The following is a 57,671-nucleotide window of genomic DNA, read 5'->3' as shown; positions in this document are numbered from 1 at the left end:
GCGCCGGGTTTATGTGGTCGAACGCGACCAACAGCGGCTTGATCAGGCGGCACAACGACTGGCTGCTGATGGCCAGGAAAATATTGAACTGATCCATGCCGATGCCAATAGTGCTTTTAGTGTGCGTGAACCCTGCCATCTGATACTCTGTACCTGCCAGCTAACGGAACTGCAGTATCTGGAACCCTGGTTAACAGAACACGGTTATTTGGTGCTGCTGGAGCAAGAACAGGCCGCATTTTCCAATCTGGTACTGTATCAAAAGGTCGCCGGCAAACTGGAACGACGGCAAAATCTGGGCTGGATTGATTTTAGCCGCCGTTTGCAGCAGAGCATTATCGATTTAGGACTGGCCGACGAGCAATTACTGCGTGAAGCCAGCCTGGAAGCCAAAAAACAGCATAAACCGCTGCTGCAGGTGCTAACCAAGAAACTTAATTTGGATGAACGCAAACTCTATGCGTCGCTGGCGGCAGAGCGTCAGTTGGCGTTGCAGGATTTTGACGAGCTGGTAAAGCGGCTCGACTGCCAGTTGTTCAACCAGTTCTCCCATACATACCTCGACAGTCAGCATGTGTTACCTGTTGCCTATCAACAGCAGCAGCTGTTACTGGCCACTGATAATCCTGATATTCAACTGGACGAGCTGTCGGGAATGAATGGCAGCGGTGGCATCCGCTGTGTATTGGTCACGCCAACCGACTTCAAACGTCTTTGGTCACATCTGGATGTCGCTCAGCGCAGCAATTTTGCCCGACCGGCCACTAACCCTGAACCGGCCGAGAACCGTGAAGCCAATGCCGATACGGTAAATCCTTATCTGGTTGCCTTGTATGAAGCCATTCTGCTGGAGGCAGTTAGCGAAAATGCCAGCGATATCCATCTGGAGTTTTATAATAATGCCGCCAGAGTCCGGCTCAGGGTAGACGGCGATTTACATAACGTACCACATTTTCAGTTTAGCCTGGCGGAGATGGCGGGCCTGGTCAACATCATCAAAATCCGGGCAGAACTCAATATTGCCGAGCGCCGCTTACCCCAGGGCGGACGCTCACAGTTAAAACATGGCAATAACACCTACGACCTGAGGATCCAGACTCAGCCAGCATTACATGCCGAACATGTGGTGATCCGGCTGCTAAAACACACCGGCCGCGCTCTGACTATGCAGGAGCTGGGCATGTCGCCCAAGGTCGCCAGCTATTATCATCGCCTACTGAACAACCCGGCCGGTTTAGTGCTGGTCGTAGGGCCAACCGGTTCAGGTAAGTCAACCACACTCTATGCCGGTCTACAGGAGCTGGCTGATGACGGCACCCGTAAAGTGATCACGGTGGAAGACCCTATCGAATATTCAATTGATAATATTCAACAAACCCGTATCCGCAGCGATATTGGCTTTGATTTTCCGGAGGCATTACGGGCCTTTGTGCGGGAAGATCCCGATGTGATTCTGGTTGGCGAAATTCGCGACCACCCAACCGCCTTAGAAGCGATCCGCGCTTCGCAAACCGGCCATTTGGTGCTATCTACACTGCACTGTAATGATGCGGTGGACGCGCTGCAACGGCTGTATGATTTGAATATTCATCCCAATTCGCTGGCCAGCGAATTACTGGCGGTGATTGCCCAGCGTCTGGCCAAATGCATCTGCCCGCACTGTAAAACAGAAGCCAGCCCGGACCCGGCCATTTTACGTGAAGTCTTTCCGCAAGGTGTACCAGCCAGTTTCCGCTGCTACGAGGGTAAAGGCTGCAGCCATTGTCATGACCGCGGGACCAAAGGGCGTACCGCTGTGGTGGAGTTTATGCAGGTTAATACCGATATTCGCAGCGCCATTTCGCGCCAACCCCCGATCACCGAAATTCGCTGGCAAGCCCTCGATGCCGGCTTGATCACCATGCGGGATAGTGCACTGGATCTGGTAATTAACGGCATTATTCCGCTATCTGAACTACCCAAAATTCTGCCGCAAGATCGGATGGCACCTGAAGCCCGCGGCGGCACCCGGAGAAGCTGATGCATACTACTGCCGATAAACAACGTCTGCCGGCTGAGCAGAGCTTTGCCGAAGAATTACAGCGTTTACAGCACTGGGATCCGGCACCCGTGCCGCCGGGTTGGCAGCTATCGCCGATCGCCGCTGAAAAATTTATCCTCGGCGATCCGGCTCTCGGGATCCATAAAAAATTTATTGCCGCCCCCAATGTCGTGACCCGGGTCATAATCTCGCTATGTACCCAACGCGGCTGCTTGTTAATTGGTGAACCCGGTACTGCCAAATCCTGGTTATCAGAATTACTGTGTGCCGCTATATCCGGCGACTCTTCACTGATCGTGCAGGGCGGGGCGGTAAATAGCGTCGATCAGTTGCTCTACAGCTGGAACCAGGCCATTTTGCAGCGTGAAGGACCCAGTCTGGCCGCTTTAGTCCCAAGCCCGCTGTACCGGGCGATGCGTGACGGCAAATTTGTGCGCTTTGAGGAGATGTCGCGTTGCCCACAACCACTGCAAGATGCCGTATTGTCGCTGCTATCCGACCGGGTAATTACCATTCCTGAACTCAGCGGCGAGCAGGGCGTGCTGTATGCCAAAAAAGGCTTCAATATTATCGCCACCGCCAACAGTGTCGATGAAGGCTTACATAAAATGAGCGCCGCCCTGAAACGCCGGATGAACTTTGAACATATTAAACCGATCAGCCATATTGACGATGAAATCAGTGTCGTGATGTGGGAAACCGCCAAGCTGAATGCTGCAGCCGGTATCGACATCACGCTCGACCCATTGTTGTTCGAAATGCTGGCGACCATTTTCCATGAACTGCGCAATGGCCAAACACTGGACGGACGTAGCACCGACCGGCTGGCTGCGGCGGCAATGTCGACCGCCGAAGCCGTGGTGGTAGGTCATACGCTTTGCGTACATAGTTACTATTATCAGCAAGGCCAGCTGGAATATGGCCAGTTGCTGCATTTCTTACTGGGTTCGGCCTTAAAAGATAACCCCGAAGATCGACGCCGTTTACTGCACTATTTTGATAGCGAAATCAGTAACAAAGCCGGTAGCCATTGGCAGCAATTGTATCGGCACCGCGAATTAATTTTATAGAAATGTAAATTTTTCTCGTTAACCGCTTGCAGAGCCGCCACTACTGTATTAGTGTATTAATACAGTTATGATGGAGACAAGGATATGCCAGCAGTGATCGAAATTAACGCCTTAAGCCGCAACTTTAGCGGCCGTACCGTACTGCACCAGCTGCAGGCTAATGCTAATGAAGGCGACGTGGTTGCGCTATTAGGCAAAAACGGGGCCGGTAAAACGACCTTACTGGAAACGGTTCTCGGTTTTGCAGTGCCGCAACAGGGTGAGGTGAGATTATTTGGCACGCCAAGCACCGAAATCGGTGCCAGAGAAAAGCAACTGATTGGCTTTGTACCCCAGCAAGACGAACTGCTGGAGCAACTGACCCCGTACGAGCAACTTGAGTTATTCGCCCGCTTTCAACCGAACTGGGACCCACGGCTGGCAGATCGCCTGAGTAGCAGCTGGGAAATCCCCCTGACAACCCGTATTAGCAAGCTGTCACTCGGGCAGCGACAAAAACTGTCTATCATGCTGGCGCTGTGCCACAAACCCCGGTTACTGATTCTGGATGAACCCGTTGCCAGTCTGGATCCGCTGGCACGGCGGCAGTTCCTGACCGAGCTGGTAAATATTGCCGCCGATCAGCAAACAACGATTATTTTTTCCTCCCATATCGTTACCGATATGGAGCGGGTGGCGAATAAAGTGTGGCTGTTAAAAGATCAGCAGTTTTTTTGGCAGGGCGAACTGGATGAACTAAAAGAGTCCGTGGTACGGTTGCATCTGAGCACCGAACAAAGCTTGCCGGCAGCGCTGCCACCACTGCAGATATTACATCAGCAACAACAGGCATCCCAATACACTATTACCGTAACCAACTGGCAACCAGAATGGCAGGCCGGCTTAGAGCAGCAGCTGGCCGCCAGTATCCGGGTTGAACACCTGAATCTGGAAGAAATTTTTCTGGAGCTGCACCGATGAGCGCCTGGTTCGCCCTGCTTGGCCGCCTGTTATGGCCAAGTATCGTGATCAAAGTTGTTTGGGGCCTGCTAGTACTGCTGCTAATTGCTACTTTGCTCAGCCCTTACCCTAAAGCCATGGTAGTACCTCTGGCTTGCCTGATGTTATTGCTGTTTTGTATTCCGTTGCAGTTTATGACGCTCTGCCGACGTGGCAGCTGGCGCTTACTGCCCAATTTCCGCCGCCATAGCCGGCAGCAGTTGTTACTGAGCGCGGTACTATTCGGTTGTTTAGCCGGCACCCTGCTGGGGTTGGCAGAGCAAAGCTTTATGCTGGGGTTGCAATTAGGCGTACTGGCCTTTGCCAGCTTGATCCTGCCATGTCTGGTGCTGGGCCATTTGCGGCCACTTTGGTTTGGCAGCAGCTTACTGATCCTGATATTGGCCGCTGAGCTACCGCAACAATTGCCCCTGTTTAGCCTGCCATTGCTATTAACGCTGCTTGGCCTGCTTAATATGTTGCTACTCGCCTGGTTTGCCCTGAATTGGTTAACCCCGGACAAGCGCTATCAGAGCAGCACTGGTGCCCGTACTCCCTGGCTTGCAATGCAGCGCCTGACCCGCCGCGCAGGTTCACTTTCCGGTACCTTATTACTGGGACAGGGCGATAGCTGGCTTTCGCGCAGCTTACGCTATCTGGCTTATTGCTGGTATCTGCCGGCGGCAATGTGGCTTTGGGGTGCCTTATTTGGCAATAACGGCTTGCCCGAAGATCTGCTGCTTCGAGCCTTATATATTTTCTTACCCGCAGTGTTGCTGCTGGAGCAACTGACCCTGATGCTAAAACGCGTCAGACGTGCCTGGTTACAACTGCCGGTCAGCCGGGAGCAACTTTATCCACTGCTGGAACAACAGGCAGCGCACCCTATCCTGCTTTGTACCCTGATTTTAGCGCCGCTGGTGCTGCTGTTGGCACCGGATTTGGTCGCTGCCGCCTGCACTTTGCTGCTATGGCCAAGCCTGCTGGCGTGTTCGGTATTACTAAACTGGCGTTTGATCAATCAGCCATTGTGGCAAAGTGGCCTGGTGTTGGTAAGCTTGCAATTTGCCGGTGTCATACTATTGCTGACGCACTGGTCCAGTTCCTGGCTGTTACTGTTGAGCACCGCAGGGCTATGGTTGCTGGCAGCTGCATTGCGCCGCCATGTTAAAGCTCAGCTGCAGCAATTGGACTGGGGACAACTTAAGTTAATCAACCCACATGCTATCAGGAGTGGGTTATGAGTAATAAAGCTGCGCTACCTGTCGCTGTGAGTAATTGTGGCCGGCTACTCACCCTTACCCCCCTGGGAAGCTTCGTCTGGGGGGTGATCGGTTTTTTTTGGTTACTGGGCTTTGCCGCTCCCTTTAGTTTTGTGCTGGCAAACTTACTGTTGCTGCCCTATTACTACGGCAGCCTGTTACCAAAAGCCTTATATTTTATGCGCAGTAGTTATGGCCGGTTATTGCTAAGTCAGACTGAACGTCTGGTAGGTCTGACACTGCTGGCGTCAGTGGTTGTTCTGTTACCTATTCCGGGTCTACTTCACGTCACTGGCGAGCAGTTAAACGCAGTTCCGCTATGGCAACTGATACTGATATTGGCCGGCATCCATGCACTAATGCATATTCTGGCGTTATGGTTAACCAAGCAAAAAGTCGAAGCAGGTATGGTGATGCTGGTTGTAACCCTATACATACTGCCGAACGGATTTTTTCTGCTTTTTTTTGACCATCAACAATGGTTTGGTTTCACTTTGGCGATTGCGAGTCTGAGTGTCGTCGCCGTTGTTAGCAAAACCTTATTGGCATCAGGTAAGCTATCAAAGCCTAACTTTAGATTTTGCTGGCCGCAAAGGATAATTCAGCCATCCTTAGCGCTGAGTCTGCACCTGCAACAAAACGGGCACTGGTTCTACCGGTTCTGTATCTATTGTTGTTATTGTTTTGCATTACCTGTGATCGAAAGCACTGTTTACCTGCTTACTGCTGGTCAGTGGCAATGGCAGCCGGCTGACAGCTGGACGCTCTTTAAGAATATGCTACTAGTTATCCCATTACTGTGTTGGTTACTTCAAATTCGGCACCAATTAACGAACTTAGGTAAAGCCTGGTTATTTTATCCTTTTAGCCGCCAGCAACTGTTTTACTTTCTGGAACGCTACTATCTGCAGCAGCTGCTGTTACTGTTGCTACCGCTATGCCTCTTGCTGCTAAGCTGCGGCCTGAATCAGGCGGAGCTGCTGGTTGCCTTATTACTTAGTTTGGCTTTATTACTCAGTTGTACTTACCTGTTATTAGGTGCCCAAACCAAATCAGGCTTTTATTGGGGTTATGGACTTATCTTTGCTTTCTGCATCGAGATCTGGCCTGTATCTACTAAAGCCAGCACCCAAAGCTGGCTGTTAGCCGGCTTATTGCTAACGGCACTGTTATTACGCGGCTGGGCAATTAAAAACTGGCAACAATTGGATTTTACCCAAGCCGCCAAAGCAGTGAGGCAGCAGGATGTTTAGTATCAACCCCAATAGTGGCGAACCCATATACCGACAGCTCACCGAGCAGGTCAAACGTATGGTGGCAGGAGGTCAGTTGCAGCCGGGCGCTGAGCTGCCCTCAGTGCGGGAATTAGCCGCGCAATATGCGATTAACCCGATGACCATTTCCAAAGCCTATAGCCTACTGGAAGCCGAAGGCCTGTTAGAGCGCCAGCGCGGCAAGCCGATGACGATAGCTGCAGCCAGCGCGCCGAGCCAAACCGAAGCCAGCCGCCTTCAGCAACTGTTGCCACAATTGCAACAACTGGCGCTGGCCGCAGATCAGTTGCAACTTTCCAAAGAAATTGTAATATCCACGTTATCAAACCTACTCGACAGGATGTCAGATGATGCTTAAACACCTCTCACCACTGCTGAAAATCCGTAAATTTTGCCAACGCCACCCATTACGTGTGTTGCTTGCGACCATTTTTTCGATTGCAACAGTACATTATGCCCTGCAGCAAGAGGTTGTCTTAACACTGGCAGCATTTAATGGCGTGATCCAAAGCCTGATATTAGGCTTGCAGCCCAAGCCATCAAGCGAGCCCGAATGGGTGGCGGATGTGTTTACCCAGCTAAAGCGTGAGCAAGATGTGCTTCACGTGAAACAACGTCAACTTCAGGTGCAGCAGATTAAAAAGGTGGCGCTGAGCAAGCTGGACGAGCAACAGGCACTACTGGATTTTCCGTTTAATCTTTATCGCGCTGCCGCAATGCGCTTTCCAGCCAAGCAACTTCCTGCGCTAAAAACCTGGTTAGCGGCAGAATTACCGCAGGCAGAGATAATCGACTAACTGGCTAAACCAGCCAGAGCAGCTAACGCTGACCGGAGTGTGATATGCTCTGCGGTGGGGAACAACCAGGCAGAGCGACTATCGCTCTGGTAAACCATAATAACGAGAACCATCTATGTTACTGATCCTAAAATTAGTCGCCGGCATCGTGCTGGGGATGTTACTGGGGCTGTATGCACCACATTGGCTAACACAAATTCTGATCACCTTTAAAGCGCTATTTGGTCAGTTGTTATTTTTCACCATTCCATTACTGATCTTATTCTTTATTACCAGTGGTATCGCCGCCCTGCCGCGCAATTCGGGAAAACTATTGGGCCGCACTCTTGGTCTGGCCTATGTTTCGACTATTGCTGCCGGTGTACTGGCATTTTTGATTGCCGCCCTGGTCATTCCGATGTTGGCACCCGCAGCGGCCGATCTGGCGGGTACCGAAGGCGTCAATCTGGTGCCTTACATCGAAATGAATATCCCGCCGGTGTTTAGTGTGATGACCGCGCTGGCGCTGGCTTTTGTATTTGGTCTTGGCATTGCCAGTACCCGGGCCGTCGCTTTGCAACAATTATCGGATCAGGGTCGCGATATCATTCAGCTATTACTGAGCAAAGTGATTATCCCACTGCTACCGCTGTATATTGCCGGTGTATTCGCACAGATGGCCGCAGCCGGTACGGTTTTCGTCACCCTGAAAACTTTCGGCATAGTGCTGATTCTGGCTATATTATTGCACTGGGCCTGGATTATTACTTTGTTTGTTATTGCCGGTATCAAAGCAGGCAAGTCGCCTTTTACGTTAATTCGCAATATGCTGCCGGCCTACTTTACGGCGCTCGGAACCATGTCCAGTGCGGCAACCATCCCGGTTTCGCTGCAAGCCACCAAAAATAATGGTGTTAAGGACGAAGTAGCAAACTTCTCAGTGCCCTTGTGCGCCACTATTCATCTGTCGGGCTCCACCATTACTATCGTCAGCTGTGCTGTTGCCGTCATTATGATGAAGAGCAATCTGGAAATTCCCTCTTTGCTGACGATGATTCCGTTTATCCTGACTTTGGGCGTGGTGATGTTAGCAGCGCCCGGCGTGCCTGGCGGCGCGGTCATGTCGGCAGTCGGGTTACTCGGCTCTATGCTGGGCTTTGGCGAAGGCGCTATCGCGCTGATGATAGCGCTTTATATGGCGCAGGATAGCTTCGGTACGGCCTGTAATGTCACCGGTGATGGTGCCATCGCAGTGCTGGTAGATAAGAGTTAAAGTCGCTGCTGGCCGGGGCTCACCCGGTCAGCTTATTTGGCTAAAGAAAAGCTTAAGATGATCGAATCGCCCTGCGTCGCCTGCTGTAAGTTAGATAGTGCCAAAATCTGCATTGGCTGCTATCGGCATATCAGTGAAATTGTCGACTGGAACCGTCGTTCAGAGGCTGAGCTGGCGGCTATTATGCAGCAGGTGGCGGCCCGTAAAGCGCAGTATCAGCAGCACGATTTATCACAACTTACCACCAGCCCAATCACCCAAGCTGAATGGCAGGCGGCCAAGCAAGCTCGGCGCCAGTGAGTAAAAACGGCGAATACAGCGGTTTTAGATACAAACCATTGTCTCCGCTTATTACTCAGTGTTGTCCAATTACCAATTGATATGTCTCGCCGTATAAAGATTGATAATCGAGGATCATTTGCATCCGGCTTAGCAATGCCATCAACTCAGCTTCAGTTTTGCGACAAGTGTTATTCAAAGTACTAAAAACTATCTGCCTATCTGACACTTTATAAAAGCGACCTACATTTCCCATAACATAACAATCTGGATCCTCACCCAGTGCAATTAGAAACGCATCCCTATCCCGATATATAGTGCCATCAACTATGTATTTTACATCCGTCACCTGAGCCGGCCCCAACCCCTGATTATTAATATAGAGTTCCCAGCCGTCCTCTAAAGTAGTGTTAAATTCTGCTTCCAAATAAGGTCTAAGCGACAATTTATTATGCTGCTGTATGTTATAACTTTGCCAGATGGAAATGGCCAAGGCTAATACTGCCACCAGCATCGAGCTTAGTGCGGTATATTTTTCCCAATTGACGGTTCTTTTTATAGGTTCACTCATCTTTAAATCACTCATTGCGCAGCGCCTTCACCGGATCAGTCAGCAACACCCGGCGCAGCGGCACCAAGCTGCAGAGCAGGGCGGCTAATGCCAATAGCGCCAGCAAGGCCGCTACCAGCGTCCAGTTGGCTTGAAACATCAGCTCGGGTTGGGTGCGGCTGATACCGGCTAAGAAAAAGAAGCAGGAAAAGCCCAGCAGCAGCGCCGCCGCTATTGGCTGCGCCAGCTTAACCAGGTTGTCTTTTAGCAATTGCTTTAAGCTGGCTCCCATCGCCATTTCTACTCCCAGCTGATACCGCCGCGCCTGCACCAGATAGCTGACAATACCGGCAATACCGGCCAGCACCGTCAGTAAACTCATCAGTGCCAGGGTGGCCGCCAAGGCCGCCGCCAGCCGGTGCGATAGCGAAAAGCGATCAAAAGCGGCTGCTACCGTTGTGAGTTCAATTAAATCAAGCCGTGGATCCTGCTGGCGTAGCAGCTCAAGCAAAGCAGTATCGGTAAGGGTTGCACCAGGCATTAGCTTTAGCAGATAGCTGTAATCACGCCAGCCGGAGTTTTCTGCCGGGTAATAGACTTCATCCACCTCATAACCCTGATCGCCGGGAAAGTTGGTATTGGCCACCACGCCAATAATCGACCGTTGGATGCCGTCATCATTATGCGTCAGGGTTTGGCCCACAGCAGTTTTACCCGATAAACGGGCAATACGATCAGCCAGCCGTTGATTGATCATCAGTGGGTAGTGCTCCAGCCCAACATGCTCAGCAGTAAAATCCTGACCACTAAGCTCAAGACCGTAAAATTGGAAGTAACCTGGCAGTACGGCAATTTGCCGGGCCGAGGTGATGACTTCCCCTTGCGAATTGCTTACCGCATCCTGATTACGCACCCGGGGTGCGCGTGGCTCAGATACCGCAGTAACTTGCTGCACCTGAGGCAAAGCAGTCAGACTTTGCAGCACAGCCCGATGTTGGTTTTGCCGTTGCTCGCGGTTGTCCAAGTCGCTGTAGTTGACTGTCAGAGCCCAAAGATCGGTGCTGTCGATACCGGTAGGTCGGTTGGCTTCCGTCCAGGCGGCAACAAAAACATGGGCAGTCGCCAGCAACACCAGTAAGGACAACATTAGCTGCACCCCGATTAAAGTATGCGCCACCCCTTGTTTAAGCTGCTTACCAGCTCCTTTGCCACTGCTTTGCAAACTGGCCATTAATTGCTGTTCACGGACGCCGCTAAGCTCAATCCAGCTAAAGAGCAAGGCTATGACCAACAGCACCAGAGTAGTGAGCAGCAGCATCAGGCCGTCGATGCGCAGTACGCTGATCCTTGGCAGCTGGTCGGCAGCAACTTGTGCTATCACGCCAAAACCCAGCCAGGTTAACAATAGTGCCAGCAACCCCGAGCCAGCCAACAAAGCGGCATTGTGGCGAAATACCTGCAGAAACATTTGTTTTTTGCTGGCACCGAAGGCGTAACAGACCGCCAGCGGCTGCAAGCGTTTAACCGCCCGTGCCAGCTGCATGCTGGATAAATTGACCAGGGCAATTAACGTCAGCAGTGAGACACCGGCCAACAGCATCAGTACCAAACGGCCTGAGTCACCCTGAATTTGCTGTCGCAGTGGCACCACTTTGCCGTAGTAATCGAACATATGCTGAAAATCCGGATCGCGCTCGATTGACGCTTGCTTTAACAGCTGATATGCCTCGGCATTAGCCTGCTGCTGGCTTACCCCCGGCTTTAACCGGCCCAGCGCCGCAAAACCACTAGAGTAACCCCCAAAGCCGCGTATATCGATTCGCTCATCCATATCCAGCGGTAGCCAAATGGCCTCATGCGCATCGGTAAAGCCCGGCAACTCCAGCGCCTGCTTCACCACCCCTATCACAGTAAACTGGCGCTGATTCAGCTGAATGCTTTGGCCGACAATATCCGGCCGAGCGCCATAATGCTGTTGCCAGACGGCCTGACTGAGCACCACCGAGGGCTGCTTATTGCCCATTTGTTCTTGCTCGTTAAAAAGCCGGCCTAATAAAGGCTCTACCCCCATCACCTCGAAAATATCGTGCGCGCCAAACAGTACCGGAACTCTTGGCCGTGTTGGCTGATCCAGCAGCTTGTACTCAGTTTGAAAGCTAAAATACACCGCCATCTGCTGCAGCAACTGACTTTTTTCTTTCAAGTCAAACAAGGTCTGTACATTGCTGGAATGCTCCAACGCCCCCTGGTAATTTAGCTCACCGCCAACATAGTAAAGCTCGCGGTCATTCTGATAAGGCAGGGGCGCGAAGTAGGTAATATTGACCAAACTCAGCACACTAAACAGCAAGGTCAGGGTAAACACCAGGCTGACCACGACAGTCAGGTAGTATTGCCTGGCTTGCAGAAAGTTGCGCCACAGCATCGACCAGATTAGGCGCCCATTCATGCCACTTGCTCCTCTGCATCAGTCTGCAGCGCCTCGTCGGCGACCACCTGACCATCCAGCAAATGGATCTGCCGGTGCGCCATAGTGGCGTAGCGCGGGTCGTGGGTGACCAGTACGATGGTAGTACCCTGCTGGTGTAAATCGGCCAGTAAGGCCATCACCGCATCGCCATTTTTGGAGTCTAGGTTACCGGTAGGCTCATCCACCAGCATAATGCCGGAGTCGGCCGCCAATGCCCGGGCAATCGACACCCGCTGCTGCTGACCACCGGATAACTGGTTGGGGAAAAGCGCGGCTTTATCGGCCAAGCCAACTTTTTCCAGACACTGCAGTGCCCGTGCCTGGCGCTGTTTAACACTATCGCCGCGGTATTTTAGTGGCAAAGCAACATTATCCAGTACGGTGTATTCATCAATCAGGTTAAACGCCTGAAACACAAAGCCAATACGGCGGCTGCGCATTTGCGCGCGCTGCTCGGCGTTCATATCCGATACCAAGAGTCCATCGATGCAGTATTCACCGCCATCGGCGGTATCGAGCAGGCCCAGAATATTAAGTAAGGTAGATTTACCGCAGCCAGAGGGGCCGCAAATGGCCACATAGTCACCTTCCTGCACGCTAAAACTGACGCCATTTAACACCGCTTGCTGTTGCTGGCCGGATTGAAAGATTTTTTTAAGTTGTTTTACATTAAGTACGTCGGTTTTCATTGTTCAATCCTTACTGAGTCAGTTTCAGTTGCCGCACACTGCTATCAAGCTGCAGATCGCTGATAATAATACGGTCGCCCGGGTTTAAGCCCGACACCACTTCTATTTGCTGGCCAGAAGCCTTACCAAATTGCACCGGCACCCTGCTGGCCACTTGTTTAGCATCCAGCTTAAACAGCTCGACCTGCGCATCTTCCGCCACCCCAACCGGACGATCGACAAAGCTGACCTGACCACGGCTTTGGCCATGAATGCGCGCATCCACCATCTGCATCGGCCGGATATCAGCGGATAATTGCTCGGGCAATAAAATATCCACCTGCACAGCGCCATCGGCTACTACAGGATCTATCCGCACCACCTGGCCGGTAATAATGCCATGGCGGGTATCGACTTCAGCGCTGGCACCTGCCTGCAACAACCTTACCTGCATTTGCGGCACTTTCACCTCCGCCACCAAAGGCGACAAGCTGCCGACCAGCGCCAGTTGGTCGCCAACATTGACGCTCTGGCCCAAACTGACCGGCAAGCGCTGCAGCACACCGGCCAAACCAGCCCGCACCACCAGTTGCTGTAGCTGATAGGTCGCATTGGCCAGCTCGGCCTCTGCCTGCTGAATATCTTCCTGCTGGATCAATAAATACTGCTGATGCACTTCCTGCAGGGTGGTGAGCTTTTGCTGCTCCAACTGATAACGCTCGGCCAATTGCTCGGCCCGGGCCCGGCTACGTCTGGCATCCATGCCAGAGATAATGCCAGCTGCGGCCAGCGGCGCTTCGGCTTCAACTTGCAAAGCGGCCAGCTCCGCGTCGGATTTCAGCTCAGCCAGACGCGAGCTTTGCTCCAGAATTTCGCGCTGCTGCTCCAGCGCCAGCCGTCGGCTGTTGCTGCGCTTGTTGTGCAAATTTGCCAGCGCCTGTTGGGCGGCAATTTCCAGGGCAGGGTTTTTTAACGTCAGGATCACCGTATCCGGCTCGACCACGGCACCCGGGCGCAGCTTGATTTCATCCACCGTCGCCATGCTGCTGGCAGTCAACAAACGCTGATTTTGCGATTGCAAGCTACCATAGCCGGTCACCCGCTGGGTAAAGTCGCCACTTTGCACCGTCGCCACGCTGACACTGGATGCACTGAGATAGTGCAGCCCACCGGCAAAACCGATGCTCCAGCCGCTAATTAGCAGCAAAACCGATAGCAGGCCAATCCCACAGTAGACCAGTTTACTTATGTTTTTCTTCATTCTTTATCCTGCCTTTATGCGCTTTGTGCATTAGGGGTATTGCTGATTAACTCAGTCAGGTCAATCACTCTATCTGCCGCCTCTATAGTTTCCTTGCGATGGGCGACGCTGATCCGAGTCATCTTCTTTTGTTTCAGATACTCATTAACGCGTTGTTCGCTTAAGCTATCCAGGTGACTGGTTGCTTCGTCCAGAAACAGAATCTTAGGTTGAGCGTAAAATGCTCTTGCCAACAAAATACGTTGTTTTTGCCCACCGGATAAAGCACTGCCAAGATCGCCAACCTGAGTGTGTAATCCCATCGGCATTGCCTGGACTTCGTCCCAAATGGCAGCCCCTTGTAGGGCCTCTTTGACCAATTCAAGAATTGGCGATGGCTCAAAAAAGGTAATATTTTCCAGCAAAGAACCATTTAATAATTGATCATTTTGCATCACTGTAGCGCTGTAACTGCGAAATTGCCTGAAGCCCAAAGACTTTAATGGCATGCCATCCAGCAACAAGTCCCCTTGCTGCGGCTGTATTAAACCCGTCATAATTTTTAGTAGCGTCGATTTTCCGAGCCCGGAGCGGCCAACAATAGCGACCGACTCTCCCGCATCAACTTTAAAGCTCAGCCCCTGATACAACCAGGGCGTACTGTCACTGTAACGAAAGTGCAAATTTTTGACTTCCAAAGCGCCTGCGACTTGAGAGGGTTGCAACGCAATGTTGGCTTGATCCTGCTCCGGTTGCTGCAATACGATATCTGACATCCGGCGCAAATAAGTGCCTGCAATCCGAAAGCGGAAAATATTATCTACCAGAGACTGTGCGCTGTCGGCAAACTGCTGGCGATAAGCCAGGTAAGCCAGAAACATGCCAAGGCTAAGAGCCCCATCAATGATAAAGTGCGCACCAATTAACACGATAACCAGATACTCAACCCGTCCAAGCGCATTTTGTGTTATATCGCTGGCTATGGTGATCTTTTCACGTTGAATGCTGGCATTTAGCGTATCGGCATAAAAGTTCATCCAACTGGATAACCGGCTATTTTCCTTAGCAAAGCTTTTGATCGGCATAATGGCCCGAATGGTTTCAATAAAATGGCTGTTTTCCCGGGCATGCTTACTAAGTTGCTGCTCCAGATGTTCGTTTTCCTTACTGGTCAGGAAAAAACGTATCAAATATAGGGCCACTAAAAAGCCAACAGAGACCAGTGCCAGAGCCTTGTTGTAGTGGAACATTATCAGTAGGGTGGTGATACTGAGCAAACCATCCACCACAGCCGTAATAAAGCCACGACTAATCAGACGTTGCACTTCATTAAAGGCTTCAAACCGTGACTTAATATCCCCAACATGGCGGCTTTCAAAAAAGCTAAGCGGTAAGTGCAACAAATGGCGCTGAATGTTGGCTTTGATTTGAAAACTCAGGTTTTTATCCAGGTACATAATGGCGGCAGAGCGAATAATTTGCGCTAAAACCGACAATACCAGTACCAAAGAAAAGCCAATAAAAACAGACCACAGCAAGCTGGCCTGGCCGGAGTTTATGCCCTGGTCAATCACCACCCGTATGTAATAGGGCGACACCAGAAATAGCCCCTGCAACAGCAAGGCAATGACAAAAATTTTCCCTAGTGAAGACCAGAGCCCATCCACTTTGCCGATAAAGTGACGCAACGGTACCCGAACTCGTTCATCTTTACGCTCAAAGCCGGCGGAAGGAACCAGCTCAATAACAATGCCGGTAAAGCTTTCGGATACCTGATTCCAGTCCAGTGTCAGCCGTCCTTTCGCCGGATCATGAATGGTGATGCCCTTACCACTAACCTTGGCCAAAGTCACAAAGTGGTTGAAGTTCCAGTGTAAAATGGCCGGTTTTTTTACTTTCGCCAGTTGGCCTAAATCCAGCTTCAGTACCCGAGCAGATAAACCTAGCTCATCGGCAATTTGCACGATTTGCTTTACGGTCACACCATGCAAACCAGCCGGGTACTTCTGCCGCATTGCCAGCATATTGGTTTTAAAACCATGATAATAAGCGACCATCGCAATACATGTGATACCGCATTCGGCAACCTCACTTTGCAAATAAACCGGTAGCTGCTGGTTTCTAAACTGTATATAGTCGGAGAGGTTCATGCTCCTTCCTTACGCAGCAAAGCAAAAAAATTGTTCCGTTTCACACTAAGCTCCAACCGAACGGCCGCTGACGGATGCAAAACCCCTACATCGTAGGCAGACTGCAACTGAATGCCGATATTGATTCTGCCTTGCTGAAAAGGTCCAATGACTGAGTGGACCTTGCCACTGGCCTGGTGATGCCCAGATGTTAATTTCACCCATTGCCCCGGCTTCAATTGTTTGGCTTTTGCGCCAGTTAATGTAAAGAAAAAAAGATGATCTTCATTCGTGCGCAAAATTTTGGCAATGGGCTGAAATGGCTGCGCGGACGTTCCAGCATTGATTACCGAAAAGTAAACCCCGGTTTCACTGGCACTCATCAGATCCACTTGCTCACGGCGGCTAACACCATCAAAGGTCCGGACCTGAGTAATGACCTGCTCACGGTTAACACGGCTTCCATCCGGATGCAAATGCCGCTCAACCACAACTGGGGTTGGCGACACAACAGGAAAGTAGTTGGATTCATGCGCTTCAAGGCTTAGACGCTCAGTGCTTACAAAGGGGTAAACAACCGCCAAACTCATCAACAGACACACGGCAATCACCATAATCAGCAAGGCTTTATCAAGTAGCAATGGCTGCTGGATAACAGACTCACCAAATTCCTGTGATTTATACTGGTGCCGAAGCGCCTCTTTGCGAAAGAGTTTCTGATAAGACATCAAGCTTATCCTCTATATAAACTAGTACTTTCAATCATCAGTCATGCTTCTCTGGTTGTCACCTGTCAAATGTTTCAGCACCTAGTTGTTAATACATTGAGCTACTTACAGGACTCTCTTCCAACTCAATGTAAATCTCGTCCGGGTTAAGAAAGCCGCCAACAATTTTGTCCAGTTCATCTAAGGCAGTAACTTCAATAAAGCCTTCCAGGGTTGTAGTGGCCATTACTGGCTGTGCCGGTGTTACCGGTTTTAATAAATCGTTCATTGTGTACCTCTATATAACCTTGTTAGTTGCAATAAACTCTGCCCACAAGCATCCGTTATCGCCAGCAGCAGGCCATGTTTTTTTTGTTGCTAAAAAATAACTTTGGATAAATCACAATATATTCATGCAATTACGAACAAGCTGTTGTCGGTTGCAGCTACCCGTTTTTTGCATGCTATTGCTTAGATGGAAGTTGACTGTCCGTTCGGTAATACCAAGGATCTTGCTGATTTCCCACGAGGTTTTGCCTTGGGCTGCCCAGTGGACACATTCAACTTCACGCGGGGTTAATTGAAAATCAACTACAACGCCATCGTCCGTAATACGGCGATAAGTGTTGTAGATATAAGAGGCAATGACCTGCCAGAACCAAGCTAGCTTTTGTGCAAGCTTGGGCTCGATGCTTTGCTTGGCAAAGCCAAGCATTAAGCAGGCATGATCGGGGCGCGTTGCCATAATAGGAACCAGCAGGCTGGTCTGCGGAAAAATCGCTTTACTGAATTCATCTGCGCCAGACCAGGAAGGTTTACAACACTGATTTACCTGCTTTAATACCGCCAGGGTAAGTTGTTGTTTTACCTCTTCAGGCGCATCCCCCATATAGACAGTGTTGCAACTATGAACCATTAAACAGCACCAGTCGATATGGGATAATTCACTAAACTGAATTAAATAGCGCTCCAACTGCCGCAGAGTTTTAATCTGCTCCAATTCAACCAGAATTTTCTCTAAGAAGCTCATATGCCCCCCGATGTATTATTCGTTTTTGCAAGTATTATTGATCCAACACCAAGATAGAGGCGAAACGGCTTTATCATCATCGTTTGGAGTATTTTCAACCAACAATACTGAAGGCAATATCAATAAAAATGCGAATATCATTTCTTTCATAGCGAGGCTCCTTTTTGTAATGAGCACACGATAAATAAGAAAAGGAACCGAGGGGATAACGAAAAACCAGCTTTACTGTGGTGAAATTATTACTTTTTAGAAAGGCTTGGAAAATCAACGTGATAGAGATTAGAATTACGAGATCTTAAACTATAACCCAGCACATGACTACCATTTTGGTTGATGGCAAAACGAGGCCGCATTTTTTCATAAGTAAAACGGCGTTGCTGAAACTCTCCATTGTCCAAATCCAGTTGATTTAACCATGTGGAGACTAAATCGAAATCACTCCAAATCAGTTTTTGCTGCTTAACATACCAGCGGCTGATAAATTCGGTGTTAATACTGTGACCAAGGGATTTTAGCTGACGCAACTCCTGATCCAGCAGATACAAGTCTCCCTTGCCGGTCGCAGCAATAAATCCCTTTGGCGTTTCACGTATTGAGCGATACCCTTTAACAAGCAGGTGACTGCGCTGACTAGCGCGATCAAACTGGTACAGCTCCCATTCCCCGGCAATTAACTGGCCGTAATAGACATGAGAGCCATCCAGCGAAAAAGCGGCATGGCTATCAAGAAAGCTTTGTGAAGTCGATACTAGATCAACCCCGCTCATATTCAGATCCAGCACTATGAGTTGCTGCCCTGCTTGCAACAGCAATGCATTCTGTGCGGGATGATGCTCTAAAATCTCTATATGTTTATCTGTTACAAAAAGAACTTCTTTATTGCTGTTTAATGGAGCATAGTTAACCAACATCCGCTGGTCTTGCTGTCGTATAACACCAAAATAGCCCTGATTGATACCGGCATAATGGAGCATCCGCAAAGCATGGGGCACGTTGACAATCCTCTCCGTAGAAAACTCAGACTCAAGCGCTAACTCGTAAAACACGGGCTCTGACAAGGATTGGTTTCGTAGTATGAGTAACTTTTGCCCTGATCCAGCAAGTGTAAAATCTTCGATTTTTTCCTCAGCATGTTCCATGATAACCCGCTGCCTATTCGATGTCAGTTCAACTAAAACTAACCCCTGCGTATCATCAAGAAAAATAAGCGACTCATCATCCTGCCATTCCAAGCGGTTAATAGAGTTAGTGGTTTGTTCTGAGTACAAAATCTGTTTTGATTGAAGATCCTGCACCTCCAGCCGAAATTCCACACCATTGATAAGTACAGCGCTAGCCAACCTGCGACCTGAGGGTGAATAAGTTGACCGATAAATATGCTCGGTAACACTACTTCGAGCCCGCAACAGCTGTAGCTGTTCAGCGCCAGCATCCCAACGATATAGCTTCAGAGTGCTGTATATATCATCAGTGGCATTAATTAACCAGTCGCCTTTCTCCCTCCCTAAACCCAAGTGGGATATAAGGGGAAAATCTATCACCATGTCTTCACCCACAAGCTGCATATTATTATCCAACTGCAAACGGTAGATAGAGGAGTTTCCTACTACCAGATCAACAAGCAGCAGTGAATGGTTATCCTCAAATACTAGGAAGCTAGGCTGTTGGGTAGTTATTGATAAAAGGCGAATATCGCGGTTTTGGCGATCCATCAGGTAAACTTGCCACGGCTCACTCTGATTTGGCCGACCAATAAATGCCAAGTAGGCGCCATCTGGGGACACTGCCAAACCACGTTTTTCTCCAGCGATGGTTGGGATAAGCTGACTTGATAACGGCGGCTCGTCAAATAATGGGGTATCTTGCTGCCCCTGCAATATAAACCACAGGAGAGCCGCACCAACCAAAAGCAGAAATGCCAGAGAGGGCACTCTACCTGAGCGGATAGGGATACTAGCTGACTGTTGAAGTACGTCAGCATAACCACCTGACGCTTGTAACAGATCAAGCTCGACTTCAACTCCTGTAGGTGTGGCAGATTCCGTCGGTGCCGTACTGACAACATCAGCAATATAACAAACCAGTTTGTAACCGCGCTTTGATAGTGATTTGATGTATTTAGGTTCATCAATACTGCTATCGCCAAGCAGGTTTCGCAGCTTTTTAATGGTACCCCGGACTGCCGTATCGCTTACCACACGCCCAGCCCAAACATGCTCGTGTAATTCTTGTAGGCTGACATAACGGTCCTGGTGAATCAGCAGGAACGCTAAGAGCTCCAGAACCTTAGGCTCAGCTTCCAACTCTGTTTCGCCCCAATACAGCAAATTACTGCTGCTATCGAAAATAAACTCACCAAGGATAACCTTAGACATAAAATCCAAATAAACACATACATTTAACAGCATTATTACCTGCTAAAACTTACAGGGCAAGTGAATTATCTGGATTTGATATTAGTGCCTGCTTTTCAATCAAGCTGGGCGCATTGTCTTAACCAAGCCGATTGAGCAATAAGCATCTGTTCAATGGTTTCACGATAGCGGTAAGCGTGCCGCTCTTTATTAAGCAATAATAGCTTCGCTTGCACTTGCTGTGCTTGCAGGGCTTGAAACATCATCTCAGATTGCAATGCCGCAGTACCTGGGTTTTCGTCGGCCGAACCGTGGATCAGCAATACAGGGGTTGTTACTTTATCTGCATGGAAAAAGGGTGACAGCTGCTGGTACAAATCGGGAGCCTGCCACAAGGTTCTTTTTTCACCCTGAAATCCTAGGGGAGTTAATGAGCGATTATAAGCACCACTGCGGGCTATGGCGCAACGAAAATCGCTACGCTCAGTTAGCAGACTGACTGCGCTGAAGGCACCATAGGAGTGCCCCATCAACACCAAACGGTTCCTATCAATACGGCCCGTACTCTCTAAAGCTGCTATCAAGGCATCTATATTTAGTTGCTGTTGCTGCCTAAAGGTATCATTCGGCTCTTGCCCATCTTGCCGAATGATCGGAGCCTGACTGGCATCAACAACAGCATAACCATCCAACAGTGCAACTAAGGGCCCCATGGGATCTACAGGCTGAAAAAGTGATTGCCGGGATGGTTTTGGCTGTTGCTGATGGGTGTGGTATTCACGGGGGTAGAGCCAAATTACCGCGGGTAATAATTGATCGACCGCCTTTTCTGGCAAAAATAGCTGGCTGTATAACTGCACACCGTCAGCACGCTGAAACTCCAATAACAGAGGTTCAGGCGTTGCTATAAGCGCATCAGAGTGCCAGTCATAAATCAGTTGCTCTGCTGCACTGCCATGGCTTAACCAGAGTGAAGGTGCCCGCTGTGCAGACTCCTTAGTTAGTAGAAGCCATTCTTTATCATCTTGCATTCTAAGGTAAAGCGGTGCTCTGCGTTGCTGTTGGTCACTGCTTGCAAAAACAATCTGCTGCTCCATTGACTCAGCATCCAGCCTCACCAGATAAGCTCCATCTCCCCAACGGTTTTGGCCATCGGCCTGAAAATAAATTGCTTGCGCCTTATTAGTTACCAACTGCGTTCTTCCATCTGGTAACAACTGGCTGACAAGTTCACCGGGAAATTCAGCACTATTGGTATAATCATAGTGCAGCAATAAGCGTTGAGGTTTGTCTGCGGCACCTAATAGCAGATCCCAATATCTAAGCTGCTTGAGGCCAGAATGAAAATCACTGTAAAGTAGGCGTCCACCCTCTGTAAGATGCAATTGATGCAAGCGCCAGCTGGTTTTAAACAACTCTTCTGGCGATGCAGTAAAGGGTGCCGCTAAGGTAAACACAGCGTCTCGATAGCTTGCATCAACAGCATGCCCGCGCAGCTCTATGCCTTCGGCCCAAATTAAAGTAGCTGGTTGATCAGGCCGCCACTGCACTAGGCGCGCCCCCTCGGCGGCGGCATCCGGCTCCCTGGCGCGCACCAGATCTGTCTGCAGCTTGGGTAACACTGCACTAATGTTTCCCGTTGCGATGTCAACAACTTGATACTCCCGCGCCAGACGATTAAAACGGATCCCTGGTTGCACTTCATCGGAAATATGTTGCACCAGTAAATAGCGACCGTCCGGTGAAATACTGATCGACTCAAGCAACAGCTCTGCTGTCAAGGATCGTACTTCGCCGTTTTTGCTAAGCAAAACAGCTTGCTGTCGCAGTAAAGCAGAAAACTTTTGCCGGTTAAAATCGGTATCAAGGGTATTACGATACACTCGCGTCTGAACCGACTGAGTATCCGCAATTTGCAGGGTAGCTGCTGGCGTTAAGGTATCAACAGGTTGCATTCTGCTGTGCCGCAGAATGACGTTTTGACTATCAGGCAACCAAACAATTGATGGTGCCTCTAATTGACCGGATACGGCTATATCCGACCAGAGCTCAGGCTGTTGTTGAGACAGTTGAAAGTGCCAGATATCCAAAGCATTCGCAGCAACGCCAACAAAAGCAACATTTTTGGAGTCTGGCGACCAACGCGCATCGCGGATATTCCGCTCAGGTATCCTCAGCTCTTTGCTTTGCCCGGTGCTGATATGGATCAGTTTTACCTTGTCTGTTACAAAACTGCCGGACTCTAAGGGGCGATCAACGTAAAACTCACGACCCAGCAGCTCGATCCGCCCTTCGTTGCTTTCGCTGTAAATGGATGGGTATGCAGCACCCGATGCCATCATTACCCATTGCTGATCCGGCGATAACCGCATCCAGCTTGGGCCAACATCCGTCATCAATCGGTGATAATCAAACTGAGCCAAGCTATCAGTTTGATAGGATGCTACCTCTGCTCTAGCCAGGCTAAAAGCAAAAAAAGTTTGCAGGCAGGCAAAGCACAACCAGCTACGCCACCTGAATGACATTGATATCCCCGACTGTCACGTTCTTTTTTTCAGGATGCGCATTGAAATAACTTAATGGGCAACCTAAGCGCCATTTATCCAGTGTGTCAAAGCCACTTATCCAGCTACCTATTTTTTGATGTTGAATCGTTAAAGTACCATCTTCATTGATACGTCCTATCTGATTGATGTCATCTTTCAATGCAACAGTGCATTTATTAAGATTCCCATCAGCTCGTATCGCAAGGGAGTTAGGCTTGGATGCGTAGCAAATATAGTTTGACTGCTCACTATCACTACCATAATAACGAGCATTTAATTCGGCAACAAAATTTTTCGAGCTTTTTTTAGCAATAAGTTTTTGAACCCTATCCTGATTTCCGCCAAGGTTCTCGATCGCTTTAAAAAACAATGAAAACCTTGTATCTGCGGCAAGATGTTTATCATACAACTTAAGAAAACGTTCAACTCCATCTTGATTCAGATCTGTTACATGAACTCGCAGCGTAATAATAAAATCGAGTTCAGTTTTTGATGCGTCAATTAATCGCTGCCATATTTTTTCAAAGCTTCCTCGCTGGTTCTTTGTAATGCGTGTCTTATTATGCGCTTCTTCATCACCATCAATAGAAATTTGGAATTTATTTTGTCGAAGTGCCACTAACCTTGTTAAGGTTTTTATATCCAACAAAGAGCCGTTAGTAGTCAAATCTCCCTGCAATTTACAACTATACTTCTCACATAAATCATAAGCATATTCTGCTATATCAAATAATATTTTCTTAGCAACCAGAGGCTCACCACCAAACCAAGACAAGTTTAGACTTTTGAGATTTTTAACCTTACTGGACAATAAAATTTTAACAGCATCAACTAACCACTGAGGCATGTTACCAATTTCAAAGTCTTCATAACAATACACACATCGGAAATTACACTCTTCTGTTGGAAACAATATCAAATGAAATCTATCATTTCTTAATGAAGAAGCTAGTTTTTTCCTATCAAAGCCACTGATCAATTCCACACAAAACCTCCGCAACAACAAAAGTTATCAGGCCAAACAAAAATATAGGCCTGATAAAATTCAGTCCACAATATACAAAGTGAGCTATTGAACTTCTGAAGCTTCTTTTTTTATAATGACACACCCTTTATTTACTTCGACACATCCCCTATTGCTAGCCTCATCATCATCTAAATCTTCAGGGTTGACACCGCCAGCAATCTCATTCAGAACTTCGTCATTAATTTTAATGTCACCATATTCATCTAAAGATATTTTTTTATCTTCTCTCATATATCACCTCAAATGTAAGTTAATTTAGAATTGCAGCCATAAGATGCAATTAAAGATTAACCGAAGAGATAGAAATTAAAACCTGTCAGATAATACAGGGAGCTATAACTTTAAAGGAAAGAAGGTAAAAGAGATGATCGTTTTATGAAACATTTCATTTTGAAACGGTGAATGCCAAGTGCGATGCACCTGACATTCGATGTTGAAAGGACTATTTCGTTAACTTCACCGGCCGTTGCCAGTCTGCAATATGCCGCTGCTTAGCACGAGCAACCACAAGCTCGCCGTCTGCGGCATCGCGGGTAAGTACTGAGCCGGCACCGACAGTGGCATTCACACCAACTGTCACGGGTGCTACTAACGAACTGTTCGAACCAATAAAGGCACCGTCTTTAATGGTGGTAACAAATTTATTCGCGCCATCATAGTTACAGGTAATGGTACCGGCACCAACATTAACCTTGCTACCAATTACCGCATCACCCAAGTAAGTTAAGTGGTTAGCTTTAGAGCCTTTACCCAGGGTGGTTTTCTTCATCTCGACAAAATTACCGACATGGCTGTCATCCTGCATTACTGAATCAGGCCGCAGCCGGGCATAAGGGCCAACCGAGCAATCGCTGCCGACAGTGGCTTGTTCAATCATCGAGTTGGGTTTAACTTCGGTGTTATCGCCAATAGTGCAGTCTTTCAGAATACAGTTGGCACCAATGGTCACGCCTTTACCCAGCACGACTTTACCTTCGAAAATTACGTTAATATCGATCATTACATCGTTACCCACCTCAACCGTACCACGCACATCAATGCGCGCCGGATCGCGCAGGTTAGCGCCAGCCAGCATTAATTCCTCGGCTTGGCGTTGCTGATAGGCGCGCTCTAAGGCGGCTAACTGCACGCGGTTATTGGCACCCTCGACTTCCATCGGGTTTTGCGGCTGAGCAGTGGCTATTTCAACACCTTCACTATGCGCCATGGCAATCACGTCAGTTAAGTAATACTCGCCCTGGGCATTACTATTCGATAACCGGCTCAGCCAGCCTTTTAGCTGTTTACCCGGCAGCGCCATAATGCCGCTGTTAACTTCTTGAATTTTCAGTCGTTCTGGCGAAGCATCTTTTTGCTCGACAATACCGACGACCTTGCCGTTTTCGCGCACAATACGGCCATAGCCGGTTGGGTTCGGCAGATTAACGGTAAGAATGGCTAAACCGTTAGCCGGTTTTGCTGCCAGCAGTTGCTGCAGGGTTTCCAGCCGGGTTAACGGCACATCACCATACAGTACTAATACGGTATCTTCGTCAGCGATATTCGGGATGGCTTGCGCCACTGCATGGCCGGTACCCAGCTGTTCGGCCTGTAATACCCAATGCAGTGGTTGCCCGCCCATGGCCGCTTTTAACGCCTCGGCGCCATAACCATACACCAGCTGCGGTTTAGCGGCGCCCAGCGCGCGGGCAGTATCAATCACATGCTGCACCATTGGCCGCTCGGCCACCTTGTGCAATACCTTAGGTAAATCCGATTTCATCCGTGTGCCTTTACCGGCGGCTAAAATGACGACATTTAAACCCATAATAACGATCCTGTTGTGTAAGATGCCGGTATTTTAACAAGGATAGGCTGCGATGTAAGCCAACCCTCAGAAAAAAGGGAGCCTGCCGGCTCCCTCTTTATAGCAGCTATCGCTGGTTAATTGGCGGCACGGCCGTCACCAATATACTTATCGAAAAAGGCTAACATCTTTTGCCAGCGCTCGACGTTATTTTCCGGCTTGTAAAAGCCATGGCCTTCTTTTTCTTTAACCAACCACTCAAACGGGTGATTGCGCTTTTCCAGCTCGGCCCGTAAACGCTCGGCATGAATAATAGGCACCCGCTGATCTTCCTTACCGTGGATAATAAATACCGGTGCTTTAAGCTTGTCTAAGTGCTTGATCGGTGACTGGGCATCAAGCCGCTCTTTATCATGGCCAATCGCCATTTCCAGATAGTTAATCCCGCTTTTGCGTTGTGGAATATCACCATCGGTGTACATCAGATTCAAATCAAAGACCCCAACAAAACCGACAGTACATTTATATAAGTCCGGCTCCCGCACCGCACTCATTAAAGCAGCATACCCACCGTAAGAGCCACCATAGGCACATACCCGGCTTTGGTCGACGATACCCTGTTTGACCAGATGTAACACGCCATCGGTCATATCATCAATCATTGTCGTGCCCCAATTCAGATAGCCGGCCTGTAAAAAGCTGCGGCCAAAACCACCCGAACCACGGAAGTTAGGCTGTAAAACAGCATAACCGTGTTGCGCTAAAACCTTAGCATCACTGTCGTAATCCAGGTAGTCGCGAGGACCATGCGGGCCACCATGCGGTAACATAATCAGCGGTAGATTTTTGGCTTCTTTGTTGTTGGGTAAGGTTAGGATGGCGTGAATATCCAGGCCGTCACGACTCTTATAAAAAATCGCCTGGGTTTGCGCCAACTGCTCAGCTTTAAGCCAGGGACTGGCATTAAGCAAATAACTTAATTGCTTATTTTTTAGATCATAGATATAAAATTCCACTGGGTGGTTGGCAGAGCGCACCGAAAGTATTGCCAGACTATTGTCACGGGTGCCTGACGTAATGCCTATCCGACGGCCGGGAAAGACTGCACGCAATCCTTGCAAATGCGTACTGAACTCCTGACTTTGTACATCGGCAAAAAACACTTCATCATAAATATCATAATCATAGGCAGCACCTATGACTTCATTAACCAGGCCATTTCGGACACTATAAATTGGCGCAACATCGACTTTAGGATGGTGAGCAATGATTTCTTCCTGACCCGTTTCAGGATTAAAAATGCTGATTGCCTGAGTATCAGTCTGAGTGTCACTTAAACCCAGGATGCGGACATTATCAGCCATAAAACGTAGCGGAATAAAACTGCCATCACGTTGACCATAGCGACGTAAGGTTTGCCACTCGCTACGCTCGTCTTTGCGATACATCATCACCATTTCATTATCGTTATTCTGATCAACACCAACCGCAATACGTGCTACACCATTGCCATCTGTGATCATATCCGACGAGCGCATCGGCGCCCGCGCAATCTGCCGGGTACGTCCGTTATCGATATTTAGCCGCTTAATTAAGCTAAAAGAGCCCACCCTATTTGGCGTAGCGCTGACGATCAGCACAAAGTTATCTTCCGCCGGCAGATAGTTAATAACGACCGCCGGATCTTTATCGTTATCCGCCCGATAACCGGTTAACATCCGCGGATTAGAGCCATCAGCATTAACCGCAAAAATTTCACCGGTTGGCACAGGGGTTTCCAGCGAGCCGATGTCCCGTACCAGATTAATCAAAATCCGTTCAGCATTAGCCCAGTTAATGGCGCCAATCGAATCCTTTCCGGTAAAGTGACGAACACTAAGGATTTTATTAGTTTTAATATCAATAACCTGCAGGTAAATATTACCTTCATCGCTGCGCGTGGTTGCAGCCAGATATTTACCGGTTGGCGAGATCTTTATCTCCAGAAACTGAGCCTGTCTGGCGTAATCTTCCAGGGTCAGGGTTTGAGCCGCTACACCAAACTGGCATAGCATAAACAGTGCGGCTATTAGCAGGCGCATGGTGAGTTTTCCTGTTTTGTTATTATCGAATGCGTAGCCGTTTTACTATAAGGAGGTTTACTGCTTGGTACAAGTTGTAACAGGGCCGTTACAAAGAATTTTTTGATATAAAAAAACCACCCGCAGGTGGTTTTTTAAACTCGCAAGACTTATTTCTTCCGCATTTTCTGAATAACGCGCAGCTGGGCAATGGCTTCCGCCAGTTGTGCCGCAGCCTCAGCGTAATTAAAGTCAGCGCTGGCATGCTGCATGGCTTCTTCAGCACGTTTTTGTGCGTCTAAAGCAGCCTGCTCATCTAAGTCTTCGCCACGTACCGCTACATCGGCCAGCACTGTAATGTTGTCGGGTTGTACTTCTAATACACCACCAGCAACATAAATCAGATGCTCTTCGCCAAACTGCTTCACGATACGGACCATGCCAGGTTTCAGGGTGGTCAGTAAAGGGGCGTGAAAGGGTAACACACCCAACTCGCCCTCACTGCCTGTGACCTGCACGGATTCGACAAGGCCGGAGAAGATTTTTTCTTCGGCACTTACTACATCCAGTTGCACTGTCATCGCCATCTCGCTCTCCTAAAGCCTGAACTTACAGTTTCTTCGCTTTTTCGATCGCTTCGTCGATTGAACCAACCATGTAGAAAGCCTGCTCTGGCATATGGTCATATTCACCGGCCAGGATGCCTTTAAAGCCACGGATAGTTTCTTTCAGCGGCACGTACTTACCTGGTGAGCCAGTGAATACTTCAGCAACGAAGAATGGCTGTGACAGGAAGCGCTGAATTTTACGCGCCCGGTATACAGTAGTACGGTCTTCATCAGACAGTTCATCCATACCCAGAATGGCGATAATATCTTTCAGCTCTTTGTAACGCTGCAGTACTGTTTGTACGCCACGCGCCACTTCATAGTGCTCTTTACCGATAACCAGTGGGTCTAACTGACGAGAGGTAGAGTCCAGTGGGTCGATCGCCGGGTAAATACCCAGTGACGCAATGTTACGGCTTAATACAACGGTCGCATCTAAGTGCGAGAACGTCGTTGCCGGTGACGGGTCAGTTAAGTCATCCGCAGGTACGTAAACGGCCTGGATTGACGTGATAGAACCGGTCTTAGTTGAGGTGATACGCTCTTGCAGTACACCCATCTCTTCCGCCAGCGTTGGCTGATAACCTACTGCTGAAGGCATACGGCCTAACAGTGCAGATACTTCAGTACCGGCCAGAGTATAACGGTAGATGTTGTCAACGAAGAACAGAACATCACGGCCTTCATCCCGGAACTTTTCTGCCATGGTTAAGCCGGTTAAGGCTACGCGCAGACGGTTTCCTGGTGGCTCGTTCATCTGACCATACACTAACGATACTTTATCCAGTACGTTAGAGTCTTTCATCTCGTGATAGAAGTCGTTACCTTCACGGGTACGCTCACCTACACCGGCGAATACTGAATAGCCGCTATGCTCGATCGCGATGTTCCGGATCAGCTCCATCATGTTTACAGTTTTACCTACACCGGCACCACCGAACAGACCAACTTTACCACCCTTGGCGAACGGACATACCAAGTCGATAACCTTGATACCCGTTTCCAGCAGGGCGTTTGAAGCTGCCTGATCTTCGTAGCTTGGTGCAGCGCGGTGGATTGACCAACGCTCTTCTTCACCGATTGGGCCAGCTTCGTCGATTGGCTCACCCAGAACGTTCATAATACGGCCCAGCGTGGCTTTACCCACCGGAACCTGAATTGCTTTACCAGTATTGGTAACTGAAGTGCCACGACGTAAACCGTCAGTAGAACCCAGCGCGATTGCACGCACCGTACCGCCACCCAGCTGCTGCTGAACTTCCAGCACCAGACCTTGCAGGTCACCGTCGGTAACGTTTAACGCGTCATAGATACCAGGTACCGCGTCTTGTGGAAAATCGATATCCACAACGGCGCCAATGATTTGGACGACCTTACCTTGACTCATGATGTTTCCTCAATTTTGCAAAACTCTTTACCTTAGCCTACAGCAGCCGCGCCCGCGACGATTTCACTGAGCTCTTGGGTAATCGCAGCCTGACGTGCCTTGTTGTAAACCAACTTCAGGTCATCCATCAGGTTTCCGGCGTTATCGGTTGCGGCCTTCATCGCCACCATCCGTGCTGCCTGTTCACTGGCAGAATTTTCTACAACGCCTTGGTACACTTGCGATTCAATATAACGAGACAGCAACATATCCAGGATAGGTTTTGGATCCGGCTCGTAAATATAATCCCAGCTGTGCTCACGCTTCGCGAGGTCTGTTTTTGGCAGAGGTAACAGTTGATCGATCACTGGCTCTTGCTTCATGGTGTTAACAAACTTGTTGTACACCAGGAATAAGCGGTCAATCCGGCCTTCGTCAAATGCTTTCAGCATGACCTGTACCGAACCAATCACGTCCGCCAGCCGTGGTACATCACCTGAACCGGCCTGGGCAGCTACTACCTTACCACCAAACCGCTTAAAGAACGCCGCAGCCTTGTTACCAATGATGGCAAATTCGGTATCCACGCCTTTTTCTTTCCAGCTTTTCAGCTCAATAGCAACTTTCTTAAACTCGTTGGTGTTCAGGCCACCGCAAAGACCACGGTCGGTTGAAATAACGATGTAACCAACCCGCTTAACTTCGCGCTCCGCTAAATACGGATGGCGATATTCCAGCGAGCCTTGTGCCACGTTACCGATCACTTTGCGCATACCTTCAGCGTATGGGCGAGTTGCAGCCACGCGGTCCTGCGCTTTGCGCATTTTACTGACCGCAACTTTTTCCATAGCACTGGTGATCTTGCGAGTATTGTTAATACTCCCGATCTTACTTTTTATCTCTTTACCACCGGCCATGACTGTATCTCCGATTTATTCAACGAATGGGGTGGCACAGGCCACCCACATTGCTTACCAGGTCTGCGTTGCCTTGAATTTCTCAATAGCGGCTTTAAACGTAGACTCGATTTGGTCGTTGTAGTTACCGGTTTTGTCGATCTCAGCCATCAGCTCAGCGTGTTCGGCTTTCATAAAGGCAATCAAACCGGCTTCAAAGTCCAGGACTTTAGCCACGTCGACGTCTTTCATAAAACCTTTTTCGATAGCGAAAATAGACACGCCCATCTCAGCAACTGACATCGGGCTGTACTGCAGCTGTTTCATCAGCTCAGTAACCTTCTGACCGTGCTCTAACTGGGCACGGGTTGCATCATCCAGGTCAGAGGCGAACTGCGCGAACGCAGCCAGTTCTGAGTACTGGGCCAGGGCCAGACGGATACCGCCACCCAGCTTTTTGATGATCTTAGTTTGGGCTGCACCACCTACCCGTGATACCGAAATACCGGCGTTAACCGCTGGACGGATACCGGCGTTGAACAAGTCAGTTTCTAAGAAGATCTGACCGTCAGTAATCGAAATTACGTTAGTAGGTACGAACGCAGAAACGTCACCGGCTTGGGTTTCGATAATTGGCAGCGCGGTTAATGAACCGGTTTTACCTGTTACCGCACCTTTGGTGTAGCGCTCTACGTAGTCAGCATTAACGCGTGATGCGCGCTCCAGCAGACGAGAGTGAAGATAGAATACGTCACCTGGGTAAGCTTCACGGCCTGGTGGACGACGTAACAGTAACGAGATCTGACGGTAAGCTACAGCTTGCTTCGACAGGTCATCGTATACGATCAGAGCGTCTTGACCGTTGTCACGGAAGTATTCACCCATGGTACAGCCAGAGTAGGGTGCCAGGAACTGCAGGGCAGCAGCTTCAGACGCTGACGCAACCACAACGATAGTGTGGGCCAGGGCGCCGTGCTCTTCCAGCTTACGTACTACGTTAGCGATGGTAGAAGCCTTTTGACCTACAGCGACATAAACACACTTAACGCCTGTACCTTTCTGGTTGATGATGGCATCGATCGCCAGTGCCGTTTTACCGGTCTGACGGTCACCGATCAACAATTCACGTTGACCACGGCCGATTGGAATCATCGCATCAACCGATTTGTAACCGGTTTGCATTGGCTGGTCTACCGATTGACGGTCGATTACGCCCGGTGCAATCTTTTCTACCGGCTCATAGCCAGCAGCATCGATTGGGCCTTTACCATCAATAGGGGCACCCAGCGTATTTACTACGCGGCCTAACAGACCAGGACCTACTGGAACTTCCAGGATCCGGCCAGTGCTTTTAACTTTAGTGCCTTCCGTCAGATCCGCATACGGACCCATTACTACCGCGCCCACTGAGTTACGTTCTAAGTTCAGTGCGATAGCATAACGGCTGCCAGGAAGCTCAATCATCTCGCCTTGCATACAGTCTGCCAGGCCATTGATGCGAATGATACCGTCAGTTACCTGAACGATAGTACCTTCATTACGAGCTTCGCTGACCACATCAAACTGAGCAATACGTTGTTTGATCAGTTCGGATATTTCAGTGGAATTCAGTTGCATACTCTATTCCCCAATTAGGACTGTAGCGCGGTAACAAGACGATCCAATTTACCTCGGACCGTACCATCAATAACCATGTCACCCGCTTTAATTATCATACCGCTCACGACTGAAGCATCTACACTGCAAAGTAATTTAACTTTACGATCAAGACGTTTAGACAACGCCGCAACAAGTTTTTCTTGTTGCGCTGCATTCAATTCAGTGCCAGACGTGACTTCTACAACTGCTTCACGCTCATATTCACTTTTCAGTTCAGTGAATCTAGCAAACACTGCTGGTAAAGCGAGCAATCTCTGATTTTCAGCCATTACATGAATTAGATTATGGGCAGCACTGTCTAAGTACTCACCACAAATTTCCTTCATAAGCTCAGCTTGAGCAGTTGCGGTAGTGTTGCTACGCAAGAAGGCAACCATATTAGCGTCGCTTGCAACTTCTGCTGCAAAGGCTAACATCTGTTGCCAAGCGGCTAGAGTATTCTGTTCAACAGCATACTCAAAAGCCGCCTTTGCATAAGGACGAGCAATATTCGTCATATCAGACATAGCCCGCTCCTATTACAATTCCTGAACCAATTTTTCCAAAATGTCGCTGTGAGCAGCGTCATCAATTTCGCGTTGCAGAATGCGTTCAGCACCTGCTACCGCCAGAGAGGCAACTTGTTTACGCAATTCTTCGCGTAAACGGCTACGGTCCGCTTCAACTTCAGCACGAGCTTGTTCAAGAATTTGCTCACGCTCAGCATTGGCTTTGGCAACCGCTTCATCAATCATCTTGCTTTCACGCTTACGCGCTTGTTCGATAATGGCTGAAGCCTGTTCTTTTGCCTCACGCAGATATTCTTTAGCTTTATCTTGCGCTAAGTGCAGATCTTTTTCTGCACGATCAGTCGCGGCTAAACCATCTGCTATTTTTTTCTGGCGCTCTTCAATCGCTGCATTGATTGGTGGCCACACAAATTTCAGTGTAAACCACACAAATACGGCCATTGCAATCGACTGACCTAATAGGGTTGCGTTAATATCCACAACGAGCCTCCTTAAAAATTACGTTATTGGGGACTCAAATTAACCTACGAACGGGTTTGCGAATAACAGTAATAAGGCAACACCAACGCCGATCATAGAGATCGCATCGATCAGACCTGCAAGGATGAACATTTTAGTTTGTAACTGTGGAGCCATTTCTGGTTGACGAGCAGAAGCTTCCAGAAAACGGCCACCCATTAAGGCGAAACCAATTGCAGTACCGATGGCAGCAGTAGACAGGATAATGGCTACAGCGAACAAGGTTGCGATTTCAATTGTCATGTTGTATCTCCAAGTTTAATGTTAAAGGTTAAAACAAAAATTATTAATGCTTTTCTGCTGCCATGCTCAAGTAAACTATCGTGAGCATCATAAAGATAAAGGCTTGTAAAACAATTACTAAGATATGGAACACAGCCCATACAAAGTGTAACGGTAATTGTGCTAAGCCTACTAAAGCGATAAGTAAGAAAATAACTTCGCCAGCATATAGGTTTCCGAATAAACGTAAACCTAAGGAAATGGGCTTAGCCAATAAGGTTACTAACTCTAATACTAGGTTAAAAGGAATTAACGACCAGTGATTAAATGGTGTAAAAGATAATTCTTTGGCAAAACCACCTAAACCTTTGTAATAGATTGAGTAACCAAGAATTAGAATAAATACGCCTAGAGCTAAACCTAAGGTGATATTCACGTCTGTCGTAGGAGCAATTTTCATGTAGCTCCACTTATGTGCCATAATTTGCTCTAAAAAGCTGTAATCAGCAGCATATTCAGGTAAACCCGGAGTGTAAAACATCACACCGAAGAAACCCGCGACAACTGGAAACCAATCCACTGGTACTAGTTTCATCAGGTTCATTAAGAATATCCACATGAAGATAGTTAATGCGATAGGTGCTATTAACTTGTCTTTTACATGAAAGGTTTCCTTAACGTTTTTGCCGACGAACTCAACGATCATCTCTACAAAACATTGGAATTTACCAGGTACACCTGCAGTAGCCCGACGGCCCACCCAAGCGAATGAAATAATAAATATCGTACCTAGGATAATTGACCATCCAAGTGAACCAACGTTGACGGCCCAAAAGCCTTCACCGATAGTTAAATCACTAAGGTGGTGATTAATATACCCTTGGACGGAAATGTTGCTATCAGCCATTTTTCATCCTAACTTTAATGTTTAAAAAAAACTGCTGCGGACCATTGCGCCACGGTTGCTAAGCTAAAGCCAATGATAAAAGCACTGGCTGCAACCTCTTGTTTTAATACAATGACAAACAAGACAATGGTTAAAATAAGTTTAAACGAATGCCCTTTTACCAGAGCCATTTTCGCTTGTTGTGCGTTGCTCAGTGCAAATTTGCTAAAGGCAATCAACGCAAAAACTAAATTTGTTACTGCTGCAATAATACCACCTTTCAAGGCAGATAAAGCAGCGAGAGCATCACTGTATAACGCAAAAAGCAGAGCCGCAAAAGCCGCTACAACAAATTGAAAAAGGACTAGCTTGTAAGCAGCAAGTCTAACTTGTTGCGGTTCTGGTTGCATTACAACTCCAGTTTCACAATTTGCCATTTAATCAGGGCAAAAAAACTGCGGCAAGTATACTGAACTGGCCTTGTTTTGCAACAAAAAGCGGCTACAACTATAGTCCTGTCGCTGATTTGTAAACAGAACGCCACTAGTCGTTTTGCTGGGCTTTCAGTTTCTGCAAAATGCCGTCCAGTTCATCCAGACTGTTATAGCTGATCAGTAAACTGCCTTTACCTTTCTTGTTGTAATCAATTTGTACCGGTGCCGCAAAATGTTCACTCAGTTTCAGCTCCAGCGCGGCAACATCCGGATCCTTTTCACGCGGCGTTTTCGCCGGTGCCGGCTCCAGAATGCGGCGCACCAGATTTTCGGTATCGCGCACTGTCAGCTGCTTTGCTGCCACCAATCTGGCAGCGTCAGACTGGGCATCACCGTCCAGTGCTAACAGCGCACGGGCATGCCCCATCTCGATATCGCCATGCTCCAGCAGTAGTTTCACATCGTCGTTTAACTGATTTAGCCGTAACAGATTACTCACTGCGGCGCGGGATTTACCGACCGCATCAGCGACTTGTTGGTGGGTTAATTCAAATTCGGTCAGTAAGCGCTGCAGCGCCACGGCTTCTTCCATGGCGTTCAGATCTTCACGCTGGATATTTTCAATCAGCGCTATGGCGACTGCGGCTTCATCCGGCACATCCTTGATCAAACAAGGCACCTCGGCCAGTTGCGCCAGCTGCGATGCCCGCCAGCGCCGTTCACCGGCAATAATTTCATAGCGGTTTTCAGCCAAGGGCCGCACCACTATCGGTTGGATAACACCCTGGGCTTTAATTGAATTGGCCAGATCTTCCAGCGCATCCTGCGACATATCTTTGCGAGGCTGATATTTACCGGGCTGTAAAAACTCAACCGGGATCTTTTGAAGCTCCGAATGTTCGCGGGCAGGGGCGGCAGCGGCAGGTTTACTGGCAGTCAGCAGCGCATCAAGTCCACGACCTAAACCACGTTTTTTCAAAGACATGCGATTAAATAATCCTTATATGCTGTTACTGAGCGACCGCACCGGCAACAGGCTTTTTCTTTTCGGAACGACGCAGAATTTCACCGGCCAGCGCCAGATATGCTTTGGCACCGGTAGAGCTTTTATCGTAATACATCACCGGCGCGCCAAAACTGGGCGCCTCGGCCAGCCGCACATTACGCGGGATCACCGCGCGGTAGACTTTGTCACCAAAATGCTGCTTTAACTGCTCGGAAACATCGTTGGCGAGCCGGTTGCGCGGATCGTACATGGTGCGCAGTATGCCTTCGATTTTCAGTTCCGGATTAACCACTGAGGCCAGTTTGTTGATGGTATCGACCAGCGCCGTTAAGCCTTCCAGTGCAAAGTATTCGCATTGCATCGGTACTAACACACTGTCAGCGGCTGACATTGCATTCACGGTTAACATATTCAGCGAGGGCGGACAGTCGATAAAAATATAGTCGTAACTGTTTTTGTAAGCTTTCAGGGCGTTACGCAAACGTAATTCGCGGGCAAACACATCCATTAGCCGGACTTCAGCCGCAGTGACATCGGAGTTAGCGCCAACCAGGTGATAGCCGCCGCTGGTGTCTTTTACCACGACTTCCGCCAGCGGTTTTTCATCAATCAGTAATTCATAGGCGGTGGCAGCCAGTTCGTATTTATCAACACCACTGCCCATGGTGGCGTTACCCTGCGGATCCAGATCGATCAACAACACCCGGCGCTTGGTGGCCGCCATTGAGGCAGCCAGATTCACCGCAGTGGTTGTTTTACCCACTCCACCTTTTTGGTTTGCGATTGCGATGACTTTGCCCACGGCTTCCCTCTTGCTGTTCAGACTTTGCTTGCTAGGCTTTGCTCAGCACCACAAGATGCCGCTGCGCATCCAGTTGCGGTACCTGCAACGGATGGATGGCGTCTACTTTAACAAAATCCGGCAAAGCTGCAATTTCTTCTTGCACCGCTGCCCCTTTCATGGCGAAAAAGCGGCCGTCTGGTGTCGGTAAATGCCGGCACCAATTCAGCATATCATTCAAAGAGGCAAATGCCCGGCTGATCACACCGTCATAACCCTGCAGCGGTTGATGATCTTCAACCCGGCTTTGCAGCGGGTGGATATTCTGCAGCTGCAACTGCATTTTCACCTGATTTAAAAATCGGATCCGCTTACCCAGACTATCCAGCAAGGTAAATTGCTTTTCCGGGTAATAGATTGCCAACAACACCCCGGGTAACCCCGGTCCGGTACCGACATCGATAAAATGCTGGCCAATCAGAAAAGGGGCTACTACCAGACTATCCAACACATGTTTGATCAGCATCTCTTCCGGATCCCGGACTGATGTCAGGTTATAGGCGCTATTCCACTTATCTAATAGCGTAACATACTGAATACATTGCGCTAACTGTGTCTCTGATAAGGTTAAATCACTTTGCGCGACCAGAGTGCGCAACCTAGATAACAACTCAGCCATAGATCCTTAATTCCGCTTAAGCGGTTTTACGCAGTAAACCCTGCTTTTTCAGATAAACTAGTAATAACGAAATCGCCGCCGGGGTAATACCGGAGATCCGTGATGCTTGCCCTACCGTCTCCGGCTGGGTTTGATTTAATTTGGTGACCACTTCGTTTGATAACCCTTTTACCTGGCTGTAATCAAACTTAGCCGGTAGCCGCGTTTCTTCATTACGCTGTTGTTTGGCGATCTCATCCTGTTGCCGGTTGATATAGCCTTCGTACTTGATCTGGATCTCAACCTGCTCTGCCGCTACCGGATCCGCCAGTACCGGGCCTAAGCTATCAATGGCCAGTAGCTGCTGATAGGTGACTTCCGGGCGACGGATCAATTCTTCCAGGCTGGCTTCTCGGGTCAGAGGTGTTTTCAGTAACGTATTAACCTCTGCTAAGGCTGGATGTTGCGGATGGATCCAACTTTGCCGTAAGCGCTGCCGCTCCAGTTCGATCTGTTCCATTTTCTGGTTAAAGGCTGTCCAGCGGATATCATCAACCAAGCCCAGTTCGCGGCCCTTGGCAGTTAAGCGGGCATCGGCATTATCTTCACGTAACATCAGCCGGTACTCAGCACGGCTGGTAAACATCCGGTACGGTTCTTTGGTACCCAAGGTGGTCAGATCGTCAACTAGTACGCCGAGATACGCCTGATCGCGGCTGGGTGACCAACCCTCCTGTTCTTTGGCATAGAGGGCGGCATTAACACCAGCCAGCAGACCCTGCGCGCCAGCTTCTTCATAGCCGGTTGTGCCATTGATCTGGCCGGCAAAGAATAATCCTTTAATAAATTTGGTTTCCAGCGTCGCTTTCAGATCGCGTGGATCAAAGAAGTCATACTCAATGGCATAGCCTGGCCGGGTAATGTAGGCATTTTCCATACCCTTGATTGAACGCACGATCGACAGCTGTACATCAAAAGGCAAACTGGTGGAGATACCGTTTGGATACAATTCGTGGGTCGTCAGGCCCTCTGGCTCGATAAAGATCTGATGTTTATCTTTATCAGCAAAACGCATGACCTTATCTTCAATCGATGGGCAATAACGTGGCCCTATGCCTTCAATAACACCGGTATACATAGGTGAGCGATCCAGATTATCGCGGATCACCTGATGCGTCTGTTCGTTGGTGTAGGTAATAAAACAAGGGATTTGTATCGGATGATCGCTTTGCTTGCCTAAAAATGAGAATACCGGAGTAGGGGTATCACCAGGTTGTGCCTGCATCACAGAAAAATCCACGGAACGGGCATCGATTCTGGGTGGGGTACCGGTTTTTAAGCGATCTACCCGAAATGGCAGCTCACGTAAACGTCTGGCCAGGGCGATCGACGGCGGATCACCGGCTCGGCCACCGGCAAACTGCTCTAAACCAATATGGATCTGACCACCTAAAAAGGTGCCGACTGTCAGTACTACTGACTTGGCTTCAAAGCGTAAACCCATTTGGGTAACCACGCCTTTGACCTGATCCTGCTCTACGATCAGATCATCACAGGCTTGCTGGAAGATTTTCAGATTGGGCTGGTTTTCCAGCATTTGGCGAATTGCAGCACGGTATAACTGGCGATCAGCTTGGGCACGGGTGGCTCTGACTGCCGGGCCTTTTGAGCTGTTCAGGGTACGAAACTGGATCCCGCCTTTATCTGCTGCAATGGCCATAGCGCCACCTAAGGCATCAATCTCTTTTACCAGATGGCCTTTACCAATACCGCCAATGGCCGGATTACAGGACATTTGACCCAGGGTTTCAATATTGTGTGTCAGCAATAAGGTAGACAAACCGGTGCGAGCTGCAGCCAGCGCGGCTTCAGTACCTGCATGGCCACCGCCAACGACGATCACATCGAAAGATTCCTGATAGAGCATGCTTGCCTCGATCTGTTACCAATAAAAAATAGGGCACATATTGTAGCCTGATCCGCATCGGAGTGAAATGGCTAAAACCGGATCGGGATCCCGATTAATATATATAGGATCTTTTTAGATCTTTTCTGTTATTACTCTTATTAGCTAAGGGCTTTGCGGTGGATAAGGCATTTTTTATAAAAAGGATCAGTAGCTTATTAAGGATCAGATCCTGTGATCAAGCTTGGATCTGAGCGGGTCTAACCCTTGGATAAGATCCTTACTTATCCACATAGTCGCTTTTAAATAAAGTTATATTTTGGATAAATACAGCTTGTTAGGCAGTAAACAGCACGGTTATCAACAGGTGGCTAGCGAATTGGTATTCTTTGTGGGTAATTTGAGGATAACAGGATCATAAGATCGGCAAAGCCAGGGCTGATAGGGTTTTGCCGGATCCTAAGTTGGGATCGTCAGGCGTTTTCTGCGCCTGTGGATCCGGATAAGCTGTTGATAAATTGTGGAAGCCAGACCAAGGCTTGATCTTCTGGTAGCTCTGGATCCTGAGCATCAATATCCAGCCCAGGTAACAGACAACGTGCGCCCTTTAGTTGCAGTAGCGCGGCGATTTTCGCCCCTGCCAGACAAAAAGTATCGTAACTGGAATCACCTAAAGTGATCACAGCATAAGAAAGTGTGGTAAGATCGCCCTGATCTTGTGCTAATTGATCCGCAAAGGGTTGAATATTATCAGGCAGATCTCCTGCGCCATAGGTGGATGTAATCACTAACCAGATAGCATGCTGGTTTAGCTGATTGAGTTCGGGTTTCAGATGCGTTGTAACGTCATAGCCCGCTTGTACCAGTGTTTCAGCAACTTGTTCTGCCACATATTCCGCTGCGCCCATTTGGCTGCCGACGAGGATTTCGATCATTTGTGCCTCTTGCCAGTGAAATGATTGGCTATACTACTGGAATAAAATTGAATAACGCTAGCGCTGTTTATTCGATTTCGCGTTTTTACTGCATTGCAGGCATAGTAGAAACGACAATTGCACGACCACTGAGCCTGCGTGTTATTGAGGTTAAAACAAAGTATGTCTGACTCTATGTCATTTTCCCAGCTAATGCTGCCGGAGCCCCTGGTACGTGCTGTCACCGAACTTGGATATGAAACCGCATCGCCAATTCAGGCGGCTGCCATCCCCAAATTATTAGCTGGCGAGGATGTCCTTGGCCAGGCGCAAACCGGTACCGGTAAAACCGCCGCCTTTGCCCTGCCATTATTAGCCCGGTTAGATCCGGCGCAGAATGATCCACAAATTCTGGTACTGGCGCCAACCCGCGAGCTGGCGATCCAGGTCGCCGAAGCCTTTCAGGCTTATGCCCGCTATATGCCAGCCTTTCATGTGTTGCCGTTATACGGTGGCCAGAGCTATACCAATCAGTTGAAATCGCTGAAACGCGGTTCACAAGTTATTGTCGGTACACCGGGCCGGATCCTGGATCACCTGGATCGTGGCACCCTGAAACTGGATAAGCTACGTGCTATCGTGCTGGATGAAGCCGATGAGATGTTGCGGATGGGCTTTATCGATGATGTGCAAACCATTATGGATGCGACGCCTGCCGGTCGTCAGGTGGCGATGTTCTCTGCGACAATGCCAGCCCCGATCCGCGCTATTGCCCAGAAGCATCTAACCAATGCCGAAGAAATTAAGATCGCCTCGAAAACCAGCACAGTGGAGCGGATTGAACAACGCTTTGTGATGCTGGATGCCAACCAGAAGCTGGATGCGTTAACCCGGCTGCTGGAAGGTGAAGAGTATGATGCCAGTATTGTCTTTGTGCGTACCAAAAGTGCTACCGAAGAAATTGCTGAAAAACTGGGTGCCCGCGGTTATGCGGTAGCCTGTTTAAATGGTGATATGAATCAGGCACACCGTGAGCAAACCATCCGCCGCATGAAAGCCGGTCAGCTGGATATTATCGTCGCCACTGACGTTGCCGCCCGTGGTTTAGATGTAGAGCGTATCAGCCTGGTAGTGAACTACGATATTCCTTATGACAGCGAAGCCTATGTACACCGTATCGGCCGTACCGGTCGTGCCGGCCGTGAAGGTAAGGCGATTTTGTTTGTGTCGCCACGCGAGCGTCGTTTACTGCGCACTATTGAATATGCGACCAAGCAGCCGATCGAGCAAATGAACCTGCCAACTGGTCAGGTGATTGAGCAAAAACGGATTGAAAGCTTCCGTGCCCAACTGGCGCAAACCATTGAAACCCAGAATCTGAGTTTCTTTGTTGATTTAATTAACGACTGGCGTGACAAGCTGGAAACCACTGATGCTGATATGGCGGCCGCACTGTTATATCTGGCACAGAAAGATCAGCCGTTAAATGTGGCTAAACAGTTCCCGGAATTACGTCAGCCGCATGCCCGCGCTGAACGCAATGATCGTGGTGGTGAGCGCCGTGATCGTCCGGAGCGTAGCTTTGGCGACCGTCCGGCCGGTGATCGGCCAGAGCGCGGTCCGCGTCAGCGTCGAGAGCTGCAGGGTGATTACAACACTTACCGCATTGAAGTAGGTAAAGAGCACGGTGTGCGCGCCGGTGATATCGTGGGTGCTATCGCCAACGAAGCCAATATTGATAGCCAGTTTATCGGTAATATCAAATTGTTTGACCATTTCAGTACTGTTGAGCTGCCGGCGAATATTCCGAATGAGATTTTCCAGCATCTGAAAAAGGTGTATGTGCGTAAGCAAAAACTGAATATTACCGTCGATACCGGTGCTGCACCGGCTGGTGAACGCCGTTCCGGCCCTGGCCCGCGTCCGGGTGCCGCGCCACGGGCTCCACGCAAACCGCGTGAATAATCCCTTTGCGATAACTTAACTGTTCAAGCCCCGCCTGCCGGGGCTTTTTTCTGCCTGTTGTAGGTTATCGCGTCTTTAAATTTGTGTCCGATCACCTTATATCTGCACTATCACCTGTTGCGGAGACTGCCGATGATTATTGCCTGCCCCCATTGCCATGCGCTCAACCGCTTACCTGCCGATCGCCCGCTGCAGGACGGCCGTTGTGGTAAATGTAAACATGCCTTGTTCAGCGGCCAGCCGCTGGAACTGACGGCAGCGAATTTTGCCGCCCATGCTGAAAAGTCTGAGCTGCCGTTGGTGCTGGATTTCTGGGCCAGCTGGTGTGGTCCGTGCCGCAGTTTTGCACCGGTATTTGCTTCTGCCGCTGCAGAGTTGGAGCCGCGCTTTCGTTTCGGCAAGGTCGATACCGAACAACAGCAAAGTCTGGCAGCGCGCTTTGCCATTCGTTCGATCCCGACCATTATGCTGATCCACCAGGGGAAGGTGCTGGCACAGCAAGCTGGTGCTTTACCTAAGGCGCAATTCTATCAATGGCTACAGCGTTACAGTTGAAAGTAAGTGGCCACTTACTACCGGCGTTGGCCGGATCTCTTGATCTGCGTCTTGTCGCGGCGTAAGGTAAGGCCAGCCTCTAAACCTGGGAGAGAATGATGAGTAACATCCGTTTTAGTCTGAGTAGTCCGGATCTGCAAGAAGGCCATTTTATGGCAAAAGATCAGGAATTTGATGGTTTTGGTTGTAGCGGCGCCAATATTTCGCCGGCATTGAACTGGCAGAATGCACCTGAAGGTACCAAGAGTTTTGCGGTAACGGTGTTTGATCCGGATGCGCCGACCTGTTCGGGTTTTTGGCATTGGCTGGTTAGCGATATTCCGGCGGCCGCTACCGGTTTGCCGCGTGGTGCCGGTAAAGGCAGCTTACCGCCGGGTAGCCGCAGTTTTACCAACGATTATGGTAGTAAAGACTTTGGTGGCGCCTGCCCACCGGAAGGTCATGGTATGCACCGCTATCAGTTTACGGTCTGGGCCTTACCGGAAGAAACCTTACCCGCCCCGGATGGCGCCAGTGCGGCGGTTGTCGGCTTTATGCTAAATGCGATGGCATTGGCTAAAGCGACCCTTACCGCGACCTATGCGCGTTAATTCGATACCGCACTAAGACTATCGGCGCATAGCCAGCGGATCTTGGATCGCCTAAGCTAAGATCCTGTTTACCAGGATCTTAGCGACTTCCTTTTGCTGCCATTACGCCTGAAAGTTCTGCTGGCCGGCTTTTTCAGTCAGTTACTCTGTCTCGGAGTGGCACGTTTCGCCTATACCCCCTTACTGCCACTGATGCAGCAACAAAGTATGCTGGATGACGCCAGTGGCGGTTATCTGGCCGCGGTAAATTACCTTGGTTATATGAGCGGTGCCTTATTGGCGGCCAGCCTGAACTCACTGGCACTAAAAGACCGCCTGTATCGCTTTGGTTTGCTGTTAGCGATTATCAGCACCTTGGGTATGGCACTAACGGAAAATATCTGGCTCTGGGCATTCTGGCGCTATCTGGCCGGGCTTAGCAGTGCCGGTTCGATGCTGATTGCCTCCGGCTTGATCCTGCACTGGTTATTGCAGCATAAGCTAAGAGCCGAGCTTGGGGTTCATTTTGCCGGGTTGGGGCTGGGGATTGCTCTTGCTGCACTGGCGGTTGAGCTGATGCTCTGGCTGGATTTTGACTGGCGGCAGCAGTGGTATTTATTAGCCTTACTCGGCGTAGCGCTGGCGGTACCGGCCTGGCGCTGGTTACCGCCGCCGGTTTTGACCGATACCAGTCAGCAACAGACTGCTATGCAGCCTGAGCCGGGCAGTCGTTTTATCCGTCTGATGTTATTCAGTTATTTTGGTGCCGGCTATGGCTATGTTGTCACTGCAACCTTTATTGTTACTATCGTTGAACGACTGCCGGGACTCACAGGCAGCGGCAATCTGGCTTTTGTGCTGTTGGGCTTGGCGGCGGCGCCAGCGGTATTAGTGTGGGATTTACTGGCCAGAGGTCTCGGTTTTCTGAATGCAATTATTCTGGCGCTGCTATTACAAACCCTTGCTATCGTTTTGCCGCTGACTGTGCCCGGACTTTGGCCCGTACTATTTAGTGCTGCGCTGTTTGGCGCGACCTTTATCGGGGTCGTCAGCTTAGTACTGACCATGGCCGGGCGTTTATACCCGACCAAGCCAGCGCGGTTAATGGGAAAATTAACGCTGGCCTATGGCTTAGCCCAGGTTATTGCACCGGCCATTACCGGCGTTCTGGCCAAAGCCACTGGTTCCTATCAACCCGGTTTGCTGCTGGCGGCTGGTTTTGTTGCGCTGTCTGCACTCTTGCTGTATTGGTTAAAACGCACTGACCAGACCTTAGCGCAGCTGCAGTAGTGGCTTAATGCTATTTACCGTACTATTTTCCGATACAAAAACTGGAAAATATCCGCCCCAGTAAATCATCCGAGCTAAATTCGCCGGTAATTTCATTCAGGTGCTGTTGGCTTAGCCGCAGCTCTTCGGCCAGAATTTCGCCGGCGATAAAGCTATGCAGTTGCTCCTGGCCTATTGCCAGATGCTCAGCGGCGCGGTTCAGCGCATCTAAATGGCGACGGCGGGCCAGAAAGCTGCCTTCGGTACTGGCATCAAAGCCAATACAACGTTTCAGATGTTCACGCAGCGCATCGATACCGGCACCGGTTTTCGCGGATAGCGGATAGACAGGCACGGCGGCCTGTTCGTCCGGTTGCAGACTTTCGCCGGTCAGATCGGCCTTGTTGCGGATCACGGTAATGCCTAAACCTGGCGGCAGGCGATCGATAAACTCCGGCCAGATAACATGAGGATCGGTATCAGCAGTGGTGGTGCTGTCGACCATAAACAGCACCCGATCCGCCTTGGCAATTTCCTGCCAGGCACGGGCAATGCCGATTTGCTCTACCTGATCCTCGGTATCACGTAAGCCGGCGGTATCGATAATATGCAGCGGCATACCGTCGATATGAATATGTTCGCGCAGTACATCGCGGGTGGTGCCGGCAATCTCGGTCACTATAGCCGCTTCGCGGCCGGCGAGGGCATTCAGTAAGCTGGACTTACCGGCATTGGGTCGCCCGGCGATGACCACTTTCATGCCTTCGCGCAGAATACTGCCCTGGGTGGCTTGTTTTCTGACCTGTGCCAAATCGTCGATAATCTCGGCCAGATCGGCGGCAACCTTGCCGTCAGACAAGAAATCGATTTCTTCATCCGGGAAGTCAATGGCGGCTTCGACATACATCCGCAGGTGAATCACTTTCTCGACCAGCTGATGAATGCGCTTGGAAAACTCACCCTGTAACGATTGCATGGCGCTGCGTGCGGCTTGCTCGCTGCTGGCGTCAATCAGATCGGCGATGGCTTCGGCTTGTGCCAAATCCAGCTTGTCATTTAAAAAGGCGCGCTCAGAAAATTCACCGGGGCGGGCGATCCGCACATTTGGCGTCTGCAAGACCTGGCGCAGTAACATATCCAGCAGTACCGGACCACCATGGCCCTGCAGCTCCAGCACATCTTCACCGGTAAAGGAATTTGGGCCGGGGAAGTACAGGGCGATGCCCTGGTCCAGTACCTGGTCTGTTGCGAAAAACGGCAAGTATTCCGCATAGCGTGGTTTAGGCAGGCGTTTTAGGATAGCAGCGGCCACGGTTTTACAGTCCGGGCCGGAGATCCGGATAATGCCAACACCGGCCCGTCCGGGGGCGGTGGCGACTGCGGCAATGGTATCGGTACTAAACATCTTGACCTCGGTTAAACAAAAAAGCCTGTCAGACATAGCTAACAGGCTCTAGGATTACTGATACTGTGGAAGCAGATTAGGCTTTACGGGTATGTATGCCTTTCTTTTCCATACCTTTATAGATATACAGCATCTGAGCCAGCGAAATCAGGTTACTGACTAACCAGTACAGTACCAGACCACTTGGGAACCAGAAGAAGAAGATTGAGAACGCTACCGGCATCCACATCATCAGCTTCTGTTGCAGCGGATCTGTTACCTGCATCGGCGTCAGCTTTTGCATCAGGAACATACTGATACCAAAGAGTACCGGCAACACATACAGTGGGTCTTTTGCCGACAGGTCAGTGATCCACAGCATAAAGGGGGCGTGACGTAACTCGACACTCTCGACAAATACCCAGTATAACGCCAGGAAAATTGGCATCTGGATCAGCATCGGTAAGCAACCGCCCATCGGATTTACTTTTTCTTTGCGATACAGTTCCATCATCGCCGGGCCCATCTTCTGGCGATCATCTTTGTAGCGCGCCTGCAGCTCTTCAATCTTCGGCTTCAGGTTGCGCATCTTGGCCATGGACTCGTATTGGATCTTGGTCAGCGGATACATCAGGCCCTTCACAATCAGGGTGATGATGATAATGGCGACACCCCAGTTGCCAACAAAGCCCTGGATAAAGGTCAGTAACCAGAACAGTGGTTGTGAAATAAACCACAGGAAACCGTAGTCGACAGTCAGATCCAGACCATTCGCCAGCTGTGCCAGATTATCCTGATCTTTCGGGCCGGCATAGAACACGGCGCTAAGGGTCAGCGTTTGACCCGGATCGATATCCACGGCTTCACCGCGGGCACCAATCACGCCCTTGTTGCCACCATGCACCAGGCTGTATAGCTGGTTATTGCTATTGGCATCGGGGATCCAGGCAGAAACGAAATAGTGTTCCAGCATGGCAACCCAACCACCCTGGGTGCTAATTGCCAGGTTGGTCTTTTGCATATCGCTGAAATCATACTTTTTGTAGCGCTCGCTGCTGCTGCCATAGGCGGCGCCGCGGTATATCGGCATAAACATGCTGCTGCTTTCACCGTTATCGATGTTTTGCAGCAGGTGTTGGTAAGGTTGTACCGTTTTCACTTCATTGCTGTTGTTCACCAGCAAATATTCTACCCGGACATCATAACGGCCAGCGGTAAAAATAAAGCGTTTTTCAATTTGCAGGCCATTGTGGTCCAGATATAAAGGCACCACCAGGGTATCACCGCTTAAGGTAAACTCAGTGGCATCAGTACGGTACAGGGCGCGGCTACCGCTACGATCCGGACCATCACGGGCGGTTAAACCAGATTGGGCCACATATTCAAAGCCACCCAGCTGGCGCATCAACACGTAAGGTTCTGCGCTGCCTTTAGTCAGGGCATATTGTGGTAAAGTCAGGCCAACAATATCGCCGCCACGGGTGTCGATTTCCAGCTCCAGCACGTCGGTACGCACTTTCACCCGACGGGCAGTGGCTTCCGGTTGCACGGTCTGGCGTGGTCCTTCGTTGCTATCAACAAATAACGACGCAGAACTGCTGTCAGCGGCGGCTTGTTGCTGCTGTTGTACCTGCGGGACAGCCGGTTTAGGGCCATAATCTTTTTGCCATTCCTGCCAGAGGAAAAAACTGACGATTGCCAGGGCAATTATTAGAAAACTGCGTTGTGAATCCATGTGTTAGCTTTTCTCATTATGCTTATCAGGAACGGGATCTTCACCGCCCGGGTGAAGCGGATGGCATTTTAATATGCGTTTACCGGCTAACCAAGCCCCTTTCACGGCACCAAAGCGTTGAATCGCCTCGATCGCATAGTGCGAACAGGTGGGGTGAAAACGACAGCGTGGCCCCAGTAACGGGCTGATCACTAACTGATAGCCACGCACTAAACCCAGCATTAACCAGATGACAAAGCGGTGTATTGGCGAGCGATCTTCTGCCATAGCCGTTCCAGTTGTTTTAGTAATTCATCATTCGGGGTGTTACTGATATCCCCCTTTACCATGAGTACCAGATCAACAGCAGGAAGCTGGTGCTGATGCAAACGAAAGCTATTCCGCACACAACGTTTGATACGGTTGCGCTGTACGGCTAATTTAACACGTTTTTTAGCGATAGTAAGGCCAATTCGCGGCTGCGTTAACTGATTTGGCTTAGCAAGGATGGTAAACAGGGGAGAAGCAACCCGAAATGGGTTCTGGAAGACATTATCAAACTGACTGGGAGTTAACAGTCTTAACTCCCGGCCGAATTTGTAGCTGACCACGCAGCGTTTAACCGCCAGCTTAGGCAGTTAAACGTTTGCGGCCTTTAGCACGACGACGTGCTAATACCTGACGACCATTTTTAGTGGCCATACGGGCACGGAAACCGTGGTTGCGCTTGCGTTTTAACACGCTTGGTTGAAACGTTCTTTTACTCATAATTTCATCCGTCCGGTCGAAATATTTACTAAGGTTACCTGTGTTTTAGCAAATACACCAAAACGCAGCTGACAAAAATGAGCGCGAATTTTAAGTAGTTCGGTGGTGAAAGTCAATGCGATCCTCAGTTAAATATCCGATCTTCGGCTGATAGATCCTTGGCGATCCAAAGTTTTCCACAGGCTGCTGTCGTTAAATAGAACAAATTGTGAGTTACTTTTGTTTTTAACCAGAAATCACAGCTGTCTATGCGATCTATTCTGAAATAGAATAAGGCTAATAAATTTATAAAATACAGTTGCTTAGGTTTGTTTTATTTTTCTCGCGGCTTTTTTTAAAAAGTCAATATTGCAGTTGTGGATAAGATAGTACGATAATGCGGTTTTGGCGTTTTACACCAGCCTATATCATTAATCATAATTCAGGCTTCAGGAGAGACGGTGTACCAGTCCGTTTGGCAAAATTGTTTGCAGGCATTGCAGGCAGAGCTACCCGCGCAGCACTTTAGTATGTGGATCCGCCCACTACAGGCCGACAGTTCAGCTGATGCGCTGACCCTTTACGCACCCAACCGTTTTGTGCTGGATTGGGTTCGGGAAAAGTACCTGAACCGGATCCTGGAGCTGATCCGCGATTATTGCGGTGATAATGCACCGCGGCTACGCTTCGATGTTGGCAGCAGCAATCAACAGCATAAAGTCACCGCGCCTGGCCCGGCTCTACAGAAAGTAGTAGCCGAAACGCCGGTTGCTGAGCCAGAGGTGCCTGAACCCGCCCCGAAAAGCATAGTGCGCTCTAATGTGCGCACTAACTATACTTTTGCCAACTTCGTTGAAGGTAAGTCGAACCAGCTGGCCCGGGCCGCTGCGTCGCAGGTGGCAGATAATCCCGGTACAGCCTATAACCCGCTGTTTATTTATGGCGGTACTGGTTTGGGTAAGACCCACTTATTACATGCGGTAGGTAACGGTATTCTGGCGAAAAAGCCTGATGCCAAGGTGATCTATATGCATTCTGAGCGCTTTGTGCAGGATATGGTGAAAGCGCTGCAGAATAACGCTATCGAAGAATTTAAGCGTTACTATCGCTCGGTTGATGCCTTACTGATTGACGATATCCAGTTTTTTGCCAATAAAGAGCGCTCGCAGGAAGAATTCTTCCATACCTTTAATGCCCTGCTAGAAGGTAATCAGCAGATCATTCTGACCAGCGATCGTTATCCAAAAGAGATCGACGGGGTGGAAGATCGGCTGAAATCCCGTTTTGGCTGGGGTTTGACGATTGCGATCGAGCCGCCAGAGCTGGAAACCCGGGTCGCGATCCTGATGCGAAAAGCGCAGGAAAACCAGATCCGCTTGCCGGAAGAAGTGGCGTTCTTTGTCGCGAAACGGCTTCGTTCCAATGTTAGGGAATTGGAAGGCGCCTTAAACCGGGTGATAGCCAATGCCAACTTTACCGGCCGGCCCATTACCATCGATTTTGTGCGCGAAGCGCTGCGTGATTTACTGGCGTTACAGGACAAGCTGGTCACCATTGAAAATATTCAGAAAACGGTAGCCGAGTATTATAAAATCCGGGTGGCGGATCTATTATCCAAGCGCCGTTCCCGCTCGGTTGCCCGGCCGCGGCAAATGGCGATGGCGTTGGCGAAAGAGCTGACTAACCACAGCTTACCGGAAATTGGCGATGCCTTTGGTGGCCGTGACCATACTACGGTATTACATGCTTGCCGCAAGATTGAGTCTTTGAAAGAAGAAACTCATGAAATTAAAGAAGATTTCCAAAATTTAATTCGTACTTTGTCCTCTTAACAGGGTGTTGTTATGCAATTTCTGATCAACCGTGACGCTTTACTTAAACCATTACAAATGGTCTCTGGTGCCATTGAGCGGCGGCATAACCTGCCGATCTTATCCAATGTGCTGCTGGACGTTACGGCTGATACTTTGTCGCTGACCGGAACCGATCTGGAAGTCGAGCTGGTGGCCAGCACCGAGCAGCTGCAGATCCAAAGTCCGGGCCGGATTACCGTGCCGGCAAAAAAGCTGCTGGATATTTGTCGCAGCTTACCGGAGCAAAGTGATATTCAGGTCGCGGTACAAGGCGAGAATTGCGTACTGACCAGCGGTAAAAGTAAGTTTACCCTGTCGACCCTTAGTGCTGCCGAATACCCGAATTTAGAGAGCTGGCAAGGTGAGGTTGAGATTAACCTCGGCCGGCAGCAATTGCGCAAGTTATTAGAAGACACCGCGTTCTCGATGGCGAATCAGGACGTACGCTACTATTTAAATGGCTTGTTGTTTGAAGTCGACAACGGCACCCTGACCGCAGTGGCAACCGATGGTCACCGGCTGGCGATGAGCACGCTGGCGTTACCTGCTGTTAGCGGGCAACAGAAGCAAATTATTATCCCACGCAAAGGTGTGTTGGAGATTATGCGCTTGCTGGCCAATGACGAGCAGCAAGTCAGCCTCAGTTTAGGGCAGAATCATATCCGTTTAACCGACAGCAGCTTTAGTTTTAGCAGTAAGCTGATCGATGGCCGCTTCCCGGACTACCGCCGCGTCTTGCCACGTAACAGCACTAAGCTGGTGACAGCACATCGCGCGGTGTTAAAAGATGCCTGTATCCGGGCGTCCATTTTATCGAATGAAAAGTACCGTGGTGTGCGTTTTACGCTCAGTAATCACGAAGTCCAGATCGTTGCCAATAACCCTGAACATGAGCAAGCGGAAGAAGTAATCGAAGTCGAGTATCAGGGCGACACTCTCGAGATTGGCTTTAACGTCGGCTATTTGCTGGATGTATTAAATACTCTGGCGACCGATTTGGTGATCTTGCATCTGAACGATTCTAATTCCAGTGCTCTGATTGAAGGGGTCGGCAACAATGGCGCGGCCTATGTTGTGATGCCGATGCGTCTCTGATTTTTACTCCGTTATGTCGCTGCTATTGCTGCAGGCGCAACAATTTCGCAATTTTGCGGAACTCAGTTTGCAGCCACATCCACAATTTAACCTGTTGGTTGGTGAAAACGGCAGCGGTAAAACCAGCTTGCTGGAAGCGATTTATTATCTGGCACATGGCCGCTCTTTTCGCACCAGCCGGCATCAGCGCTTAATTCAGCATGATGAGCCGGCCTTTGTGTTGCATGCCAAAGTCAGCAGTGCGGAGCAAGTACATAGTATCGGTATTCAACGAGAGCGGACTGCTGATTTACAGCTGCGCTTAAATGGCTCTGCCCAGTGTCGTCTGGCGGATATTGCTGAGTTGTTGCCGGTGCAGTTATTAACGCCGGACAGTTTTAAGTTGTTTTTTGGCGGACCCAAGGAGCGGCGGCAGTTTTTTGATATGGGTGTGTTCCACGTGGAACAACATTTTTTTGCCGTCTGGCTGCAGTTTAGTCGGGTACTTAAACAACGTAACGCGCTGCTAAAGCAAAGTCGGCAGTATAACCAGCAATTTGAATACTGGGATGCGCAGTTTGTGCAACTGGCCTGGCAACTGCAGGCGCTGCGGCAACATTATATTAGCTTGTTGCAAAATGCTTTTGCGGCATTAACCGATCAGGATAGCTTGCTGTCGACAGTAAGTTTACAGCTTTACGCCGGCTGGCCGGAGAAGCTGAAGACTAGTGCTGAGTTGCAGGAGTTGTTAAGCCAAAGTTTTCAGCAAGATTTGCGGTTGGGTTTTACCCAGTATGGGCCGCAGAAAGCCGATCTGCGACTGCGTAGCGCCGGCCACTCAGTTGAAGAAGTATTATCCCGCGGCCAGCTAAAAGTGTTATTATTTGCGCTTAAAGTTGCCCAAAATAACCTGATCGCAGGGAGTGGGCTAAAGCAGCCGATACTATTGATTGATGATCTGGCGTCGGAACTCGACCCCGGTTCAACAAAAAAGATTTTTGATTTTTTAACTAATATTAATTCACAGGTTTTTATAACTGCAATTAATGCTGACCAGGTGACACCCTTTATTGCTGCCGATTGCCGGCAAGTGTTTCACGTGGAACATGGTCAGATAACCAGCACGGACAGATAACGATGGCCGAAGAGCATAACTACGATTCCTCCAGTATTAAAGTATTAAAAGGTCTGGACGCCGTCCGGAAAAGACCAGGGATGTACATCGGTGACACCGACGATGGTACCGGTTTACACCATATGGTGTTCGAGGTAGTGGATAACTCTATCGACGAAGCCCTGGCTGGCTACTGCACCGATATCTGGGTTACCATCCACAGTGATAACTCGGTCTCGGTACGTGATAACGGCCGTGGCATTCCTACTGATATGCACGAAGAAGGCGTGTCTGCGGCCGAAGTTATTATGACGGTACTGCATGCTGGCGGTAAGTTTGATGACAACTCCTATAAAGTGTCTGGCGGCTTACACGGTGTCGGTGTTTCAGTGGTTAACGCCCTATCGGATGTGTTGGAACTGACTATCCGTCGTAAAGGGCAGGTACACAGCCAGATCTATCATCTGGGTGTACCGCAAGCACCATTAGCCGTAATTGGCGAAACGGAGGGCAGTGGCACGGCAATTCGCTTCTGGCCAAGCCCGACCATCTTTTCTGATATCAATTTCCACTATGACATTCTGGCGAAGCGGTTACGGGAGCTGTCATTCCTGAATTCCGGCGTCAGCATTATTCTGACCGACGAGCGCACGGATAAGACAGACCACTTTAAGTACGATGGCGGTATTGAAGCCTTTGTGCAGTACTTAAACCGCAGTAAGACCAGTATTCACCCTAAGGCGTTCTATTTTACTGATCAGCGCGAAGACGGCATTGCGGTTGAAGTGGCAATGCAGTGGAACGATAGCTATCAGGAAAATGTATTCTGTTTTACTAACAATATTCCACAGCGTGACGGTGGTACTCACTTAGCCGGTTTCCGCGGTGCTTTGACGCGGGTACTGAATACCTATATCGATCAGGAAGGCTACGCCAAGAAAATGAAGGTACAAGCCTCGGGCGACGATGCCCGTGAAGGCTTAACCGCAGTGATTAGCGTTAAGGTACCGGATCCAAAATTCAGCTCACAAACTAAAGATAAACTGGTTTCCAGCGAAGTACGCTCGGCAGTAGAAAGCGTTATGGCGGAAAAGCTGAACGAATATCTACTGGAAAACCCGGGTGATGCCAAGATTATCGTGGGTAAAATAGTGGATGCCGCCCGTGCCCGTGAAGCGGCCCGTAAGGCCCGCGAAATGACGCGTCGTAAAGGCGCGCTGGATATTGCTGGCTTACCCGGCAAATTGGCGGACTGTCAGGAAAAAGACCCTGCCTTATCTGAACTCTATATCGTCGAGGGTGACTCTGCGGGTGGTTCTGCCAAGCAGGGCCGCAACCGGAAAAACCAAGCCATCCTGCCACTGAAAGGTAAGATCCTGAACGTGGAAAAGGCGCGCTTCGATAAGATGCTATCGTCGCAGGAAGTCGGCACCTTGATTACAGCCTTAGGCTGTGGCATCGGCCGCGAAGAATATAACCCGGATAAAACCCGTTATCACAGTATCGTACTGATGACCGACGCCGACGTCGACGGTTCACACATCCGTACCTTGTTACTGACCTTCTTCTATCGCCAAATGCCCGAACTGATTGAGCGTGGCTATATCTATATTGCGCAGCCACCACTGTATAAAGTTAAAAAAGGCAAGCAAGAGCAATATATCAAAGACGAACCGGCGCTGGTGCAGTATCTGACCGCGCTGGCACTGGATGAAGCCTCATTACATGTGAACGAGAATGCGCCGGGGATCAGTGGTGAAGCGCTGGAAAAACTGGTGCAGCAGTATCATAAGGTGATGGCGGTCATCGATCGCTTAAGCCGCAAGATCCCGGTTAACCTGTTAACCGAGCTGATCTACGTTACCGGTTTAACTGCCGAACTGATGAAAGACCAAACCGCTGTTGAAGCCTGGGTAAAAACTCTGGCCAAGCGTCTGGATGATAAAGAAGGTGACGGTTCAATCTACAAGTACGCTGTGATTGAAGACCGTGAGCGCCACCTATTCCAGCCGAAGGTGATTATCCGTCAGCATGGTATCGATAATGAATATCTGCTGCATCACGACTTTATTAGCTCTCGGGATTACCTGAGTCTAGTTGCACTGGGTGATGAAATTCGTGACCTGATTGAAGAGGGTGGCTATATCCGCCGTGGTGAAAAGGTGAAGCCGGTAGAAACCTTTAAAGACGCCCTGGATTGGTTAATGACCGAGTCCAAGCGTGGTCTCTACATTCAACGCTATAAAGGGCTGGGTGAAATGAACCCGGAACAACTGTGGGAAACCACCATGGATCCGCAAAACCGCCGCATGTTGCAGGTAACCATTGAAGATGCCATTGGCGCCGATCAATTGTTTGCCACCCTGATGGGGGATCATGTTGAACCAAGGCGCGCCTTTATCGAAGAGAATGCGCTGTACGTCGCTAACCTCGACGTCTGATAAAAATTTAACGGGGGCAGCTTTGCCCCCTTAGTCATTTAAAGTGAGTCTGTTGCGCCATGCATAAGTACGATATTAAAACCTTTCAGGGGCTAATTTTAGCCCTGCAGGATTACTGGGCACGCCAGGGCTGCGTTATCGTGCAGCCGCTGGATTTAGAAGTTGGCGCCGGTACTTTCCATCCGATGACCTTTTTACGTTCTCTGGGGCCAGAGCCGACTAACGTCGCTTACGTGCAGCCATGTCGCCGGCCAACTGATGGCCGTTATGGCGAAAATCCCAACCGGCTGCAGCATTACTACCAGTTTCAGGTGATCTTAAAGCCGTCACCAGACAATATTCAGGAGCTGTATCTGGGCTCGCTGCGCGAACTGGGGATCGATACCCTGGTACACGATATCCGCTTTGTGGAAGATAACTGGGAATCACCGACACTGGGTGCTTGGGGCCTGGGTTGGGAAGTGTGGTTAAATGGCATGGAAGTAACGCAGTTTACCTACTTCCAGCAAGTGGGTGGCCTGGAGTGCCGTCCGGTAACCGGCGAAATTACCTATGGCTTAGAGCGCCTGGCGATGTATATCCAAGGTGTGGATTCGATCTATGATCTGGTATGGACCGACGGCCCCTTGGGGCGGGTAACCTATGGCGATGTGTTCCATCAGAATGAGGTCGAGCAATCGACCTACAATTTTGAGCATGCCGATGTAGCCGCCTTGTTTGCCTACTTCGACCAGTGTGAAAAGGAAAGCCAGTATCTGATTGAACAAGGCCTGGCGTTGCCAGCCTATGAAAAAGTGATGAAAGCCTCACATGCTTTTAACTTGCTGGATGCTCGTCATGCCATCTCGGTAACTGAGCGTCAGCGCTATATTCTGCGGGTTCGCACCCTGGCCAAGGCCTGTGCGCAGGCTTACTATGATGCCCGCGAAAAACTGGGTTTCCCGCTTTGCAAGAATCAGAGCGCCAAGCAGTCGGAGGCGAACTAATGCGTTCACAAGATTTTCTGGTTGAAATTGGTACCGAAGAGTTACCACCAAAATCGCTAACCACTTTGGCACAAGCCTTTGCCAACAATCTGCAAGCCGAACTAGCCAAGCAGGAGCTCAGCCATGCTGAAATCAGCTGGTATGCGGCACCACGCCGCTTAGCAGTGCGGATTAATCAGTTAGCCGCAGCCCAGGCCGATAAAGTGGTAGAAAAGCGCGGGCCAGCACTTAGTGCGGCCTTTGATGCCAATGGCAATCCGACTAAGGCTGCCGAGGGTTGGGCCGCTGGCTGTGGCATTACGGTGGCGCAGGCTGAGCGTTTAGAAACCGATAAGGGCGCCTGGCTATTATGCCGGCAACAGCAACAGGGGCAGGCGACGGTCAGCTTGCTGCCGGAAATGGTCAGCACAGCATTAGCCAAACTACCTATTGCCAAGCCGATGCGCTGGGGTAGCTCAGATGCCGAATTTATCCGGCCGGTACATACCATTATTATGCTGTATGGCGAGCAGGTAGTGCCTGCCACCATTCTTGGCCGGCAGAGTAGTAATCAGACCTATGGCCATCGCTTTCATGCGCCGGCGCTGGTTAGTATCAAAGATGCCGATGCCTACCTGCCGACACTGGAACACGCCTATGTAGTGGCTGATTTCGCTAAGCGCAAAGCCTATATCGCGGAGCAGGTGCAAGCGACCGCTCAGCAGTTACAAGCACAGCCGCAATGGGATGACGCCCTGCTGGAAGAAGTCGCGGCGCTGGTCGAATGGCCGGTAATACTGGTAGGTAGCTTTGAAGAAAGCTTCCTGCAGGTGCCGGCTGAGCCGCTGATCTCGACGATGAAGGATAATCAGAAGTACTTCCCGCTGCGGGATAGTCAGGGCAAGTTACTGAACAAGTTTATCTTTGTGGCCAATATCAGCAGCAAGGATCCACAGCAAATTATCTCTGGTAACGAGAAGGTGGTACGGCCACGCTTATCGGATGCGCAGTTCTTCTTTAATACAGACCGCAAGGTCAAACTCGCTGAGCGGTTAGACAGTTTAAAGACGGTACTGTTTCAGCAGCAGCTGGGTACGTTGTTTGAAAAATCGGAACGAATCAGCCAGGTAGCCGGCTTTATTGCCGCTAAAATTGGTGCCGATCAGGCCGCCGCTGCCCGTGCCGGCTTATTATCCAAAACCGATCTGATGACCAATATGGTCGGCGAATTCCCGGAAGTGCAAGGCATTATGGGTATGCACTATGCCCGGCTGGATGGCGAAGCGGAAGCAGTAGCCTTGGCGCTGAACGAGCAATATATGCCGCGTTTTGCCGGTGACCAGTTACCCAGCCGTCTGGAAGGGGCGGCGGTGGCTATCGCGGACAAACTGGACTCACTGGTCGGTATTTTCGGCATTGGTCAGATCCCGAAAGGTGATAAGGACCCGTTTGCGCTGCGTCGCGCTGCTATCGGTGCCTTACGCATTATGGTGGAGCAACAGCTACCCTTGGATTTAACCGACCTGATTGCCGTTAGTCAGCAAAGCTTTGGCAGCAAACTGACCAACCCGCAGGTAGCCAGCGAAGTATTGGACTTTATGCTGGGCCGCTTCCGCGCCTGGTATCAGGACGAAGGCTATAGCGTCGATGTGATTCAGGCGGTACTGGCGCGCCGGCCAACTAATCCGGCAGACTTTGATCGCCGGGTTAAGGCTGTAGCCGAGTTCCGGCAGTTAGAAGCCGCAACAGCTTTAGCTGCAGCCAATAAGCGGGTGGCAAATATTCTGGCCAAGGTTGAAGGTGAAATTGCCAATACGGTTAATCCGGCACTGTTGCAGGAAGCGGCAGAGCTGGCGCTGTATCAGGCTCTGACTGCGGAGCAGGCATATCAAGCCGGGGTGAGTGATTATAGCCAGGGTTTAACTCATCTGGCAGCGCTACGTGAGGTTATCGATGCCTTCTTTGAACAGGTGATGGTAAACGCCGAGGATGCAGCAGTGCGGGCTAATCGCCAGGCGCTGTTAAAACAATTACGGGAACTGTTTTTACAGGTTGCCGATATCTCTGTGCTGCAGTAACAGCTTAGCAAACAAAATAGCCGGCATCATGCCGGCTCAGACTGCTGACAAAGTCCTGG

At 49.7% G+C, this 57,671-nt stretch carries 53 protein-coding genes (1 of these 53 running past the window's edge); 19 read left to right on the top strand and 34 right to left on the bottom strand.

All coding sequences use genetic code 11. The features are described from left to right. From A9165_RS08620 to A9165_RS08580, 9 genes are all read left to right on the top strand, one after another. Nucleotides 1-2,020 carry the 3' portion of an ATPase, T2SS/T4P/T4SS family gene (locus tag A9165_RS08620; RefSeq protein WP_065955573.1) on the top strand. The gene continues 230 nt to the left of window position 1, outside the view, so the window shows 2,020 of its 2,250 coding nt (coding positions 231-2,250); the start codon falls outside the window, past its left edge; the stop codon is at nt 2,018-2,020. Beyond that, nucleotides 2,020-3,111, top strand: coding sequence for an AAA family ATPase (locus A9165_RS08615; RefSeq protein WP_008950585.1), 1,092 nt, complete (start codon nt 2,020-2,022; stop codon nt 3,109-3,111). The genes A9165_RS08620 and A9165_RS08615 overlap by 1 nt, the downstream gene beginning before the upstream one ends. Nucleotides 3,112-3,195: 84 nt before the next feature. Further along, complete coding sequence (locus tag A9165_RS08610; protein WP_065955572.1) at nt 3,196-4,071, top strand: ABC transporter ATP-binding protein; 876 nt, start codon at nt 3,196-3,198, stop codon at nt 4,069-4,071. Then, the gene (locus tag A9165_RS08605) at nt 4,068-5,333 is read left to right on the top strand and encodes a hypothetical protein (RefSeq protein WP_065955571.1); all 1,266 of its coding nucleotides are present in this window, start codon (nt 4,068-4,070) and stop codon (nt 5,331-5,333) included. The genes A9165_RS08610 and A9165_RS08605 overlap by 4 nt, the downstream gene beginning before the upstream one ends. Then, nucleotides 5,330-6,604, top strand: coding sequence for a hypothetical protein (locus tag A9165_RS08600; protein ID WP_065955570.1), 1,275 nt, complete (start codon nt 5,330-5,332; stop codon nt 6,602-6,604). The genes A9165_RS08605 and A9165_RS08600 overlap by 4 nt, the downstream gene beginning before the upstream one ends. Beyond that, complete coding sequence (locus A9165_RS08595) at nt 6,597-6,983, top strand: GntR family transcriptional regulator (RefSeq protein ID WP_065955569.1); 387 nt, start codon at nt 6,597-6,599, stop codon at nt 6,981-6,983. Before A9165_RS08600 ends, A9165_RS08595 begins: the two co-directional genes overlap by 8 nt. Beyond that, the gene (locus tag A9165_RS08590) at nt 6,973-7,422 is read left to right on the top strand and encodes a hypothetical protein (RefSeq protein ID WP_255365678.1); all 450 of its coding nucleotides are present in this window, start codon (nt 6,973-6,975) and stop codon (nt 7,420-7,422) included. Before A9165_RS08595 ends, A9165_RS08590 begins: the two co-directional genes overlap by 11 nt. Before the next feature lie 115 nt (nt 7,423-7,537). Next, the gene (locus tag A9165_RS08585; protein WP_008606241.1) at nt 7,538-8,674 is read left to right on the top strand and encodes a dicarboxylate/amino acid:cation symporter; all 1,137 of its coding nucleotides are present in this window, start codon (nt 7,538-7,540) and stop codon (nt 8,672-8,674) included. A gap of 57 nt (nt 8,675-8,731) precedes the next feature. Then, entirely contained in the window at nt 8,732-8,974 is a 243-nt protein-coding gene (locus A9165_RS08580) for a DUF1289 domain-containing protein (protein WP_008606239.1), read from the top strand. Between the two features lie 55 nt (nt 8,975-9,029). Here the strand turns inward: A9165_RS08580 and A9165_RS08575 are convergent, their stop codons facing one another. From A9165_RS08575 to mioC, 29 genes are all read right to left on the bottom strand, one after another. Next, a complete protein-coding gene (locus A9165_RS08575; protein WP_008606238.1) occupies nt 9,030-9,539 on the bottom strand; it encodes a hypothetical protein in 510 nt (169 codons plus the stop codon). Further along, nucleotides 9,532-11,952: an ABC transporter permease gene (locus A9165_RS08570; RefSeq protein ID WP_008606237.1), complete on the bottom strand. Its 2,421-nt coding sequence runs from the start codon at nt 11,950-11,952 to the stop codon at nt 9,532-9,534. Before A9165_RS08570 ends, A9165_RS08575 begins: the two co-directional genes overlap by 8 nt. Then, nucleotides 11,949-12,662, bottom strand: a complete 714-nt coding sequence (locus tag A9165_RS08565; RefSeq protein WP_008606235.1) for an ABC transporter ATP-binding protein — start codon at nt 12,660-12,662, stop codon at nt 11,949-11,951. The genes A9165_RS08570 and A9165_RS08565 overlap by 4 nt, the downstream gene beginning before the upstream one ends. Before the next feature lie 10 nt (nt 12,663-12,672). Next, nucleotides 12,673-13,902 carry an efflux RND transporter periplasmic adaptor subunit gene (locus tag A9165_RS08560; protein ID WP_065955568.1) on the bottom strand — a complete coding sequence of 410 codons (1,230 nt, stop codon included), beginning with the start codon at nt 13,900-13,902 and terminating at the stop codon, nt 12,673-12,675. A gap of 14 nt (nt 13,903-13,916) precedes the next feature. Further along, entirely contained in the window at nt 13,917-16,031 is a 2,115-nt protein-coding gene (locus tag A9165_RS08555; protein ID WP_008606232.1) for a peptidase domain-containing ABC transporter, read from the bottom strand. Then, nucleotides 16,028-16,738: a hypothetical protein gene (locus A9165_RS08550; protein WP_008606231.1), complete on the bottom strand. Its 711-nt coding sequence runs from the start codon at nt 16,736-16,738 to the stop codon at nt 16,028-16,030. The genes A9165_RS08555 and A9165_RS08550 overlap by 4 nt, the downstream gene beginning before the upstream one ends. 88 nt (nt 16,739-16,826) lie before the next feature. Beyond that, nucleotides 16,827-17,006 carry a hypothetical protein gene (locus A9165_RS08545; RefSeq protein ID WP_008606230.1) on the bottom strand — a complete coding sequence of 60 codons (180 nt, stop codon included), beginning with the start codon at nt 17,004-17,006 and terminating at the stop codon, nt 16,827-16,829. A gap of 111 nt (nt 17,007-17,117) precedes the next feature. After that, nucleotides 17,118-17,747 carry a helix-turn-helix transcriptional regulator gene (locus tag A9165_RS17190; RefSeq protein WP_008606229.1) on the bottom strand — a complete coding sequence of 210 codons (630 nt, stop codon included), beginning with the start codon at nt 17,745-17,747 and terminating at the stop codon, nt 17,118-17,120. A gap of 15 nt (nt 17,748-17,762) precedes the next feature. Beyond that, on the bottom strand, nt 17,763-17,897 hold the full coding sequence (locus A9165_RS17105; RefSeq protein WP_255365676.1) for a hypothetical protein: 135 nt from the start codon (nt 17,895-17,897) through the stop codon (nt 17,763-17,765). A gap of 89 nt (nt 17,898-17,986) precedes the next feature. Beyond that, nucleotides 17,987-20,155 (bottom strand): winged helix-turn-helix domain-containing protein, encoded by a 2,169-nt coding sequence (locus A9165_RS08535; RefSeq protein ID WP_065955567.1) that lies wholly within the window; start codon nt 20,153-20,155, stop codon nt 17,987-17,989. Nucleotides 20,156-20,217: 62 nt separating this feature from the next. Beyond that, nucleotides 20,218-22,626: a prolyl oligopeptidase family serine peptidase gene (locus A9165_RS08530; RefSeq protein ID WP_141686141.1), complete on the bottom strand. Its 2,409-nt coding sequence runs from the start codon at nt 22,624-22,626 to the stop codon at nt 20,218-20,220. Next, the gene (locus tag A9165_RS08525; RefSeq protein WP_008606226.1) at nt 22,607-23,632 is read right to left on the bottom strand and encodes a radical SAM protein; all 1,026 of its coding nucleotides are present in this window, start codon (nt 23,630-23,632) and stop codon (nt 22,607-22,609) included. The genes A9165_RS08530 and A9165_RS08525 overlap by 20 nt, the downstream gene beginning before the upstream one ends. Nucleotides 23,633-23,716: 84 nt before the next feature. Continuing rightward, on the bottom strand, nt 23,717-23,905 hold the full coding sequence (locus tag A9165_RS08520; RefSeq protein ID WP_008606225.1) for a hypothetical protein: 189 nt from the start codon (nt 23,903-23,905) through the stop codon (nt 23,717-23,719). A gap of 211 nt (nt 23,906-24,116) precedes the next feature. Beyond that, a complete protein-coding gene (gene glmU, locus A9165_RS08515; RefSeq protein WP_065955566.1) occupies nt 24,117-25,481 on the bottom strand; it encodes a bifunctional UDP-N-acetylglucosamine diphosphorylase/glucosamine-1-phosphate N-acetyltransferase GlmU in 1,365 nt (454 codons plus the stop codon). 116 nt (nt 25,482-25,597) lie between these two features. Further along, entirely contained in the window at nt 25,598-27,541 is a 1,944-nt protein-coding gene (locus tag A9165_RS08510) for a S9 family peptidase (RefSeq protein ID WP_065955565.1), read from the bottom strand. Between the two features lie 149 nt (nt 27,542-27,690). Beyond that, on the bottom strand, nt 27,691-28,107 hold the full coding sequence (locus A9165_RS08505) for a F0F1 ATP synthase subunit epsilon (RefSeq protein ID WP_008606222.1): 417 nt from the start codon (nt 28,105-28,107) through the stop codon (nt 27,691-27,693). Between the two features lie 22 nt (nt 28,108-28,129). After that, a complete protein-coding gene (gene atpD / locus A9165_RS08500; RefSeq protein ID WP_008950593.1) occupies nt 28,130-29,515 on the bottom strand; it encodes a F0F1 ATP synthase subunit beta in 1,386 nt (461 codons plus the stop codon). A 32-nt stretch (nt 29,516-29,547) separates the two neighbouring features. Further along, nucleotides 29,548-30,411, bottom strand: a complete 864-nt coding sequence (gene atpG / locus A9165_RS08495) for a F0F1 ATP synthase subunit gamma (protein ID WP_008950594.1) — start codon at nt 30,409-30,411, stop codon at nt 29,548-29,550. A gap of 54 nt (nt 30,412-30,465) precedes the next feature. Then, nucleotides 30,466-32,007, bottom strand: coding sequence for a F0F1 ATP synthase subunit alpha (gene atpA, locus A9165_RS08490; protein ID WP_008950595.1), 1,542 nt, complete (start codon nt 32,005-32,007; stop codon nt 30,466-30,468). A 14-nt stretch (nt 32,008-32,021) separates the two neighbouring features. Next, on the bottom strand, nt 32,022-32,555 hold the full coding sequence (atpH, locus tag A9165_RS08485) for a F0F1 ATP synthase subunit delta (protein ID WP_008606217.1): 534 nt from the start codon (nt 32,553-32,555) through the stop codon (nt 32,022-32,024). A gap of 12 nt (nt 32,556-32,567) precedes the next feature. Further along, nucleotides 32,568-33,038 carry a F0F1 ATP synthase subunit B gene (atpF, locus tag A9165_RS08480; protein WP_008950596.1) on the bottom strand — a complete coding sequence of 157 codons (471 nt, stop codon included), beginning with the start codon at nt 33,036-33,038 and terminating at the stop codon, nt 32,568-32,570. Nucleotides 33,039-33,077: 39 nt separating this feature from the next. Then, nucleotides 33,078-33,320 carry a F0F1 ATP synthase subunit C gene (gene atpE, locus A9165_RS08475; RefSeq protein WP_008606215.1) on the bottom strand — a complete coding sequence of 81 codons (243 nt, stop codon included), beginning with the start codon at nt 33,318-33,320 and terminating at the stop codon, nt 33,078-33,080. Between the two features lie 43 nt (nt 33,321-33,363). Then, the gene (gene atpB / locus A9165_RS08470) at nt 33,364-34,206 is read right to left on the bottom strand and encodes a F0F1 ATP synthase subunit A (RefSeq protein ID WP_008950597.1); all 843 of its coding nucleotides are present in this window, start codon (nt 34,204-34,206) and stop codon (nt 33,364-33,366) included. A gap of 14 nt (nt 34,207-34,220) precedes the next feature. Beyond that, nucleotides 34,221-34,595, bottom strand: coding sequence for an ATP synthase subunit I (locus A9165_RS08465; RefSeq protein ID WP_008950598.1), 375 nt, complete (start codon nt 34,593-34,595; stop codon nt 34,221-34,223). Nucleotides 34,596-34,728: 133 nt separating this feature from the next. Next, the gene (locus A9165_RS08460) at nt 34,729-35,604 is read right to left on the bottom strand and encodes a ParB/RepB/Spo0J family partition protein (RefSeq protein ID WP_008606210.1); all 876 of its coding nucleotides are present in this window, start codon (nt 35,602-35,604) and stop codon (nt 34,729-34,731) included. A gap of 25 nt (nt 35,605-35,629) precedes the next feature. Next, nucleotides 35,630-36,427, bottom strand: coding sequence for a ParA family protein (locus A9165_RS08455; protein WP_008950599.1), 798 nt, complete (start codon nt 36,425-36,427; stop codon nt 35,630-35,632). A gap of 31 nt (nt 36,428-36,458) precedes the next feature. Next, complete coding sequence (rsmG, locus tag A9165_RS08450; RefSeq protein WP_008606208.1) at nt 36,459-37,085, bottom strand: 16S rRNA (guanine(527)-N(7))-methyltransferase RsmG; 627 nt, start codon at nt 37,083-37,085, stop codon at nt 36,459-36,461. Between the two features lie 16 nt (nt 37,086-37,101). Beyond that, the gene (gene mnmG, locus A9165_RS08445; protein ID WP_065955564.1) at nt 37,102-38,991 is read right to left on the bottom strand and encodes a tRNA uridine-5-carboxymethylaminomethyl(34) synthesis enzyme MnmG; all 1,890 of its coding nucleotides are present in this window, start codon (nt 38,989-38,991) and stop codon (nt 37,102-37,104) included. 452 nt (nt 38,992-39,443) lie between these two features. Then, complete coding sequence (gene mioC / locus A9165_RS08440) at nt 39,444-39,905, bottom strand: FMN-binding protein MioC (protein WP_008950602.1); 462 nt, start codon at nt 39,903-39,905, stop codon at nt 39,444-39,446. Between the two features lie 162 nt (nt 39,906-40,067). On the opposite strand from mioC, the gene A9165_RS08435 reads away from it, so the two are divergent. The 4 genes from A9165_RS08435 (at nt 40,068) to A9165_RS08420 (ending at nt 44,263) form a co-directional block, all read left to right on the top strand. Beyond that, entirely contained in the window at nt 40,068-41,849 is a 1,782-nt protein-coding gene (locus tag A9165_RS08435) for a DEAD/DEAH box helicase (protein ID WP_176714605.1), read from the top strand. A 132-nt stretch (nt 41,850-41,981) separates the two neighbouring features. Further along, nucleotides 41,982-42,404 carry a thioredoxin TrxC gene (trxC, locus tag A9165_RS08430; protein WP_008950604.1) on the top strand — a complete coding sequence of 141 codons (423 nt, stop codon included), beginning with the start codon at nt 41,982-41,984 and terminating at the stop codon, nt 42,402-42,404. Nucleotides 42,405-42,502: 98 nt separating this feature from the next. Continuing rightward, a complete protein-coding gene (locus A9165_RS08425) occupies nt 42,503-42,994 on the top strand; it encodes a YbhB/YbcL family Raf kinase inhibitor-like protein (protein WP_008950605.1) in 492 nt (163 codons plus the stop codon). A 93-nt stretch (nt 42,995-43,087) separates the two neighbouring features. Further along, a complete protein-coding gene (locus tag A9165_RS08420; protein ID WP_008950606.1) occupies nt 43,088-44,263 on the top strand; it encodes a YbfB/YjiJ family MFS transporter in 1,176 nt (391 codons plus the stop codon). A 22-nt stretch (nt 44,264-44,285) separates the two neighbouring features. On the opposite strand, the gene mnmE is transcribed toward A9165_RS08420, so the two are convergent. From mnmE to rpmH, 5 genes are all read right to left on the bottom strand, one after another. Next, a complete protein-coding gene (gene mnmE, locus A9165_RS08415) occupies nt 44,286-45,647 on the bottom strand; it encodes a tRNA uridine-5-carboxymethylaminomethyl(34) synthesis GTPase MnmE (protein ID WP_008950607.1) in 1,362 nt (453 codons plus the stop codon). Between the two features lie 76 nt (nt 45,648-45,723). Continuing rightward, the gene (yidC, locus tag A9165_RS08410) at nt 45,724-47,361 is read right to left on the bottom strand and encodes a membrane protein insertase YidC (protein WP_008606190.1); all 1,638 of its coding nucleotides are present in this window, start codon (nt 47,359-47,361) and stop codon (nt 45,724-45,726) included. Between the two features lie 3 nt (nt 47,362-47,364). Then, nucleotides 47,365-47,628 (bottom strand): membrane protein insertion efficiency factor YidD, encoded by a 264-nt coding sequence (yidD, locus tag A9165_RS08405; RefSeq protein WP_008606189.1) that lies wholly within the window; start codon nt 47,626-47,628, stop codon nt 47,365-47,367. Beyond that, the gene (gene rnpA / locus A9165_RS08400) at nt 47,583-47,951 is read right to left on the bottom strand and encodes a ribonuclease P protein component (protein ID WP_008606188.1); all 369 of its coding nucleotides are present in this window, start codon (nt 47,949-47,951) and stop codon (nt 47,583-47,585) included. The genes yidD and rnpA overlap by 46 nt, the downstream gene beginning before the upstream one ends. A 19-nt stretch (nt 47,952-47,970) precedes the next feature. Then, nucleotides 47,971-48,108, bottom strand: a complete 138-nt coding sequence (rpmH, locus tag A9165_RS08395; RefSeq protein ID WP_008222343.1) for a 50S ribosomal protein L34 — start codon at nt 48,106-48,108, stop codon at nt 47,971-47,973. Nucleotides 48,109-48,548: 440 nt separating this feature from the next. On the opposite strand from rpmH, the gene dnaA reads away from it, so the two are divergent. From dnaA to glyS, 6 genes are read left to right on the top strand one after another with little or no spacing between them, the layout of a single operon-like run. After that, complete coding sequence (dnaA, locus tag A9165_RS08390; protein ID WP_008606186.1) at nt 48,549-49,919, top strand: chromosomal replication initiator protein DnaA; 1,371 nt, start codon at nt 48,549-48,551, stop codon at nt 49,917-49,919. A 12-nt stretch (nt 49,920-49,931) separates the two neighbouring features. Further along, on the top strand, nt 49,932-51,035 hold the full coding sequence (gene dnaN, locus A9165_RS08385; RefSeq protein ID WP_008950609.1) for a DNA polymerase III subunit beta: 1,104 nt from the start codon (nt 49,932-49,934) through the stop codon (nt 51,033-51,035). A gap of 13 nt (nt 51,036-51,048) precedes the next feature. Further along, the gene (recF, locus tag A9165_RS08380) at nt 51,049-52,149 is read left to right on the top strand and encodes a DNA replication/repair protein RecF (RefSeq protein WP_008950610.1); all 1,101 of its coding nucleotides are present in this window, start codon (nt 51,049-51,051) and stop codon (nt 52,147-52,149) included. Between the two features lie 2 nt (nt 52,150-52,151). Continuing rightward, on the top strand, nt 52,152-54,569 hold the full coding sequence (gyrB, locus tag A9165_RS08375; protein ID WP_008606183.1) for a DNA topoisomerase (ATP-hydrolyzing) subunit B: 2,418 nt from the start codon (nt 52,152-52,154) through the stop codon (nt 54,567-54,569). Between the two features lie 59 nt (nt 54,570-54,628). After that, nucleotides 54,629-55,555 (top strand): glycine--tRNA ligase subunit alpha, encoded by a 927-nt coding sequence (gene glyQ, locus A9165_RS08370; protein WP_008606182.1) that lies wholly within the window; start codon nt 54,629-54,631, stop codon nt 55,553-55,555. Continuing rightward, nucleotides 55,555-57,612: a glycine--tRNA ligase subunit beta gene (gene glyS / locus A9165_RS08365; protein WP_065955563.1), complete on the top strand. Its 2,058-nt coding sequence runs from the start codon at nt 55,555-55,557 to the stop codon at nt 57,610-57,612. The genes glyQ and glyS overlap by 1 nt, the downstream gene beginning before the upstream one ends. The last annotated feature ends 59 nt before the right edge of the window (nt 57,613-57,671 follow it).

Origin of the sequence: Alishewanella sp. HH-ZS (assembly GCF_001704375.1) — a bacterium.
Taxonomy (GTDB): domain Bacteria; phylum Pseudomonadota; class Gammaproteobacteria; order Enterobacterales; family Alteromonadaceae; genus Alishewanella; species Alishewanella aestuarii.
The sequence above is the reverse complement of the archived record's forward strand: the minus strand, read 5'-3'. Positions and strand labels throughout refer to the sequence as shown.

Bases quoted from the DNA above. Each gene is read 5' to 3' on its own strand.
- A9165_RS17105 (WP_255365676.1), bottom strand. From the start codon at position 17,897: ATGAAAGAAATGATATTCGCATTTTTATTGATATTGCCTTCAGTATTG.
- A9165_RS08615 (WP_008950585.1), top strand. From the start codon at position 2,020: ATGCATACTACTGCCGATAAACAACGTCTGCCGGCTGAGCAGAGCTTT.
- atpB (WP_008950597.1), bottom strand. From the start codon at position 34,206: ATGGCTGATAGCAACATTTCCGTCCAAGGGTATATTAATCACCACCTT.
- A9165_RS08465 (WP_008950598.1), bottom strand. From the start codon at position 34,595: ATGCAACCAGAACCGCAACAAGTTAGACTTGCTGCTTACAAGCTAGTC.
- rsmG (WP_008606208.1), bottom strand. From the start codon at position 37,085: ATGGCTGAGTTGTTATCTAGGTTGCGCACTCTGGTCGCGCAAAGTGAT.
- recF (WP_008950610.1), top strand. From the start codon at position 51,049: ATGTCGCTGCTATTGCTGCAGGCGCAACAATTTCGCAATTTTGCGGAA.
- A9165_RS08530 (WP_141686141.1), bottom strand. From the start codon at position 22,626: ATGTCATTCAGGTGGCGTAGCTGGTTGTGCTTTGCCTGCCTGCAAACT.
- mnmG (WP_065955564.1), bottom strand. From the start codon at position 38,991: ATGCTCTATCAGGAATCTTTCGATGTGATCGTCGTTGGCGGTGGCCAT.
- trxC (WP_008950604.1), top strand. From the start codon at position 41,982: ATGATTATTGCCTGCCCCCATTGCCATGCGCTCAACCGCTTACCTGCC.
- mioC (WP_008950602.1), bottom strand. From the start codon at position 39,905: ATGATCGAAATCCTCGTCGGCAGCCAAATGGGCGCAGCGGAATATGTG.
- atpD (WP_008950593.1), bottom strand. From the start codon at position 29,515: ATGAGTCAAGGTAAGGTCGTCCAAATCATTGGCGCCGTTGTGGATATC.
- A9165_RS08595 (WP_065955569.1), top strand. From the start codon at position 6,597: ATGTTTAGTATCAACCCCAATAGTGGCGAACCCATATACCGACAGCTC.
- A9165_RS08565 (WP_008606235.1), bottom strand. From the start codon at position 12,662: ATGAAAACCGACGTACTTAATGTAAAACAACTTAAAAAAATCTTTCAA.
- A9165_RS17190 (WP_008606229.1), bottom strand. From the start codon at position 17,747: ATGAGCTTCTTAGAGAAAATTCTGGTTGAATTGGAGCAGATTAAAACT.
- A9165_RS08535 (WP_065955567.1), bottom strand. From the start codon at position 20,155: ATGCTGTTAAATGTATGTGTTTATTTGGATTTTATGTCTAAGGTTATC.
- A9165_RS08605 (WP_065955571.1), top strand. From the start codon at position 4,068: ATGAGCGCCTGGTTCGCCCTGCTTGGCCGCCTGTTATGGCCAAGTATC.
- A9165_RS08460 (WP_008606210.1), bottom strand. From the start codon at position 35,604: ATGTCTTTGAAAAAACGTGGTTTAGGTCGTGGACTTGATGCGCTGCTG.
- dnaN (WP_008950609.1), top strand. From the start codon at position 49,932: ATGCAATTTCTGATCAACCGTGACGCTTTACTTAAACCATTACAAATG.
- gyrB (WP_008606183.1), top strand. From the start codon at position 52,152: ATGGCCGAAGAGCATAACTACGATTCCTCCAGTATTAAAGTATTAAAA.
- A9165_RS08520 (WP_008606225.1), bottom strand. From the start codon at position 23,905: ATGAGAGAAGATAAAAAAATATCTTTAGATGAATATGGTGACATTAAA.
- A9165_RS08505 (WP_008606222.1), bottom strand. From the start codon at position 28,107: ATGGCGATGACAGTGCAACTGGATGTAGTAAGTGCCGAAGAAAAAATC.
- atpH (WP_008606217.1), bottom strand. From the start codon at position 32,555: ATGTCTGATATGACGAATATTGCTCGTCCTTATGCAAAGGCGGCTTTT.
- A9165_RS08545 (WP_008606230.1), bottom strand. From the start codon at position 17,006: ATGAACGATTTATTAAAACCGGTAACACCGGCACAGCCAGTAATGGCC.
- A9165_RS08585 (WP_008606241.1), top strand. From the start codon at position 7,538: ATGTTACTGATCCTAAAATTAGTCGCCGGCATCGTGCTGGGGATGTTA.
- yidC (WP_008606190.1), bottom strand. From the start codon at position 47,361: ATGGATTCACAACGCAGTTTTCTAATAATTGCCCTGGCAATCGTCAGT.
- rpmH (WP_008222343.1), bottom strand. From the start codon at position 48,108: ATGAGTAAAAGAACGTTTCAACCAAGCGTGTTAAAACGCAAGCGCAAC.
- A9165_RS08435 (WP_176714605.1), top strand. From the start codon at position 40,068: ATGTCTGACTCTATGTCATTTTCCCAGCTAATGCTGCCGGAGCCCCTG.
- mnmE (WP_008950607.1), bottom strand. From the start codon at position 45,647: ATGTTTAGTACCGATACCATTGCCGCAGTCGCCACCGCCCCCGGACGG.
- atpA (WP_008950595.1), bottom strand. From the start codon at position 32,007: ATGCAACTGAATTCCACTGAAATATCCGAACTGATCAAACAACGTATT.
- A9165_RS08550 (WP_008606231.1), bottom strand. From the start codon at position 16,738: ATGTCTTATCAGAAACTCTTTCGCAAAGAGGCGCTTCGGCACCAGTAT.
- glmU (WP_065955566.1), bottom strand. From the start codon at position 25,481: ATGGGTTTAAATGTCGTCATTTTAGCCGCCGGTAAAGGCACACGGATG.
- A9165_RS08555 (WP_008606232.1), bottom strand. From the start codon at position 16,031: ATGAACCTCTCCGACTATATACAGTTTAGAAACCAGCAGCTACCGGTT.
- A9165_RS08610 (WP_065955572.1), top strand. From the start codon at position 3,196: ATGCCAGCAGTGATCGAAATTAACGCCTTAAGCCGCAACTTTAGCGGC.
- A9165_RS08590 (WP_255365678.1), top strand. From the start codon at position 6,973: ATGATGCTTAAACACCTCTCACCACTGCTGAAAATCCGTAAATTTTGC.
- atpE (WP_008606215.1), bottom strand. From the start codon at position 33,320: ATGACAATTGAAATCGCAACCTTGTTCGCTGTAGCCATTATCCTGTCT.
- A9165_RS08580 (WP_008606239.1), top strand. From the start codon at position 8,732: ATGATCGAATCGCCCTGCGTCGCCTGCTGTAAGTTAGATAGTGCCAAA.
- A9165_RS08560 (WP_065955568.1), bottom strand. From the start codon at position 13,902: ATGAAGAAAAACATAAGTAAACTGGTCTACTGTGGGATTGGCCTGCTA.
- glyQ (WP_008606182.1), top strand. From the start codon at position 54,629: ATGCATAAGTACGATATTAAAACCTTTCAGGGGCTAATTTTAGCCCTG.
- atpG (WP_008950594.1), bottom strand. From the start codon at position 30,411: ATGGCCGGTGGTAAAGAGATAAAAAGTAAGATCGGGAGTATTAACAAT.
- A9165_RS08575 (WP_008606238.1), bottom strand. From the start codon at position 9,539: ATGAGTGATTTAAAGATGAGTGAACCTATAAAAAGAACCGTCAATTGG.
- A9165_RS08425 (WP_008950605.1), top strand. From the start codon at position 42,503: ATGAGTAACATCCGTTTTAGTCTGAGTAGTCCGGATCTGCAAGAAGGC.
- A9165_RS08510 (WP_065955565.1), bottom strand. From the start codon at position 27,541: ATGCGCCTGCTAATAGCCGCACTGTTTATGCTATGCCAGTTTGGTGTA.
- glyS (WP_065955563.1), top strand. From the start codon at position 55,555: ATGCGTTCACAAGATTTTCTGGTTGAAATTGGTACCGAAGAGTTACCA.
- A9165_RS08600 (WP_065955570.1), top strand. From the start codon at position 5,330: ATGAGTAATAAAGCTGCGCTACCTGTCGCTGTGAGTAATTGTGGCCGG.
- A9165_RS08570 (WP_008606237.1), bottom strand. From the start codon at position 11,952: ATGAATGGGCGCCTAATCTGGTCGATGCTGTGGCGCAACTTTCTGCAA.
- yidD (WP_008606189.1), bottom strand. From the start codon at position 47,628: ATGGCAGAAGATCGCTCGCCAATACACCGCTTTGTCATCTGGTTAATG.